The organism is Massilia sp. Masssp94 (assembly GCF_059491305.1).
Genome location: NZ_CP168501.1, coordinates 2,280,419 through 2,336,077 on the forward strand (window position 1 = coordinate 2,280,419; position 55,659 = coordinate 2,336,077).

Sequence of the window (55,659 nt, forward strand, 5' to 3'; positions counted from 1 at the left end):
TCAATTGCGTTCGTTGCCTACGGGGCACAAGAGGCCCAGCGAATCCACTTTTGCTTCTTATCAACATCATTCAAGCTCTGTTGGTTACCTTGGCCGATGGAAAATCTGATACCAGATAACCGATCGGAGGTAATACATGGATAGGAGTCAAGCGATCGCGGGCGCTGCGCTGTCGGTATTCGGTCTCGGCGCGCAACACGACCGCCTGATGCGCCTGGAATTCCCCCGGGGCGACGGGCCTGATCCCATTCTCTTGCCGAACCGGATGTCGGCACGCGAAGAAGTGTCCCGCTGCTTCCGTGTCGAGGTCGAGCTCCTGTCCGATGACGCCCGAATTCCCTTGAAGGCGATGATGGCCAGGATGGTGACGATTTCCATCGTGCGCGAAGACGGCTCGCTGCGCTACTTCAACGGCTACGTCACCGAATTCCAATTCATGCGCACTGACGGCGGTTTCGCGTTTTATCGCCTGGTGCTCGAGCCCTGGCTGGCCTTTACGAGGCTGCGCAAGGACAACGTGTCGTTCCACGGCAAGAGCGTCATCGAATTGACCGAACTGACGTTTGCCCGTTACCGCCAGGCCGACTGGCATGCGGCCATCGTCGGCGACTATCCGCGCAAGACCTGCGCCAACCAGTACGACGAGACCGACTACAACCACCTGCACCGCCGTTGGGAAGATCTCGGGCTGCACTACTGGTATGAGCATCGGGCGGACGGGCATACGCTCTGGCTCAGCGACAAAAGCACGCTCGCGCAACCCATCGATCCGTCCGGGATCGACGATTCAGGAGAGATTCCGTTCCGCGACAAGGCCGGTTCGCTCGAAGACGACGGCATTCGCGATTGGAGCCCTGCGCGACGCATCGGTTCCGGCCAGACGACCCTGGCCAGCTTCGATTACAAGAATCCGATCGTGCAGCGGTCGACCGCCGAGTCACTGAATGATCAGGGCGACGTCTTTCCGTACGAGATCTACGAAAGCACGGGATCGTACGGGTTTCGCACCCACGACGACGGCGAAAAACTCGCGCAGCAGCGCATGGGCGAGCGCGATGCGAATACCCAGTATTTCGAAGCGCGCGGCAACGATCGTACCGCCCAGCCCGGCCGATGCTTCAAGCTCGGCGGCCATTTCAGCGCCGAGCTGCAAGCGCCGAAGTGGGGTGAAGCGCCTCACCCCAGTATCGCTAACCGTGACTATCTGATCCTTTCGGTCGACCACGAAGCCAGCAACAACTACCAGGCCGGGCCGGGTGCGCCGTCACATTACGAGAATTCGTTCCGGTGCGTACGCAAGGATATCCAGTGGCGTCCAGGCCGCCACTACAACAGCAAGCCCTGCACTTATCCCGGCATTCAGACGGCGATCGTGGCCGGGCCTGACGGTTCGGAAATCCATACCGATGGCTACGGGCGCGTCAAAGTCCAGTTTCATTGGGACAGGCTGGGCAATTACGACGAGAACAGTTCGCCTTGGCTCCGTGTCATGTCGCCAGGGACTGGCGGCGAATTCGGGAATATTCGCTTGCCTCGGGTTGGTGAGGAAGTGGCGGTGGTCTATCTTGACGGGAACATTGATCATCCTGTGATTCTTGGGGCGCTGTACAACTTCACGCATATGCCGCCTTGGCAGTTGCCTGAGCAGCAGGCTTTGAGCGGGTTGCGGAGCCGGGAGCTGCAAGCCGAAGAAGGCAGTGGGCGAGGTAATCATCTGATACTGGACGATACTGCAGGCAGAATCCAGGCGCAGTTGAAAAGCGATCATCAATGCAGCCAACTCTCGCTCGGACATATCACTCGCATCGACGACACTCGCGGACGCAAGGATGCGCGCGGTGAAGGATGGGAACTACGAACTGATGGACACGGCGTTGCCCGCGCGGCAAAGGGCATGCTGATTACCACTGAAGCTCGACAGGGCGCGCACGGGGCGATCAAGGACGTCGAAGAAACCTCTCGGCGCCTCAGTCTCGCTGTAGAGCAGCATCGAATTTTGGGCGAGATTGCGCAAAAAAATGGCACCCAAGATATCAGCAGCAACCAGGAGGACGTCGCTCTTTCACTCCAGACGCAGAACGACGCGATTACCGGCCCCTCCTCGGCAAATAGTGGCTTTCCTGAGCTGACGGAGCCACATCTGGTGCTGGCGAGGCCTTCAGGAATTGCAACAACTACTGCAGGCGACAGCCACATTGCCAGCGAGCGCCATACGGCCATCACAACCGGGAAAGAACCGACGGAGGAACTGGACTCACACGGCCACCGAAAAAAAAAGGTTTGTCGTGAGGATTCCCTCTTGGCAAATTTCCGCTCCCCTTGATAAACAGAGGCCAGGTGCTTAAATGAATAAACTATATACTTTGTTTTGCGTAACGATCCTTGGTTCGAGCATAGCGCACGCTGAAGTGCGGGTGGAGGAATCGTGCTGGACCCATGCGGCACGAGGTGGTTCTGACAAGCAGATTCAATTTGTTCTGAAGGCCTATAAGGATACGGATCTAGACAGGGAGGTTGGCGCGGTCGTGCAATATGTGGGATCGAAGGGCATAATCTCACTGGTGTTCACGAATTTCGTGAGAACGGATATGGAGGACGATCCAGATGCCGGAAATTACGAACTCACCCGAGTTGAGGTAATCGGCGGGAAGATTGGTGGCGAGTATGTTTTTGCTCAGGTCGGCTCCGGGATCAGGCAAGGCAAGATGGTTACGTATAGAAAATCCAAAACTGCAAAACCAATAAATTTCTACCATTCTTCCGATGGCGATGGAAGGTGTGGATTTAAGGTGAACTGAGCCTATTTCTTGAATTCACAATCTAACCTGCCGATTAAATTACCATGCCGCTCAAGATTATTGTAGTCGGAGACTCGACTGATCACGGCGGCAAGGTGATCAGTGGCTCGCCATCGCACGATGTCGACGGCAAGCCTATCGCGCGGCTGGGCGACCAAGTAGATTGCCCACAGTGCTACCCGGGCGGCAAACCACATGGGATCAACAAGATCATTACCGCCCATGCCACCTTATCCGTTGGTGGTATTGCCGTAGCCGTTGAAGGCTGCGTCAGCGAATGCGGGTGCAAGTTGATCGGCTCCCGGCGTGCCAGCGTCGAATGAAGGACGCCGCGTAGTTCGCCTCGGCGATTAAATCCGATCACGGTCACATGCCAACCGGCATAGACCATCCGCACACAACAGCCGCGTCTATCCAAATACCCGGCTCGTCATCTCCCCAAGCCACTTCCACCACCCGTCCGGCACGTACAGCAGCGTGACCGTCATGAACACATAGCGCCCGAACTTGCCGATCGCCATATAGATCACGCTGGGCCAGAACGGCAGGTGCAGCCAGCCCGCCAGGGTGCACAGCGGATCGCCGATGCCCGGCACCCAGGACAGCAGCATCGTCTTCGCGCCGTAGCGTTTGAGCCAGTGGAACCAGCGCGACGAGCGTTCCTTCGCGAAGGCGACCTTGGCGCGGTAGCCGATCCAGTAGTCGACGATGCCGCCCAGCGTGTTGCCCAGCGTGGCGACGAGGACGGTGGGCCAGAACATCGCGGGATTCGCTTTCACCACGGCGAACACGGCGGGCTCGGAGCCGAGCGGCAGCAGGGTCGCGGAGACGAAGGCGATGAGGAATACCGACGTGAGCCCGACAGTGGGCACGGCGAGGAATTTCAGCAGCCACAGGACGGCGGATTCGATCATCGGCAGGAAAGGTTGGACGGCGGAAGGATAAGTTGAGTACATTATAATGAGGAGCAACACCTCGCAACGACACGGTACGCCTGGCTCTACCAAGCCAGGCTGCCGCACTGCTCGCCTCGGTTACCCACCAAGCAGGACAGTCAGCGTCGCCCCGGAACCCGAACAGCCCCGCACCGATCATGACTACCGACTACCTCAAGAAAATCCTCACCGCGCGCGTCTACGACGTGGCCGTCGAAACCCCGCTGGAGTACGCCCCCAGCCTGTCGAAGCGCACCGACAACAAGATTTACCTGAAGCGCGAGGACATGCAGAGCGTGTTCAGCTTCAAGCTGCGCGGCGCCTACAACAAGATGGCCAACCTGTCGGAGTCGCAACTGAAACGCGGCGTGATTTGCGCGTCGGCCGGTAACCACGCACAGGGCGTCGCCATGTCGGCGGCGCGCCTGAACTGCCGCGCCGTGATCGTGATGCCGACCACCACGCCCAGCGTGAAAGTGGATGCGGTGCGCGCCTTCGGCGGCAGCAACGTGGAAGTCGTGCTGCACGGCGAGTCGTACACGGATGCGTTCAACCATGCGCAGATGCTGGAAAAGGAACAGAAGCTGGCGTTCGTGCACCCGTTCGACGATCCGGACGTCATCGCCGGCCAGGGCACGATCGGCGTCGAGATCCTGCGCCAGCATTCGGCGCCGATCCATGCGATCTTCCTCGCGATCGGCGGCGGTGGCCTGATCAGCGGCGTGGCCGCGTACGTAAAACAGATCCGCCCCGACATCAAGATCATCGGCGTGCAGACGAACGATTCGGACGCGATGGCGCGCAGCCTCAAGGCCGGCGAACGCGTGACCCTGCCGGACGTCGGCCTGTTCGCGGACGGCACCGCCGTGCGCCTGGTCGGTGCCGAGACCTTCCGCCTGTGCCAGGAACTGGTCGATGAAATCATCATCGTCGACAACGACGCGCTGTGCGCCGCCATCAAGGACGTGTTCACCGACACGCGCAGCATCGTCGAACCGTCCGGCGCGCTGGCCATTGCGGGCGCGAAGGCCTACGTGGAACGTTCGCAGATGTCGAAGAATCCGGTGCGCGGCGAGACGCTCGTCGCCGTCGCGTGCGGCGCCAACATGAATTTCGACCGCCTGCGCTTCGTCGCCGAGCGCGCCGAACTGGGCGAGGCGCGCGAAGCCGTGTTCGCCGTGACGATCCCCGAGCAGCGCGGCAGTTTTAAACGCTTCTGCGCGCTGATCGGCCCGCGCAACGTCACCGAATTCAACTACCGCATCAGCGACGAGCGCGAGGCGCACGTCTTTGTCGGCGTGCAGATCGGCAGCCGCAGCGAGTCGGGCACCGTCGCGCGCACGTTCGAGGAACACGGTTTCCGCACCCTCGACCTCACGCACGACGAACTGGCCAAGCAGCACGTGCGCCACCTCGTCGGCGGCAAGAGCGGGCTCGCGCACGACGAGCTGCTGTACCGCTTCGAATTCCCGGAACGTCCGGGCGCGCTGATGCGCTTCCTGGACACCCTGGCGCCGAACTGGAACATTTCGCTGTTCCACTACCGGAACCAGGGCGGCGACGTGGGCCGCATCCTCGTCGGCCTGCAAGTGCCGTCGGGCGAGATGGACGAGTTCCGCGAGTTCCTCGCGACGCTCGGTTATCGCCACTGGGACGAGAGCGCGAATCCGGTTTACAAGCTGTTCCTGTGATGACTCGTGGGCTCGTGATTGATGCCGATGGCATCAATCACGGGCCCACGACCGTACGCCCTCGAAACGCATCCATTGACGGTGCGCGCAACGATCGCCGGAAAGGTGTACGATACGCCGCTTTGCCGCCGCCGGACCGGCATCGTCACGCATGTGGCCGGCTTCGAGTACACACCATGACCAATACCCCTGATCAATCGCCTCTTGGCAAAAACTCGGCCTACCAGACCGAATACGCGCCGGAGCTGCTGTTTCCCATCCCGCGCCAGCAAAAGCGCGACGAACTCGGCCTGGCGGGCACGCTGCCCTTCTTCGGCGTCGACATCTGGAATGCCTATGAATTGTCGTGGCTGAACATGCGCGGCAAGCCGCAGGTCGCCATCGCGACCTTCACGGTGCCGGCCGATTCGCCCAACATCGTCGAATCGAAATCCTTCAAGCTGTACCTGAATTCGTTCAACCAGACCCGGCTGGCCAACACGGACGCCCTGCTGGCCCTGCTGCGCGAAGACCTGTCGAATGCGGTCGGCGCGCCCGTGCACGCGGCGCTAACGCTGCCCGAAGAGTTCGACAAGCTCAAAATGGGCGAGCTGGACGGCCTCCTGATCGACCGCCTCGACGTCGAGATCGACAATTACAGTCCGTCGCCGGAACTCCTCAAGGCCAACCACGAGGAAGCCGCGGTCGAGGAAACCCTCGTGTCGCACCTGCTCAAATCGAACTGCCTCGTCACGGGCCAGCCCGACTGGGGCAGCGTGCAGATCCGCTACGTCGGTCCGCAAATCGACCAGGAAAGCCTGCTGCGCTACCTGATCGGTTTCCGCGAGCACAACGAATTCCACGAGCAATGTGTCGAGCGCATCTTCACGGACATCCTGCGCCAGTGCAAGCCGAACAAGCTGGCGGTCTATGCCCGCTATACCCGGCGCGGCGGCCTGGACATCAATCCGTGGCGCGCCAATTTCAGCACCGCCAAACCGCCGAATTTGCGTGCCGCGCGCCAATGAACAATGCGGATGGGTGATTTTTGATCGTTCGTCCCCATCTACAGTGTACGTTTCCGGCGACATCCTTCACGAGGTTTCCGGATGTGTAAAACGGCAACTCAGCGCTAGAAAAATCGGCAAAAGAGGCCCCGGGAAGATGTTTCATGCGTGAAACCCGGGATTTCGTGGCGGAAATTGCGCTCGCCGGAACGCCGGGTACGGGGTCTTTACGCAAAGGTTTGCGGCAGGGATCACACAGGCGTCGAACGGCGTGCAAAATCGAATTACACGGCCATAAAACAGGCCTATAATTCCCGCTCGCAAGCACCCAGGGTGCACCGCAATAGAAGCGTGTTATGACTAATCTAAGCAAAATCCTCTCGCTCGAGAACGTGCAGCTGGACATCGAAGTGTCGAGCAAGAAGCGCGCCTTCGAGCAGGCCGGCCTGATCTTCGAGAACAACTGCGGCATCGCCCGCTCCACCGTGTCGGACAACCTGTTCGCGCGCGAGCGTCTCGGGTCCACCGGACTCGGTCATGGCGTCGCCGTGCCGCACGGTCGCATCAAGGGCAGCAAAAGCCTCAAATCGCCGCTGGCCGCGTTCGTGCGCCTGGCCGAGCCGATCCCGTTCGAATCGCCGGACGGCCAGCCGGTGAAACTGCTCTTTTTCCTGCTCATCCCGGACCACGTCACGCAACAGCACCTGGAAATCCTGTCGGAGATCGCGGAACTGTTTTCGGATGAGGCAATCCGCACGGCCTTGAGCACGGACACGGATCCGAAGTCCGTCTACGAACGCATCATCAACTGGCAACCGAGCCTGCAAGCCCTCGGCTGACCTTGCGAAAGCGACCATGCTGCAGACCCCGCTGACCATCCAACGGCTGTACGACGACAACCGCGACAGCCTGCAACTGGGCTGGTTCGCCGGATTTCCAGGCGGAGAACGCCAGATTTCCGGCGACGCCGTCTCCGCCGCGGACCAGGTCGGCCACCTGAACCTGATCCACCCGGGCCGCATGCAGGTGTTCGGTCACCAGGAACTGAATTACTACCAGCGCCTGAAATCCGGGTCGCGCAGCCACCTGATCGGCGAACTGATCGCGGGCGGTCCGCCGGCGCTGTTCATCGCGCAGGGTCTCGACACCCCGCCGGACATCCTCGCCATCTGCGACGAGCAGAACATCCCGCTGTTCTCGACGCCGCTGCCGGCCGCGCAGGTCATCGACTACCTGCGCGTGTATCTGTCGAAGAAGCTGGCGCAGCGCGTCATCATGCACGGCGTGTTCATGGACGTGCTGGGCGTCGGCGTGCTGATCACGGGCGACTCGGGCCTCGGCAAGAGCGAGCTGGGCCTGGAACTGATCTCGCGCTCGCATGGCCTCGTCGCCGACGACGCCGTCGAATTCTCGCGCATTGCCCCGAACATGATCGAGGGCCGCTGCCCGCCGCTGCTGCAGAACCTGCTCGAAGTGCGTGGCCTGGGCCTGCTGGACATCAAGGCGATCTTCGGCGAGACGGCGGTGCGCCGCAAGATGCGCCTCAAATTGATCGTCCACCTGGTCAAGCGGGGCGCGCTGGACGAGGAAGTCGAACGCCTGCCCTTCCACTTCCCCACCGAGGACGTGCTGGGCCTGCCGATCCGCAAAGTGGTCATTCCCGTCGCGGCCGGCCGCAACATCGCGGTGCTGCTGGAAGCCGCGGTGCGCAATACGATCCTGCAGCTGCGCGGGATCGATACGCTGCAGGAGTTCATGGAACGACAGCGACAAGCAATGAGCAGCGATTAGCGCTGCAGTGGAGTGCGGGCCAAGCATGGCCCGCCCGTTCCGCAGGCGCGGAGCGGTGCTCCGCGAAACCCCTGCTCCACCAGCGACAAGCAATGAGCAGCGACTGAGCATACGAAAGTTCAGTCCAGGAATCCGCTCCCCACGGCACTGTTGCAAATACCTCATCCATAAGCCTTGTGCGATGCGGCAAAGACTTGCCGATGCTATCATCGCGCCATGCGCATCCTACTCATCACCGGTATCTCGGGCTCCGGTAAATCCGTCGCCCTGAACGTCCTCGAAGACGCTGGCTACTATTGCGTCGACAACCTTCCCCCCGCCCTGCTGCCGGCGCTCGTCGGCAGCATCGAAGGCGACGAAACCAGACGCATCGCCGTCGCCGTCGACGCGCGCAGCGCGGAGTCGCTGGCCGAGCTGCCGACGACGGTCGCTGCGCTGCGGGAGGAAGGCCACCAGGTGAAGGTGATCTTCCTGACGGCCAGCACGCACTCGCTCGTCGCCCGTTTTTCCGAGACGCGCCGCAGCCACCCGCTGTCGCACGAACTGCGTCCGGGCGAGAACCCGGCGTCGCGCCGCACGCTGATCGAATGCATTTCGGAAGAACGCGACCGGCTGGGGCAGATCGAGAAGATGGGCCACGTGATCGACACGTCCGAACTGTCGGCCAACAAGCTGCGCGCATGGATCAAGGAACTGGCCGAGGTCGCCTACGCGCCGCTGACGCTGTATTTCGAATCGTTCGCATTCAAGCGCGGCGTGCCGCTCGATGCCGACTTCGTGTTCGACGTGCGCGCCGTGCCGAATCCGTATTACGACCTCACCTTGCGCCCGCTGAACGGCAGGGACGCGCCCGTGATCGCCTTCCTCGACGCCCAGCCGCAGGCGGCCGAGCTGCTGTCCGACATCCGCGCGTTCATCGCCAAGTGGCTACCGTCGTTCAAGAAGGACAACCGCAGCTATCTCACCGTGGCCGTCGGTTGCACGGGCGGCCAGCACCGCTCCGTGTACATGGCGGAGCGGCTCGGCGCATATTTCAGCGACACGGAACGCGTCGTCGTGCGCCACCGCGAGCAGCCCTGATATGCCCTAGGCGTGGGCACCCGGTGCCCACCCAAGTACGCCGTCGAACGTCGTGCCGGCCCGGATTCGCAGCGAAGCGCGATCACAAATCGCGTAGCGGATGCGCGTGCCCGGGCCAGACGGGCGCGAAGAACCACGCGACCATCTCCGGCGTGACCGCATCGAGCGTGGGCGGATTCCACTGCGGCGCATTGTCCTTGTCGATCACGAGCGCGCGCACGCCTTCGAGCACTTCGCCGTGTTCGAACGTGCGGCGCACGAGCGAGCGCTCCATGCGCAGGCAGTCCGCGACGCCGAGCGCCGCGCCGCGCACGAGCATCTCGCGCGTCACGGACATCATCAGCGGCGAGCGCTGGCGCAGCGTGGCCAAGGTCTTTTGCGCGAACGGGCTCGCATCCGTCTCCAGCGACGCCATCACGGCCGCGACGGAGTCCGCGCCGAAGTGGCGGTCGATCGCGTCGCGCTGCGCTTCCAGTTCGCTCGCGCCGGCCGGGAACGGCGCGGCGAACGCGCGGATCGCGGCGGGCAGTTCCGCGCCCGGCGTCGTCTCGATCAACGCGCGCAGCGCATCCAGCTGCGCGCCCGGCACGAACACGTCGGCCAGGCCGACGTAGATCGCATCGGCCGCGCCGATCGTCACGCCCGTCACGCCGAGATAGTGGCCGAGGCGGCCCGGCGCGTGCGACAGGAAGTGGCTGCCGCCCACGTCCGGGAACAGGCCGATGTTCACTTCGGGCATGGCGATCTTCGAGCGCTCCGTCACGATGCGCAGGCCGCAATCCGGCCCGCCCTGCGCGATGCCCATCCCGCCGCCCATCACGACGCCATCCATCAGCGCAATGTACGGCTTCGGATAAAAGTGGATCAGGTGGTTGAGCGCGTATTCCTCGGTGAAGAAATCTTCCAGCAGCGGGCTGCCGGTCTGCGGCGTGGCGCGGCCGGCCTCGTGGAAAAAGCGGATGTCGCCGCCGGCGCACAAGGCCTTTTCGCTGCTGCTTCCGATGACGACGGCGTCGATCGATGCATCGTCGCGCCAGGCGAGCAGCGTGGCGGTGAGCGTGCGGACCATGTCCAGCGACAGCGAGTTCAGCGCCTTCGGGCGGTCCAGGGTGACGATGCCGCTGCGGTTGGCAACCCGCGTCAGAACGTGTGCAGTCATGTCTCGTTGTTATTGAAATAATCAGAGCAGCATTGTAGCGCCCATAAAAACTAAAAGGGCGCCGATGCGCCCTTTACTCCTTGGTGCTACTGCACGCGTGGCATTACGCCGCGGCGGGCTCCTCCTCCCCACCTTCGGACATGCGCTTGATACACGCGTTGTCATGATCCTTGAGCATTTGCTTGTACTTGACGACCTGGCGGTCCAGGCGGTCCATCAGCATGTCGATCGCGGCGTATAGATCGTGCGCGGCACTGGCGACATGGACGATCTTGCCCGCGAGGCGCAGGTTGATCTCGGCTTTCTGGCGTTTTTCTTTCTCGGTGAGATTGTCGATGCAGAGGATGACGTGTGAGTCGATCACTTGATCGAAATGACGGGTGATGCGTTCGAGCTTGTTCTGTACGTATTCTCGGATGGCTGGAGTTACATCGAGATGATGTCCGCTGATTGTGAGATTCATACACACTCCTTTGAAGATGCACTGCCTGCCGTGCGCGCATCGTGCGCAATGGGACAGTGTTTGTTACAAGGATTTGCGGAGACTGACGGGCGGGATTTTCAGCGCCTCACGGTATTTTGCGACCGTGCGTCGCGCGATGACCATTCCCTGTTCCCCTAGCATCTCCGCGATCTTGCTATCGGATAATGGATTCTTGGGGTCTTCTGCTCCTGTGAGTTGTACGATGAGGGCCCGTATTGCCGTCGACGATGCTTCGCCTCCCGCTTCGGTGGCAACGTGACTCCCGAAGAAATACTTCAACTCGAACATGCCGTGCGGGGTCAGCATATATTTCTGAGTTGTGACTCGAGAAATTGTGCTCTCGTGTAGACCTAGTGTATCAGCTATCTCACGTAAAACAAGGGGCCGCATCGCGACTGCGCCATGGGAAAAAAAGTTGCGCTGGCGATCGACAATTGCCTGGGCTACACGCAGGATCGTGTCGAAGCGCTGGCGCATGTTCTTGATGAGCCACTTGGCTTCCTGCAACTGCGCGTTCATCTGCGTTTCCGATTTGCCCTGCTTCATCAGCGACGCGTACAGGCTGTTCACGCGCAGGCGCGGCATCACTTCCGGATTCAGTTGCACGCTCCAGCCATCCTTGGCGCGGCGCACGATCACGTCGGGCACGACGAAGTCCGACACGTCCGACGCGAACGCCGCGCCCGGATGCGGATTGCACTGGCGGATGACGGCCTGGGCTTCGCGCAGGTCTTCGTCGTCGCAATCGAGCGCCTTCTTCAGCTTGTTGAATTCGCGCTGCGCGAACCACGTCAGGTATTTCTCGACGATGACGAGCGCCATGCGCCGCGTCACCATCGGCACGCCGGGCATGCGGCGGATCTGCAGCGCCAGGCACTCGGCCGCGCTGCGCGCGCCCACGCCCGGCGGGTCCATGCTCTGCACCATGGCGAGCGCCGTGCGCAATTCGTCGAACTCGATCTCCAGTTCTTCCGGCAGGCGCGCATGGATGTCTTCCAGCGGTTCTTCCAGGTAGCCGTTGTCGTCGAGCGCATCGACGACGAGTTCCACGAGCGCGCAGTCGCGCGCCGCGCAGCACGTCAGGCGCACCTGCTCCATCAAATGCTCGCGCAGCGTGACGGGGCTCGCTTCCAGCTGCGGGCGGCCGTCCTCGTCCTCGCCGCCGCTGCCGCTGCCGCTGCGGCCGTATTCGCCCCAGTCCTCGCCGCCTTCGCCGCCGCTTTCTCCGCTGTCGCCGCCGGCGTCACCGCCTTCGCCATTGCCGCTCTCGGCGGGCGCACTGCCGCCTTCGTCGCCATTGCCCTGCGCGGCCGGCGCCTCGCCCGCCTGTGACGAGGACGGCGCGCTGTTGATAGCGCCGTCGGCCAGCAACCGTACGGAGCGGTCGAGCGGATCGTCGAGCCGTTCGAGCAGCGGGTTCTCGCTCAGGACCTGCTCGATTTCCTGGTGCAGCTCGAGCGTGGACAACTGCAGCAGGCGGATCGATTGCTGCAGTTGCGGCGTCAGTGCAAGGTGCTGTGAGGTCTTGAGTTGCAGCGTCTGTTTCATGACTACATTCGGAAGTGTTCGCCCAGGTAGACGCGGCGCACCGATTCGTTGGCGATGATGTCGTCGGGACGGCCCGATGCCAGCACCGCGCCCTGGTTGATGATGTAGGCGCGGTCGCAGATGCCCAGCGTCTCGCGCACATTATGGTCCGTGATCAGCACGCCGATGCCGCGCTCCTTCAGGAAGCGCACGATGCGTTGGATCTCGATCACGGCGATTGGATCCACGCCGGCGAACGGTTCGTCCAGCAGCACGAAGCGCGGATTGGTCGCGAGCGCGCGCGCGATCTCCACCCGGCGGCGTTCACCACCGGACAGCGACAGCGCCGGGCTCTCGCGCAGCTTCTCGATCTGCAGCTCGGCCAGCAGCTCGTCGAGACGTTCGGTGATGCGCGCCTTGGTGAGCGACTTGCCGTTCTCGCGCTGCAATTCCAGCACCGCGCGGATGTTCTCTTCCACCGTCAGCTTGCGGAACACGGACGCTTCCTGCGGCAGGTACGACAGTCCGAGCAGCGCGCGCCGGTGGATCGGCAGGCCCGTGATGTCGGTGCCGTTGATGTCGATGCTGCCGGCGTCCGACGGCACGAGGCCCACGATCATGTAGAACGAGGTCGTCTTGCCTGCGCCGTTCGGGCCCAGCAGGCCGACCACTTCGCCGCACGCCACCTGCAACGACACGTCGCGTACGACCAGCCGCTTGCCGTAGCTCTTCTGCAGTCCCTTGACGACGAGGGTGCTGCCGCCGCATTCGGCCGGCGCGGCCTGCGTGCCTGCTTCCATTGCGCTTGCCTCCGTCATTGCTTGCCTGCCGGAGCGGGAGCGGCGCCGGCTGCAGGGGCGCGGCGCGGCTGCAGCGTGATGCTGCCGCGGCCATTGCCCGGCTTGTCCGTGCCGTTGGCGTCGTTCAGGCCGAGCAGCTTCTCGTTGCGGTTGTCGTAGGAGATGAATTCGCTGGCCATCTCCTGCGTGACCTTCTTGCCCTCGAGCTGGCGGATGACGGCCTTCGAGAACAGCTTCACGATGTCGTTGCGTTCGTCGTATTCGATGCGCTGGGCCTGGCCCTCGCCCCACAGGTCCGGGCCGCCGTCGCGCTTCTGGCGGAAGGTCGCGAGCTTGCCGGGATTGGCCGTGAGGATGAAGGTGCGCCAACCGTCCGGCGATTCCTTGACCTCGGCGCGGTCGGACTTCAGGATCATGGTGCCGCGCGTGATGACCACGTTGCCGGTGGCGACGTAGTTCTGCGTGACCTGGTCGACGTTGGCGTTGTCGAACGCGATGTCGACGGGCTTGAGCGCGTCCGCCTTCTCGGCCGAGGCAGCCAGCGGCACCAGCAGGAAGATGGCGGCGGCGAGTATTTTTTTCATTCGATAGTCCTTTTTAGTGACTTGCGCGCGACTGGCGTGGCGGATAGGTGACCTTGCCGCGGCCACCCAGCGCGATCTGCTGCGTGGCGTTGTTGGCGACCATGCCCACCGCGTCGACCGATGCGGCGCCGAGCGTCATGTGGATCGGCTTGTCGGTCTTCGCGATCTCGTCGTCCGGCAGGATCGTCAGGACCTCGGTGCGGATCCGCATCGGCTCCGCACCCGGGGCGGCCGGACGCCGGATGTCGACATTGCCCGTCAGGTCGATCTGGTTCTGGTTCTGGCTCACGAGCGCGCTGTTGGCCGTCATCGTCATCGGCGGATGCTCGTCGGTGAGGCTCTGCACGACCGGCTTGTCCACGAGCGCCGTGTTGTCGACGGGGCGGTGCGTGAGGCGCTCTCCCGAGATCACGTAGCGCGGCTTGCCGGCCTCCGACATGCGGACCCAGCTGAAGTTGTCGACGATGTAGTCCGGCTCGTTGCCCGCGTTGAAGCCCGGCCCGTTCTCCCCGCCCTGCATCACCTGCACGAGCCAGAAGCTGCCGAACGCGCAGAACACGGCGAACAGCATCAGGAGCAGCAGGCGCCAGCGGTGCGCGGTACGCTTGTAGCTTGCGGGAGCCATATCTCTCTTATCCGAAGTAAGGCGCGAGCGCCTGTTCGTAGGTGCCCTGGGCGCGCATCACCATATCGCACACTTCGCGCACGGCGCCGCGGCCGCCCGGGTTCTTCGTCACGTAATGGGCGCGGTGCTGCACTTCCGGATGCCCGCTCGGCACCGTCACCGCAAAGCCCACGCGCGAGAGCAGCGGCAGGTCGATCACGTCGTCGCCGATGTAGCCGCACGCCTCCGCCGTCACGCCGGTTTTATCCAGCAGCTCGGCGAACGCGAGGCGCTTGTCGTGCTGGCCCTGGAACACGTGCGTGATCCCGAGGTCGCTTGCGCGCTTGATGACGATGGGCGACGTGCGTGCGCTGATGATCGCCGTCTGCACGCCGGTGCGATTCAGCAGCTGGATGCCGAGACCGTCCAGCACGTAGAACGTCTTCGTGACTTCGCCGTCCGGGCCGTACGTCAGGCTGCCGTCGGTGAGGACGCCGTCCACGTCGAAGATCATGACTTTGACGCGCGCCGCGCGCTCCATGTGTGCCAGCGGAGTCACCATCAGATCACCTTGGCGCGCGTGAGGTCGTGGATGTGCAATGCGCCCACCAGCACGCCGTCCGCATCCGTGACGAGCATCTGGTTGATGCGGAATTCTTCCATCACGGCGACGGCATCCACCGCCAGCTGTTCCGGATGCACGCGGCGCGGGTTCGGGTGCATGACGTCGCGGATCGCGAGCTTGCTGAAATCCTGGACCTTTTCGATCAGGCGGCGCAGGTCGCCGTCCGTGAACACGCCGACGGGGCGGCCGGCATCGTCGACGATGGCCGTCATGCCCATGCCCTTGTGCGAGATTTCCAGCAGCGCGTCCGTGAGGAGCGCGTCCGGTTTCACCGTCGGCACTGCGGCGCCGCTGCGCATCACGTCGCGCACGTGCGTGAGCAGGCGGCGGCCGAGCGCGCCGCCCGGATGCGAGCGTGCGAAATCGTCCGGTTTGAAGCCGCGCAGCTCGAGCAGCGCGACGGCGAGCGCATCGCCCAGCGCGAGGGTCGCGGTGGTGCTCGCGGTCGGCGCCAGGTTAAGCGGGCAGGCTTCCTTCTCGACGGCCACGTCCAGGTGCACGTCCGCCGCCAGGGCCAGGCTCGACTCCGGCTTGCCGGTCATCGCGATCACGGGCACGTTCATGCGTTTGACGGCCGGGATCACGATGGCCAGTTCGCTGCTTTCGCCGGAATACGAGATGGCGATCAATACGTCCTGCGAGGTCACCATGCCGAGGTCGCCGTGCGCGGCCTCGCCCGGGTGCAGGAACAACGCCGGGGTGCCGGTGGAGGCCAGGGTCGCCGCGATCTTGCGGCCGATGTGGCCCGACTTGCCCATGCCCGACACGACGACGCGGCCCTTGCACGCCATCATCAGCGCGACGGCGCGCGGCACGCTGTCGTCGCGGTCGAGGCGCGCGGACAGCTTGCGGATCGCCTCGCCTTCGACATCCAGCGCCTCGCGGGCCAGATCCAGCGCGCGCCGTGCCTGGGCCTCGTTAAAACTTGTCAGCATTATTTTTTCATCGGTTACACTCATAGGCAAAGTATATCCGAATTGGGAAAGCAAAAAACTTGCCAGACATAACAAACAACATATTTACGGGACCTCGCCGTCGCGCTCCATGACCTCAGGCCTCGAACTCACCCTCCTGTTGCTGGGCAGCGCAGTCCTCGGCGTCGTCGCGTTCCGGATGCTGCACCTGCCGCCGATGCTGGGCTATCTCGCCGTCGGCGTGCTGATCGGCCCCCACGCGCTGAACCTCGCCGACAACGGCACCACGACGCAGGCCCTGGCCGAATTCGGCGTCGTCTTCCTCATGTTCTCCATCGGGCTGGAATTCTCGCTGGCCCAGCTGCGCGCCATGCGCCGCATCGTGTTCGGGCTCGGGCTCGCGCAGGTCGTGCTGACCATCGTCGTGACGGTACTGGCGTCGCTGTGGACGCGCTACCTGCCCCCGTCGATGCAGATCGGCTGGCAGGCCGCGCTGGCGCTCGGCGGGGCGCTGGCGATGTCGTCGACGGCCATCGTCTCGAAACTGCTGACGGAACGGCTGGAGCTGGAAAGCGAGCACGGACGCCGCATCATCGGCATCCTGCTGTTCCAGGATCTCGCCGTCGTGCCGCTGCTGATCCTGATCCCGTCGCTGGCGAAACCGGCCGAGGAACTCGCGATGACGCTCGCGTGGGCCGGCATCAAGGCCGCCGCCGTGCTGGCGCTGCTGCTGTTCTTCGGCCAGAAGCTGATGCGCAAGTGGTTCAACATCGTCGTCAAGCGCCGCTCGCAGGAACTGTTCATGCTGAACCTGCTGCTCGTGACGCTGGGCGCGGCCGCGATCACGGAACACGCCGGCCTGTCGATGGCGCTGGGCGCGTTCGTGGCGGGCATGCTGATCTCCGAGACGCCCTATAAACACCAGGTGGAGGAGGACATCAAGCCGTTCCGCGACGTGCTGCTGGGCCTCTTCTTCATCACCATCGGCATGCTGTTGAACGTGCAGCTCGTGCTCGCGAACTGGTGGGTCGTCCTGCTCCTGCTGGCCGTGCCCGTGCTGCTGAAATTCGCGCTGATCGCGCTGCTGGCCAAGGCGTTCGGTTCGACCGACGGCGTCGCGATGCGCACGGGCCTCGCGCTCGCGCAGGCCGGCGAATTCGGCTTCGTGCTGCTGAGCCTCGCCTCGGGTTCGCACCTGATCGCGCCGTTCGTGATCCAGCTCGTGCTCGCGTCGATGGTGCTGTCGATGCTGGTCGCCCCGTTCGTCATTGCGAACATGGACAAGCTCGTGATGAAGGTGGCGACCAACGAATGGATGCTGCAGTCGCTGCAGCTGACGCAGATCGCGAGCCGTACGATGGCCACGCAGAAGCACGTGATCATCGCCGGCTTCGGCCGCAGCGGCCAGTCGCTGGCCACCCTGCTGTCGGAAGAAAAGCTGCCGTGGTACGCGCTCGACCTCGACCCCGAGCGGGTGCAGGAAGCGCGCACGGCCGGCATCAACGTCTCATACGGCGACTGCACGCGCCGTGAAGCGCTGATCGCGGCCGGTATCAACCGCGCCAGCGCCCTCGTGATCACGTTCGCGGACACGCGCCTCGCGGTGAAAGTGCTGCACCTCGTGACCGAGCTGGCGCCAAAGCTGCCCGTGATCGTGCGCGCCCACGACGACACGGAACTCGACGTGCTGAAACGGGCCGGCGCCACCGAGGTCGTGCCGGAAGCGCTGGAATCGAGCCTGATGCTGGCCTCGCACGCGCTGGTCGTGATGGGCGTGCCGCTGCGCCGCGTGGTGCACCGCGTGCAGGCCGCGCGCGACGAGCGCTACGCCTCGCTGCGCGGCTTCTTCCACGGCGCCAGCGACATCGCGGACGGCACGGAACACAACTACGTGCGCCTGCATTCGGTGACCCTGCGCGACGACACCGGCGCCGTCGGGCGCTGCATCGCGGAGCTGGAACTGGACGAAGTGGGGGCCGAAGTCACGGCCGTGCGGCGCGGGATCGACCGTATCGAGCCGACGCCGGAGACGGAATTGCGGGCGGGGGATGTGGTGGTATTAAGAGGAACCGGAAACGCGGTAACCCGAGCGGAAGGCCGATTGCTGCGGTAATTGCGTTGGGTGGGCTCCCCGAGCCTACGTTGATGCGACGACGCGGTTCCGGCCGCCCTCTTTCGCCTGATACAAGGCCTGGTCGGCCTGGGCGACGAGCTGCTGCGCCACGCCTTCGATCGCGTGGTCCCGCTCGAAATCGTCGAGGGTCGCCACGCCGATCGACACCGACACCGCCAGCGTCTGCCCTTCCGGCATCACGAACGGCTTCTCCGCCACGCTGGCGCGGATGCGCTGGGCGACCATGCTGGCGCTGCCCAGGTCCGCGTCGATCAGCAGCACGACGAATTCCTCGCCGCCGAAGCGGCCCAGCGCATCCGTCATGCGCAGTTCGGCCTTGATGCGCGCCGCGACTTCGCGCAGCACGTCGTCGCCGGCCAGGTGGCCGTACGTGTCGTTGACCTGCTTGAAATAATCGATGTCGATGTACATGCACGACAGCCGGTACGCCTGGCGCCGCGCGCGCGAAATCTCTTCGACGAGGCGGCGGTCCATGTAGCGGCGGTTGTAGACGCCCGTCAGCGCGTCGGTCAGGCCGATGTACTTCAGCATTTCGTTGCTGATCACGTTCTCCAGGCAGATCGCGATGATCGACCCCATGTGCTCGACGAAGTCCGTCCCCAGCAGCGGCGTGAAGCGGCCCGGGTCGCGGCTGCCCAGGTTCAGGCTGCCGATCAATCGTTTATTGCGCAGCAGCGGCACCAGCGCCACGCTGGCGATGCCCGCGGGCGGATGGGGAAAGGCGTGGCGTTGCGTGGCCGCGTCGAACGGTATCAGCCGTGGTTTCGGCGTGCGGCCGGCGGTCAGGTCATACCCGAGACCATCGACATTGTCGTGGAACAGCAGGTTGGGAAACGCCTCGAAATCCACGCCCAGCTTGTCCATGACGGTGTAGATGTCGGCGTCCGTGTCGACGAGCGACAGGGTGACGGCATCGAGGTCGGACACCACGGGCAGGAGGCGGAAGATCGTGCCGACCAGTTCCTGGAAAGTGCTCGCGCCGACGATTTCCAGGTCGAACGCCTGGTGCCGCATCATGATGGCGTGATTGCCCTCGGCCTGGTCCATCAAACTGGCCAACTGGCGGCGCAAGGCCTCGTTCTCGGCGATGAGTTCGCGCACACTGGCGCCGCGCTCGTGCATGTGTGGTTCCCCTTCAGCAAGAACCCTAATTTACGCGAACTTACGCGGCTTGAAAACGAAAATGATGAGGTAAGGCTAACAATATTGCCAAGATGTCATCTCAATGTTGCGCGTACCGCGTCCCAGGCCCGGTCCAGCAGCGGCGGCGCCAGCAGGTGGACGGCGCGGGGCACGACGTCCAGCCGCACGTCCGCCCCGAGCGCGGCGAGGCGTTCGAACATGCGTTCGCTGTGCTGCACGGGCACCGTCCCGTCCCGGCGGCCGTGCACGAGCGTGACGGCCGTACGCCGCTCCCAGACGTCCGGCAGCGGCGCGCAGCGTCCCGCGACGGCGACGACGTGGCGCGCGAGATAGCGGTCCCGGCACGCGGCCAGCGCCATGATCGCGCCCTGCGAAAAACCCGCCAGCACCGTGTCATCCGCGCCCACGCCATGCGCGCGCTGTAACGCCTCGATGGCCGCGACGAATGCCGGCAGCGCGGCACGGATGCGGCCCGGACGATTCTCTTCCGTGATGCCGGCCACCGACATCCATTGAAAACCGGCGCCGCCGCGGTCGCAGGGACAGGCGGCCGGCGGTACGACCACGCGCGCGTGAGGATCATGGATGGTAATCAGGTCGGCCAGCGGCGCCATGTCGGCGGGCGTCTGGCCGGCGCCATGAAGCAGGATGATCAGGGAATGCATCCGCGCAGTCTAGCGCATCCGCCGCATATCGATATACGCCCACCGACTCAGGCGTTTTCCAAATTAACAAGCGCGAAACCATTCGTTCCCCGGGGCCCCGCTCGTCGATACCATCCTGCCAATCATGACTTGTCATGACAGGACATACCAGACCATGACCCACGCCATCCTTCGCGCCATCGAACCATCCGCCGTCCCGCTGTATTCGCAAGTCCGTGAACGGCTGCGCGAGCGCATCGTCGACGGCACCTATGCCCCGCAGGCCCGGCTGCCGTCCGAAAGCGAGATCGGCACCCTCTTCAAAGTGAGCCGCATTACCGTGCGCCAGGCGCTGGGCGACCTGCAGAAGGAAGGCGTGATCGTGAAGGTGCCAGGCAAGGGCACGTTCGTCGCGGCGACCCGCCCGAGCCAGGAACTGGCGCGGCTGGAAGGCTTCGGCGAAGCGATGTCGCGCAAGGGCCACCGGATCGTCAACCGCGTCGTGAAGCATGCGCTGGTCGAGGCAACGCCCCTGGTGGCGGCGCGGCTGCGCGTGGCGCCGGGCGCGCCGGTGACGGAGATCCACCGCGTGCGCTGGCTCGATTGCGAGCCGGTGTCGTTCGAGATCACGTACCTGCCCCCCGCGATCGGCGAGCGCCTGCGCGGCGAGAACCTCGCTGAACGCGACATCTTCCTGATCCTGGAAACCGACTACGGCATCACGCTCGGCCACGCCGACATCCAGATCGGCGCGGTCAATGCAGATCACGCGTTGTCCGAGGCGCTGCGCGTGGAACCGGGTGCCGCGTTGCTGCGCATCGAGCGCCTGACGTGGACGGCGGACGGCATGCCGCTCGACTTCGAATACCTGTACGTCCGCGGCGAAGCCTTCCAGTACGCCCTGCGCCTGCCGCGCCATCCCTGACATTCATTTAACTGGAACCGATATGGAAACGCATATTCAAACCGTCGACGTGCTCGTGATCGGCGGCGGCACGGCCGGCCCGATGGCCGCCGTCAAAGCCAAGGAAGCGAACCCGCAGCTGCGCGTGCTGCTGCTGGAAAAGGCCAACGTCAAGCGCAGCGGCGCAATCTCGATGGGCATGGACGGCCTGAACAACGCCGTCGTGCCCGGCTTCGCGACGCCCGAACAGTACGTCAAGGAGATCACGATCGCCAACGACGGCATCGTCAACCAGGCCACCGTGATGGCGTACGCGCAGAACAGCTACGCGATGATCGAGGAGCTGGACAGCTGGGGCGTGAAGTTCGAGAAGGACGAGACGGGCGACTACGCGATGCGCAAGGTCCACCACATGGGCACCTACGTCCTGCCGATGCCCGAGGGGCACGACATCAAGAAGGTGCTGTACCGCCGCCTGAAACGGGCACGCGTAGCGATCACCAACCGCCTCGTCGCCACGCGGTTGCTGACCGCCGAAGACGGCTCAGGTGCCAGCAAAATCGCGGGCGCGATGGCCTTCGATTGCCGCACGGGCGACTTCCACGTGATCCGCGCGAAGTCCGTCGTGCTGGCGACGGGCGCCGCCGGACGTCTCGGGCTGCCCGCCTCGGGCTATTTGTTCGGTACCTACGAAAATGCGACCAATGCGGGCGACGGCTACAGCATGGCGTACCACGCGGGCGCCGAGCTGTCCGGCATCGAATGCTTCCAGATCAACCCGCTGATCAAGGATTACAACGGCCCCGCCTGCGCGTACGTGACCGGCCCGTTCGGCGGCCACACGACCAATGCGAAAGGTGAACGCTTCATCGAATGCGATTACTGGAGCGGCCAGATGATGCAGGAGTTCTACGACGAACTCCAGGGCGGCAACGGCCCCGTGTTCCTCAAGATGAACCACCTGGCCGAGGAAACCATCCAGACCATCGAGACGATCCTGCACACGAACGAGCGTCCGAGCCGCGGGCGCTTCCACGAAGGGCGCGGCACGGACTACCGCGAGCAGATGGTCGAGATGCACATCTCGGAGATCGGCCTGTGCAGCGGCCACTCCGCGTCCGGCGTGTGGGTCGACGAGCATGCGCGCACGACGGTGCCGGGCCTGCACGCGGCCGGCGACCTCGCCTGCGTGCCCCATAACTACATGCTGGGCGCGTTCGTCTACGGCCGCCTGGCTGGCGAAAGCGCGGCCGCGTACTGCGCGGCGCACGAACTGCCCGCCGTCGACGAGGCCCAGGTCGAGCGCGAGCGCGCCCGCGTGTGGGCGCCGCTGACGCGCGAGGACGGGTTGCCGCCGAACCAGGTCGAGTACAAGCTGCGCCGCATGGTCAACGACTACCTGCAGCCGCCGAAGGTCACGCGCAAGATGGAGATCGGCCTGCAGCGCTTCGAGATGATCCGTGCCGACCTCGATCGCCTGCAGGCGAGGAATCCGCACGAGTTGATGCGCGCGATGGAAATCCACGCGATCCGCGACTGCGCCGAGATGGCCGCGCGCGCGTCGCTGTACCGCACGGAGAGCCGCTGGGGCCTGTACCACAACCGCGTCGACTACCCGCAGCGCAACGATGCCGACTGGTTCGTGCACGTGCAGCTGAAGAAGCAGGACGGCGAAATGACCTGTTTCAAGCGCCCGGTCGCCCCATACATCGTTCCGCTCGACGACAACGAGAAGGACGCCTACCGCCGCCTGCGCGTGCACAAGACCGAAGCCCTCGCGGCCTGACCAGGAGAACCTCATGCCGACCACCATCAACATCACCAGCGTCCCCGTCACCGTCGACGAAGACAAATGCATCGCACACAAGGGCTGCACCGTGTGCGTGGACGTGTGCCCCCTCGACGTGCTGGCCATCGACATGGTCAAGGGCAAGGCGTACATGAAGTTCGACGAATGCTGGTACTGCATGCCGTGCGAGAAGGATTGCCCCACGGGTGCCGTGCACGTCGACATCCCCTATCTGCTGCGCTGAACATACTACGGAGAACAATCAATGAAATTCCTTGCCCTGTCCCTGCTGCTCGCCTTCGGTTCCGCCAACGCGGCCGAGACCATCCGCGTCGCCATCGGCACGCAGGACACGACCATCAACTGCGCCACCGGCGGCCTGCTGATCCGCGAGCTGCACCTGCTCGAAAAATACCTGCCGCACGACGGCAAGTACAAGGACGTCAAGTACGACATCGAGTGGAAGAATTTCACGTCGGGCGCGCCGCTGACGAACGAGATGGTGGCCGGCAAGCTGGACCTGGGCTCGATGGCCGACTTCCCCGGCTCCTTCAACGGCGCCGCGCATGCCAAGGCGGGCAAGAAGAGCATCTTCATCACCGTCCTGTCGGGCAGCACGCTCGGTTCCGGCAACGGCATCGTCGTGCCGAAGAACTCGCCCGTGCAATCGCTGGCGGAACTGAAGGGCAAGACGATCTCCGTGCCGTTCGCCTCCACCGCCCACGGCATGCTGCTGCGCGCCGTGAAGGCGCAAGGCTGGGATCCGGAGAAGGACGTGAACATCACGACGCAGGCGCCGGAAGTCGCCGGCTCGGCCCTGCAGAGCAACAAGGTCGACGCGCACGCCGACTTCGTCCCGTTCGCGGAGTTATTCCCGCACCGCGGCTTCGCCCGCAAGATCTACGACGGCTCGCAAGCCCAGGCGCCGACGATGCACGGCAGCCTCGTCGACGCGGCGTATGCGAAGAAATACCCGGAAGTCGTCGTCGCCTACCTGCGTGCCGCCATCGAGGCGGACCGCCTGATCGCGGCCGAGCCGGAAAAATACAGTGAGCTGATCGCGAAAGTCACCGGCATCGAAGCGGAAGTGAACTATCTATTCCACGGCCCCGTGGGCCTGCAGACGCGCGACTTCACGTGGAAGCCGGAGTATCGGCAAGCCGTGAAAACGTCGATCGAGACCCTGCGCCTCCTGAAGCGGACCGATTCCGACATCGACGTGAACAGCTTCATCGACGATACCTTCATTCGCACTGCCTTCAGGCAGGCCGGCCTGGACTACGACAAGCAGTTGAAGAACTACGAGAAGCTGCCGCTGAAGGCCAAGGACGCGGTGACGGGCAAACCGATCACGGACTTCCGCCACCTCACGCAGATCTGGGTGCAAGGCGAGCCGCTCGTACGCCACTACGCGAACGCAACGACCGCGATCGCCGAGCTGCGCAAGCTGGAACAGGCGGGCAAGAAGGCGCGCACCGTGTATGCCCACGACCAGGGCTCGGGCCTGAAGCTGCTGGCCCGCGACGCGTGGTTCGTCGTCGCGGCCGACGGCAGGGACGTCAGCGCTTACCTGCTGAAGGCGGATGCGCAGACGCAGGCCGCCAAGGTGAAGGGCAAGGTCGTCGATTTCGATACGCTCAAAGCGGGCAAGCCGATCTGACCATGGACGCCACCGCCACCCGCCCCATCGACCCGGCCCTGCTGCGCCGCGCGGGCCGCCTGCTGCTGCGCACGCTGTCGCTCGTCGCCTGCGTGGCGGCCTGGCACTGGGCCTCTTCGCACCACCTCGACCTCGGCCTGGTTTCTTTCCAGAACGTGCCGTCGCCGAAGGACGTGCTGGACGCCGCCACGACCTTGATCGAATCGCCCAAGCTGGCGCTGCACCTGAAGGCCAGCGTGTGGCGCGTGTTCGCCGGTTTCGTGGCGGCGGGCATCGTCGGCATCGGGCTCGGTCTTTTCATCGGCCGTTCGCGGCTGCTGGAAGACGTGCTGCTGCCGCCGCTGGAAATGTTGCGCCCGATCCCGGCCGTCGCCTGGATCCCGCTGGCGATCCTGATGTTCCCGTCGTCGGAACTGTCGATGGTGTTCATCACGTTCATCGGTGCGCTGTTCCCGATCCTGCTGAACACGGTCCACGGCGTGGAAGGCGCCGACCCGCGTCTCGTCGCCTCGTCGCGCAGCCTCGGCGCCGGCCGCTGGACCATCTTCTCGGAAGTGATCCTGCCGGCCGCGGCGCCGAACATCGTCACGGGCCTGTCGATCGGCATGGGCACCGCGTGGTTCTGCCTCGTGACGGCGGAGATGATCTCCGGCCAGTTCGGCATCGGCTACTACACGTGGGCCGCGTACACGATCCAAAACTATCCGGACATCGTCGTCGGCATGCTGTTCATCGGCGTCATCGGCATGGGCAGCAGCGCGCTCGTGAAAAAGATCGGCGACCTTGCGATGCCCTGGTACCACATGCAAAGGAAAAAGCGATGAACCAGACGACCAACTTCGAACGCGCGCAGCTGGCGCAGGGCGGCGCCATCGAGATCGACAAGCTGGGCATCCGCCTCGGCGAGGGAGCGCAGGCGTTCGACGCCGTGCAGGACGTATCGCTGTCCATCGCGCCGGGCGAATTCGTCTGCGTGCTGGGTCCGTCCGGCTGCGGCAAGTCGACCCTGCTCGGCGCGCTGGCCGGCCACTGGACGCCGAGCCGCGGCAGCATCCACGTCGACGGCGCGCCCGTCGCGGGACCGCATCCGGACCGCGGCCTCGTCTTCCAGCAGCACACGCTGTTCCCGTGGAAGAAGGTGCTGGACAACGTCGCCTTCGGCCTCAAGATGCAGGGCGTGGGCCGGCGCGAGCGGCGCGAACGGGCGCGCGAGCTGCTCGGCCTCGTGGGCCTAGCCGGCTTCGAGGACCGCTATCCGATCCAGCTGTCGGGCGGCATGCAGCAGCGCGTGGAGATCGCGCGCGTGTTGATCAACCATCCGCGCGTGATGCTGATGGACGAGCCGTTCGGCGCGCTGGACGCGCAGACGCGCCTGAAGATGCAGGAACTGCTGCTGGACGTGTGGGCGCGCGTGAACACGACCATCATCTTCATCACGCACGACATCGACGAGGCGCTGTTCCTCGCCGACCGCATCCTCGTGATGAGCCCACGGCCGGGCCGCATCATCGACGAGATCCGCCTCGACTTCGAACGCCCGCGCCATCCGGACGTCATGACGTCGAACCACTTCACGCGCCTGAAGCGCCACTGCCTGGACCTGCTGCACCCGCAGGCCAGCATCACGCCGCTCGCGCGCCTGAGCCCCCTGGGCCCTCTCTGAACTCTGCCATGCAAGGACACACCGTGACTTCCGATTTTTACGACGACCCCGAACTCGCCGAACCGCATTTTTCTCTCCTTGAGCGCCTGCAGGATAAAGATGCCACGGTGCGCCGCATCGCCCTGATGGACCTGGCCGACCTGGACGGCGACGCCCACGTGCCGCTACTGCTCGCCGCGCTCGGCGACGATGCCGCCGTCGTGCGTACGGAAGCGGCGCGGGCGCTGGAAGCCTTCGAATCGCCGGCGACCGTGCGCGGCCTCGCACGCCTGCTGTCGGACGAAGATGCCGACGTGCGCGCCGCCGCGGCCCAGGGCCTCTCCGAACTGAAGCTGCAGGAATCTGCACAGGAACTGCTGCCGTTCATCGGCGCGATTGAGCCCTTCGTGCGTGCGGCCGCGCTGCGCGGCGTGCGCGAACTGCGCGTGCCGGACAGTTTTGCGCCCGCGCTGGCGGCCCTGGACGATGCCGACCCGCTCGTGCGCCGCGAAGCCCTGACCGTGCTGGGTTACCTGAAACGCCGCGATGCGGTCGACGCGCTGACGCGGCTGGCGATCCAGGATCCGGTGCCGGAAGTCCGCCGCGCCGCGGCCGGCGCGCTGGGTTTCGCGGAAGAGATGCCCGCCGTGCTGGTTGCCCTGCTGGCGGCCTTGTCCGACCAGGCGTGGCAGGTGCGCGAGGAAGCGGCGACGACACTCGGCAAGCTGCGCCTGCGCGACGCGGCGCCGGCCCTCATCGCCGCGCTGGACGACGCCTACTGGCAGGTGCGCCTGCGCGCCGCCCGCAGCCTTGGCCGCCTGCGCAATGTGGATGCCCTGCCCGGCTTGACCGCGGCGCTCACGCACACGATCGGCAATCTGCGCAAGGAAGCGGCGCTGGCGCTGGGCGAGATCGGTTCGCCGGCCGCCCTGCCCGCGCTGCGCGCGGCGGAAAACGACCCGGATCCGGAAGTGCGCAAGTCCGTGCGCCTCGCGCTGCAGCAGATCGGGGCGCAAGCATGACGGCGCTGCCGGAGACCATCGAGAACCACGCCGCGCAGGGCGTGCTGGCGCTGCACTGGCCGGACGGCCGCAGCGCGCGCGTGACGCACGCGCGGCTGCGCGCGGCGTGTCCGTGCTCGGCATGCCGCGCGCAGCGGCGGGCCGGGGTCGAGGTGCCGGAAGACGCCGCCGTGCGCGTGGCCGCCATCGAGCCGGTGGGTGCCTATGCGCTGAACCTGACGTTCAGCGATGGGCACCGGCGGGGTATTTATCCGTTCGAGATGCTGGCGACGTTCGATTAAAACGCGATCTCGGTGGTCAATTCCTGCCCGAGATGCAGCTCGCTGCCGGCCCCCGCCGTCACGATGCAGTTCATGCCCAGGCACACGGCGCCTTCCATGCGCGGATTGGCGCGGTAGGTCCGCAGGATGTCCAGCGGGTCCGGGCCGGGAATGCCCGTCGCCTGGTCGATGGACGGGATCGGGCAGCGCGCGCACGGCTTCACGGGACGGATCTCCACGTCGCCGATCGTTAGCGTCGCGAGAAAATCCTCTTCGCAGGCATCGATGCCGTCGACGACGAGATTCGGGCGGAAGCGGTCCATCTGCAGCGCCGTGCGGCCGGCCGCGACGAGGCGGGCGTTGAGGTCGTCCAGCGACGCCTGGCCGATCAGCAGCAGCGGATAACCGTCCGCGAAACGCGTCTGCGCTTCCACGCCGTTCGTCCACTTGGTGCTCGTCGGGCGCACGACGTCGCGGTGGAAACGCACGAGCCGGCACGGGGTTGCCAGCGCATTCGAAAACCAGTCCGCCGCCGCGTCGCCGCAATCGGCGGCGTCCACCGTGTCGTCCCAGATCTTCACCGTGCGCTTCGGCGCGGACGCGTCCCAGGCGAGCGGCAACACCAGCGGATCCATGCCGGGCGCATGGACGCGCAGCCTGTCGCCATCCGGCAGCGGCCGGAGCAGCGCCATGCGTGGATGCTCGCGCTGCGTGAGAAACTGGCCGTCTTCCGTCACCAGCATCCATTCGCGGTCGTGCACGCCCAGTGCGAACAGGCCGGATTCGAGCACGGTGGCGGACCGGACGGCGATACCGGCGCAGGATTTGATCGGGTACAGCAGCAGATGGGTTAGCAGGGCCATGGATCGGTTCGTTCTGATGGGATCTGAAGAGTCAGGCCGATAGTATGCACCAATCCACACCCGCGGTTCCTGTTTGCCAAGCGCATAAAACCCGCGTACACTCCGTCCCGTCGTTTCGTGGACTGCACGAAACGACGCCAATGCTAGGGGTCCTGCGCCGTCATCAACGGCGTGGGTGAGAAATACCCTCTGAACCTGATCTGGATAATGCCAGCGAAGGGAAGCTCGAAAAGTCTGCGTGCACGTCGTTCGCACTACGCATCTTCGTACTCCTCAAGCTGGATCGCCGATCTTCAGTGACCAACAAGGAGTGCACTTGAACGCCGATCCGAAATTCCTCTCCGCCAGCGCCACCGTCGACGCCGCCGCCGTCGCGCCGCTGCCCAATTCCCGCAAGGTCTACGTGACGGGCAGCCGCCTGGACATCCGCGTGCCGATGCGCGAGATCACCCAGTCAGACACGCCCGCATCGTTCGGCCATGAACCGAATCCGCCCGTGTGGGTCTACGACACGTCCGGCCCGTACACCGATCCCGACGCCGCCATCGACATCCGCTCCGGCCTGGCCCCGCTGCGCGCCGACTGGATCCGCGAGCGCGGCGACACCGAAGAACTGGCCGGCCCGTCGTCGCACTACGGCGTCGAACGCCTGAACGACCCGAAGCTGGCCGAGCTGCGTTTCAACCTGCAGCGCAAGCCGCGCCGCGCCGTCCCCGGCCGCAACGTCACGCAGATGCACTATGCCCGCCAGGGGATCGTCACGCCCGAGATGGAATACGTGGCCATCCGCGAAAACCTGCGCCGCCAGGAATACCTCGCCGCGCTGGAAGCCGCCGGCCCCACGGGCAAGCGCATGGCGCAGATGATCGGCCGCCAGCATCCGGGCCAGTCGTTCGGCGCCAGCATTCCTCGTGAAATCACCCCGGAATTCGTGCGCGACGAGATCGCCAAAGGCCGCGCGATCCTGCCGAACAACATCAACCACCCGGAATCGGAGCCGATGATCATCGGCCGCAACTTCCTCGTGAAGATCAACGCGAACATCGGCAACTCGGCCGTGACGTCGTCGATCGGCGAGGAAGTCGAGAAGATGACGTGGGCCACGCGCTGGGGCGGCGACACCGTGATGGACCTGTCGACCGGCAAGCATATCCACGAAACGCGCGAATGGATCATCCGCAACAGCCCCGTCCCCATCGGCACGGTGCCGCTGTACCAGGCGCTGGAAAAGGTGCACGGCAAGGCCGAGGACCTGACGTGGGAAATCTACCGCGACACGCTGATCGAGCAGGCGGAGCAAGGCGTCGACTACTTCACCATCCACGCCGGCGTGCGTCTCGCCTACGTGCCGATGACCGCGAACCGCCTGACGGGCATCGTCTCGCGCGGCGGCTCGATCATGGCCAAGTGGTGCCTCGCCCACCACAAGGAATCGTTCCTGTACACGCATTTCGAAGAGATCTGCGAGATCATGAAGGCGTACGACGTCGCGTTCAGCCTGGGCGACGGCCTGCGTCCCGGCTCGATCTACGACGCCAACGACGAAGCCCAGCTGTCCGAACTGAAGACGCTCGGCGAGCTGACGCAGGTCGCGTGGAAGCACGACGTGCAGGTGATGATCGAGGGTCCGGGCCACGTGCCGCTGCAGCTCATCAAGGAAAACATGGACCTGCAGCTGGAGCAGTGCCACGAGGCGCCGTTCTACACGCTCGGCCCCCTGACGACCGACATCGCGCCGGGCTACGACCACATCACGTCCGGCATCGGCGCCGCCAACATCGGCTGGTACGGCACCGCGATGCTGTGCTACGTGACGCCGAAGGAGCACCTGGGCCTGCCCGACAAGGACGACGTCAAGGACGGCATCATCACGTACAAGATCGCGGCGCATGCGGCCGACCTGGCCAAGGGCCATCCGGGCGCGCAGATCCGCGACAACGCGCTGTCGAAAGCCCGTTTCGAATTCCGCTGGGAAGACCAGTTCAACCTGGGCCTCGATCCGGACAAGGCGCGTTCCTTCCACGACGAGACCCTGCCGAAGGATTCCGCCAAGGTGGCGCACTTCTGCTCGATGTGCGGTCCGCACTTCTGCTCGATGAAGATCACGCAGGAAGTGCGCGACTACGCGGCCGGCCAGGGCATCGCCGCGAACGCCGCGCTGGAACAGGGCATGCAGGTGAAGGCCGTCGAGTTCATGAAGCGCGGCGCCGAGCTGTATCACAAGGAATAAGGATGGTCGAGATCGAACTGAACGGCGCCGCGCACACGCTGCCGGCGCAGGCCAGCCTGCACGACCTCGTGGAATCGCTGGGCCTCGCGGGACAGAAGCTCGCGCTGGCCGTGAACCGCCAGGTCGTGCCGCGCGAGCGCTGGCGCGACACGCCCCTGCAGGCGCGCGACCGCGTGGACGTGGTGCGCGCCATCGGCGGCGGCTGATCCTGAACCTCAAAAGGAATACGACATGACGAATACGACGCATGCGGACCGGCCGCTCACCATCGCCGGCAAGGCCTACAACTCGCGCCTGCTGGTGGGCAGCGGCAAATACCGCGACCTGGAACAGACGCGCGCCGCGACCGAAGCATCGGGCGCCGACATCATCACGGTGGCGATCCGCCGCGTGAACATCGGCCAGCACGCGAACGAACCGAATTTGCTCGACGTGGTGCCGCCGTCGCGCTGGACCATCCTGCCCAACACGGCGGGCTGCTACAACGCCAAGGACGCCGTGTACACCTTGCAGCTGGCGCGCGAACTGCTGAACGGGCACAAGCTCGTCAAGCTAGAAGTGCTGGGCGACGAAAAAACGCTGTTCCCGAACATGCCCGAGACGCTCGTCGCCGCGCGCGAACTGGTGCGCGACGGCTTCGACGTGATGGTCTATTGCAGCGATGACCCGATCCAGGCGCGCATGCTGGAAGACATCGGCTGCGCGGCGATCATGCCGCTCGCGTCGCTGATCGGTTCCGGCATGGGCATCCTGAATCCGTGGAACCTGTCGCTGATCATCGAGCAGACGCAGGTGCCGGTGATCGTCGATGCGGGCGTCGGCACGGCGTCCGACGCGGCCATCGCGATGGAACTGGGCTGCGACGGCGTGCTGATGAACAGCGCCATCGCCGGCGCGCAGGATCCGGTGCGTATGGCGGGTGCGATGCGCCTCGCGGTGGAAGCGGGTCGCGAAGCGTATCTGGCGGGCCGCATGCCGCGCAAATTCGCGGCTTCGCCGTCGTCGCCGATGGCGGGCCGGATCTGATGGAGACCGCCACGCGGCCCTGCGTCCTCGTGTGCGCCGGCCTCGATCCGTCGGGTGGCGCCGGCATCCAGGCCGACATCGAAGCGATATCGGCCCAGGGCGCTCACGCGCTGCCGCTCGTGACGGCGCTGACGGTCCAGGACAACAACGCCGTGCGCGAAGTGGTGCCCGTCGACGCGGGCCTGCTGCTGCGCCAGGCCGTGGTGCTGGCCGACACGATGCCGATCTGCGCGGTGAAGATCGGCATTCCCGGCAGCCGAGAAAACGCGGAAGCCATCGCCGGCATCATCCGCATGCTGCGCGTGCGCCGGCCCGGCCTGCCCGTCGTCCTGGACCCGGTGCTGGCCAGCGGCCGCGGCGACAGCCTGGCGCGCGGCGACGCCCTCGCTGCGCTGGCGCCGCTGCTGGCCCTGGCGACGCTCGTCGTACCGAACCTGCCGGAGGCGGCGGCGCTCGGCATCTCCACGACGGGCGCCGACCTGCCCTGGCCTCACGTGCTCGTCACGGGCGGACACGCCAACGGCGCCGACGTCGTCAACCGCTGGCTCTCGGCCACGGGCGCGCGCGAATGGCGCTGGCCGCGGCTGCGCGGCGAATTCCACGGCAGCGGCTGCACGCTCGCATCGAGCATCGCGGCGCGCCTGGCGCTGGGGGACACGATGGCGCAGGCGCTCGAACTGGGCCAGCGCTATTGCGACCGGACGCTCGCACACTCGTACGCCATCGCGCCGGGCCAGCGCATCCCGCGCCGCATCCATCCATAGGAGAACAGATATGCGAGGTTTGTACCTGGTGACCCCGAACTGGGACGACACCGACCGCCTGCTGGCCGTGACGGAGCAGGCGCTGCGCGCCGGCGCCGCGCTGATCCAGTACCGCCACAAGGATGCGGGGCCGGCGCTGCGCCGCGAACAGGCCTCTGCCCTGCTCGCGCTGTGCCGCCGCAACGGCCGGCCGCTGGTCATCAACGACCACGTCGCGTTGTGCACCGAGCTCGATGCGGACGGCATCCACGTGGGCGGCCTCGATGCGCCGGTGGCGGCGGTGCGGGGGCTCGTCGGCCCGGACAAGATCGTGGGCGCGTCGTGCTACGGCGACCTGGAACTGGCGCGCCGCGCGCAGGGCGCGGGCGCGAGCTATGTCGCGTTCGGCGGTTTTTATCCGTCGCTCGTGAAGAAGTATGCGGTGACGACGCCGCCGGACATCGTCCTGCAGGCCAAGGCCAGCCTGTGCGTGCCGGTGGTCGTGATTGGCGGGATGACGCCGGCGAACGCGCGGCCGCTCGTGTCGCGCGGGGCCGATGTGGTCGCGGCGATCAGCAGCGTGGTGCAGGCGCCGGATCCGTATTCGGCGGCGCGGGAGTTCGTCGGGCTCTTCTGAACCCGACGAACGGTGGAACGCGTTACGCCTTCGCCAGCTTGAACTGCGCCAGTTCACCGGTCAGGTACCCGACCGCCGCCCCGAACTTGTCCTTGTAATTGGCCTTGATGAGCGGCTCCAGCGTGCCCTTGACACCGGCGTGGATGCCGCCCCAGTCGCCCGGATGCTGGAAGTTGCTCATGATGTAGGTCCAGCCATTGACGTCGTCGACGGCATGCAGGCCCGTCGACTCGCCGCCCGCCGGCACGGACAGCAGGCGAGAAAGCTGCTTCGTGTCGACGTTGTACGCCCACAGGAAGTTGTTCACGTGCTGGCTGCTGTCCTCGCCGATGAACAGCGTGCGCATCTTTTCCGAAAACTTCAGGTTGTCCGGGTTGCCCACCTTGTCCGGGTTGGCCGTGTTGCCGAGGGCGTCGGCGGCGATGTCTTCGCCGACCAGCAGCGCCTTCGTATCCGCCGGCATCCACTCGCTGTTGATGGCGTTGCCGGCCGTGTCCTTCTGGCCGCCCTTCAGGTTCAGCATCATGACGGCGCCCGCGTTCAGCGCCTTCGGGATCGAGATGCCGTTGCCCGGCACGTTCAGCGCGTTACCGGCGACCATCGAGCTCTGGCAGTTCTGCAGGGCCGAGTAGACGATCTTGTCCTTGATGTTGACGGTGGTGCCTTCCATCTTCGTGAAGCCCATCGATGCGCCGACGAGGGCGGCGTAGCGGTGCGTCTCCAGGAACGCGGCCGCCTTTTCCATGCCGGCCTTCACCTTGATCCACTCGACGCGGCCGTTGGCGGTGACCTTCGTGTAGGTGGCATCCGCCGGGTCGGTGGTCTTGACGTCCATGATGTCGGCCGGTTTCAGCGACGCGGCCAGCGAGCGGATCTCGGCGCTCGTCGCGGCACCCAGCTTGATCCACGTGAGCGGTGCGGCGGCTGCGGCCGGGTCCAGCGAGAAGCCGGTACCGACCTTGGCCACGTACAGCGTGCCCGCCGACAGGTCTTTTTCCTTGTCGGCCACGAACGCGAAGTAGCCGCTGTTGGTGGCGTCGTCGCCCATGATCACGGTGCGGTTGTCCGGCATGACCTGCACCAGCTCGTGCGAGATGCGGCCGAGGCAGTAGTGCTTCTTGATCGATGCGGTGCCGTCCGCGTTGACCGTCACTTCCGGCAGGTGGCCGTAGTTGTACGGGTTCGCCTTCGTCTCGTCGCCGTACAGGTTCTTGCTGAAGGCCTTGAATTGCGCATCGGAGGCGGCGAGGTAGGCGTTCGGCTCGTACTCCTCGCTCGACAAATGGGTGCCCCACGGCGACAGGCTCGCGCCGCACGTGATCCACAGGCCGTTCACGCTGGAGGTGTCGACGTTGTGGTACTTCACGAGCGTCAGCTTGCCGGTGGTCTTGTCCTGGTCGAGGGTCAGCACGGCGATCGGCGACGGCAGCCGGCCGTACATGTCGGTCTTGCCGTCCTGCGCCCACGTCGTGTACTCGAACTGCACGACGGCGAACACGGTATTGCCCTTCACGCCCGCCACGTTCGCGTTCGGCACCGTCAGCAGCGACGTGCCGTCCGGCGAGTCCGAGAAGAACTGGCGCTCCTTGCCGGCGACGGTGGTGTCGACGATCGGCTTGTTGTTGATGTCGTAGTAGCCGCCCGCGAGGATGGTGCCGCCGCTGCCGTTCGGGACCATGTCGCCCGTGATGAAGAACGGTTGATACGACAGCTTGAAATCGAGCTTGCTGCTGTCGCTGAAGTTGACCGTCATCGTCGAGCCGACGGAGGTCGTCGCCATCGCGGCGGCGGCGGCCAGGGTCGGCGCCGTCATCGACCCGAACGACACGCTGGCGAGGGTCACGGCCGGCGTCGTCGGCGCGGTGGTCGTCGGGGTGTCATTGTCGCTGCCGCCGCCGCAGCCGGCCAGCAGAGCGGCCACGCCGCCGGCGCCCAGCGGCAGCATCGGGGTGGCGCCCATCAGGCGAAGCAGGCGGCGGCGGGACACGTCGGGATTCGGGTTCATGCGTCAACTCTCCAAGGTTCACAAAAGGAATGCCCGGAGATTAGTTGACAAATATTTCACCCTAATTACAAGAATCGTCGGTCATTAAGCCGTCATCAGCCGCTCATATCATGCGACCGATTTTTCCGCTTTGACCTCACTTTGAAGGGTTTCGCATGCACCGTCTTCCTCTCGCCCTCGCTGCCGCCGCCATGCTCGCGCTGACAGCCTGCGGCGGCTCCGATCGCAACGACAATGCCGACACCGTCCTCGTCATTCCGGCCGCGCCCGCCGACCAGGGCGCACCCGACACGGCGCCGGTACCGTCGGCGCTGGCCTTCGTCGATACGGCCGCCACCAACCAGCGTGGCGACGCCCGCTATGCAACCCTGGCGACCAACGCCGGCGTGCGCGTACTCGGCGGCATGCTCGACATCTGGAAACCCTTGACCGAGATCGTCGACGCCGGCGTCACCGCGCCCGCCGTGGATGGTTTCCCCGCGGTGGTCGCATCGACCTGGACCGGCCTGCCCAACGACGGCACCCAAGGCGGCACCATCGTCAACGCGGCCGTTCACAACGCAAATATCGACTACGTGGTCAAAGCCACCGCCAACCGCACTGCCGAGCAGACGCTGCAGGCCTACCTGGACGATCGCCGCAACAAGGGCTACAGCGTGACCGAAGGCATGGGTCCGCTGACCAGTGCCTGGCGCACGGCCACGCGCCAGACCACCACGATCACCGACATTCCGGCGGATGCCACCACCGTCAAATACGATGACGGCGGCAACAACAACGGGGTCGGCGGCGACGCCAATGCCGACTTCGGCAAGGTCGTCGACCTGATCAACTCGATGGGTAACAATGGCTCGACCGAGCCCGCCAAGCGTTTCTACAAATATGCGCGTCCCTACCGCTGGAGCAGCGCCGTGAAGGTGGTGCCGCAACTGGAGCCGGCCAAGAGCACGACCCCGAGCACCGACGGCGGTTTCACCAGCGGCCACGCGGCCGAAGCGACCCGCAATGCCGTCGGCATGGCTTACGTGCTGCCCGAGCGCTACCAGGAATTGGTCGGACGCGGCCTGGAACTGGGCGAAAGCCGCATCCTCGCCGGCATGCATTCGCCGCTGGATGTCATCAGCGGCCGGGTACAGGCGCAGGCCGTGGCTGCCGCCAACCTGATCGCCGCCGGTGCCACCGTCCGCTCCGCTGCCGTGACCCAGGCCCACACGACCCTCATGAAGCTGACCGGCACCACGCCGGCGACCTTTGCGGCCTACGCCGTGTCCGGCACCGCCGCCAACGACCGTTTCGCCGACTACGCCACCAGTCGTGCGAACTACATCCGGCGCATGACCTACAACCTGCCTCAGACCGGGGCCACGAACCTGCCGGCCGTGGTGCCGAAGGGCGCCGAAGTGCTGCTCGAGACACGGCTGCCGTACCTGACCGATGCGCAGCGTCGCGTCGTGCTGAAAACCACCGCGATTGCCTCCGGTTACCCGGTCCTGGACGATCCTGAAGGTTGGGGCCGCCTGAATCTGTTCGCCGCCGCCGAAGGCTATGCCGTCTTCACCGGTAACGTGATCGTGAACATGGATGCGAGCAATGGCGGCTTCAATGCGGCCGACCGCTGGCGCAACGACATTGCCGGCAGCGGGAAGCTAGTCAAGCAAGGTACTGGCGCGCTGCAGCTGGGCGGTCAGAACAGCTGGACGGGCGGCACCCAGGTCGAAGGGGGAACGCTCGAGGCGCTGTCGGCCAGGGCGTTCGGCAACGGCGACGTCTATGTCGCCGGCGGCGGTACCGTGGCCAGCAACGCGCCGGCTGCGCTGGTCGTGGGCGGCAACTACACGCAGCTCGCCGGTGCAACCCTCGAACTGCGCCTGGGTGCCGGCCAGCAAGGACGCGTCAACGTCAGCGGCACCGCGACGATCGCCGGCGGCACGCTGCGGATCACGTTCCTGGACGGCTACAAGCCGGCCGTTGGCGACACGCTGACGGTGATTGCTGCAACGAGCCTGAAAGGGAAGTTCGAGACCATCGCCGTCGACGGTTTCACCGCGACCCCGACCTATACCGAAACGGGTCTGCAGCTGCGTTTGAGCAAATAGCGAGTGAAAAAAAGCCCCGGCACCTTGCGGTGTCCGGGGCTTGGAGCCTGCAGTCTGGATCAAACGTTGAACAGGAAGTTCAACACATCCCCATCCTTGACGATGTATTCCTTGCCTTCCGCACGCATCTTGCCCGCTTCCTTGGCGCCCGCTTCACCCTTGTAGGTGATGTAGTCGTCGAAGGAAATGGTCTGCGCACGGATGAAGCCGCGCTCGAAGTCCGTGTGGATCACGCCGGCCGCCTGCGGGGCGGTGGCGCCGATCGGGACGGTCCAGGCGCGCACTTCCTTCACGCCGGCCGTGAAATACGTCTGCAGGCCCAGCAGTTTAAAAGCGGCGCGGATCAGGCGGTCGAGGCCCGGCTCTTCCATGCCGAGGTCGGCCAGGAATTCCAGCTTGTCGGCGTCGTCCAGGTTGGCGATTTCCGATTCAATGGCGGCGGAGATCGCGACGATCGGCGCGTTCTGCTTGTTGGCGAATTCCGTCAGCAGGTCCAGCAGCGGATTGTCCTTGAAGCCACTCTCGGAGACGTTGGCCACGAACATGGCCGGTTTCGCCGTGATCAGGCACAGCGGCTTGATCAGTTCCAGCTGGTCGGCGTCCAGGCCCAGCGTGCGCGCGGGCTGGCCTTCGTTCAGGTGCGGCAGCAGCTTTTCCAGGATCGCCACCAGCTTGATCGCATCCTTGTCACCGGCGCGCGCCTTCTTCTGCTCGCGGTGCAGGGCTTTCTCGGCGGTACCCATGTCGGCCAGTGCCAGCTCGGTCTGGATGACTTCGATGTCGTCGATCGGGCTGACCTTGCCGGCCACGTGGATGACGTTCGGGTCTTCGAAGCAGCGCACGACGTTGACGATGGCGTCCGTCTCGCGGATGTGCGACAGGAACTGGTTGCCCAGGCCCTCGCCCTTCGACGCGCCGGCCACGAGGCCTGCGATGTCGACGAACTCGACGATGGCTTTGACGACACGCTCCGGCTTGACGATGGCCGACAGCTGGTCGATGCGCGGATCCGGCACCTCGACGACGCCGACGTTCGGCTCGATGGTGCAGAACGGATAGTTTTCAGCCGGGATGCCGGCCTTGGTCAGGGCGTTGAACAGGGTGGACTTACCGACGTTGGGCAGGCCGACGATGCCGCATTTGAGACTCATGGGAAGCTTTCAGGGTCGAATTACGAAACCTCGTATTGTACCTCCGCTTGCCTGCAAAGACCGCAAACAGGCCTGTTTACGTCGTTTAAAGCGGACGAATCCGTGCAATATCGGGCTTGTTCACAAATGCCGTGAAGGCATCCCGCAGCCGCTCCCCCTCGTCCATCGCCTGACTCCAGGCACGGATGCGGGCATCGTGATCCAGCCCATAGAACTTGAAATCGCTGCGGTCGATGATTTTTCCGCGCGGCATCTTGGCAAGAAACGCATGGCTCGGCGCCACGATCAACACATTGTCCAGCCAGCCGCGGTTCGGTCCGCGGGCGGCGCGGCGCCATGGCAGCGCCTTGTCCAGCCAGCCCGGCACGATGTGCTCGGAGAAATGGGGATACAGCACGATGTCGCCGGGCGGCTGCGCCGCCACCCGGGCGTACGGCAGCGCCAGGTTGTAATCGATGATGCCGCCATCCCAGTAGTGGCCGGACGGTGCGCCGGCGATGTCGCGCACCGGCTTCATCAGCATCGGCAAGGTGCCCGAGGCCAGCAGGCCGGCTGTCAGGTTCTCGGGCGTCAACGCGGCGAAATGCGTGGCGAAGCTGTCGAAACGGTCGCGCAGCCAGGGCGTGTTCGCACGGCGGTCGCCGAGCACGACGCGGTCCATCAGGTGCGCCAGCTTGTCGCGCGAAAAGAGGTTGTGCAGCGCCGCCGCGGCGAATCCGCGCATCTCGGCGTGACGGTGGCCGGGCGCCGCGAGGGCGCGCTTGCCGCGCACCGTCAGCACGTGCAGGCGGTGGTGCGGGTGATTGACGATGTCGTCCTCGTGGCCGCGCACGAATTCGTTCAGCAGGCCCTGCACGACGGCGTCGATCTGTTCCTGCGACGGCTTCGTGCTCGTATAGCGCTGGCCACTGTAGAGCTCGCCCAGGCGCGCGAACGCTTGCACCGGATCGCGCTGGCAGGCGGCCGCCATGCGCCAGGCGCCGATCGACGAGCCGATCAGCACGCGCTCGCGCGGCGCGCGCGGGAACCACTCGCCGAACACCCACTGGTCGAGGGCGCGGAACACGAGACCCTTTGGTCCGCCCGCCGCGGCAGGCACGACGGCGACGTCTTCCGCGCGCAAGCCGTGCGTGCGGATCCGGGCCAGGGCCAGCGGGCCCGCGTGGAAAGTCAGTGCGCTCATCGCGGAATTATCGCAGGAAGAGCACGATTGCGTAGGCTCAAGGGTCAACGGATCGCCCTCCGTAACATGGTCCGGTCGCCCTTCCGACTTGAGCATGTGGAGCCCGCATGACCAGTAGATATTGTGCCCTGCTAATGCTGATGATCGTCACACTGCTGGCGCCGTTCGGCCATGCGCGCGCCGGCACGGACAGCGATTCCGCCGCCATCGTCGAGCGCCACGTCCGGCACTATGTCGTCGAGCAGGACGGCACGTACCGGCTTGCCGTGGACGACGTCCGCACCATCGCCGGGTTACGTGCCCTGCGGGACCAGGGCCGGTTCGCCATCCGCTACGACAGGGCGCAGGACGACCTCGTATCGCTGGACGCATACACGCAAAAGCCCGGCGGACGGCGCATACCGGTGCCGCAGAACGCCATCCACGATCAGCCGGACGCGCGCACGAGAACCGTCGTGTTCCCCGATGCGGCGCTGGGCGACCAGCTGGTCGTGCACTACGTCATCCGCCGCCGCATACCGCCGTTGCCCGGCCACTTCGAAGACGTGGCGGTCATGCCTTTTCAATTCCACCGGAACACCACCGTGGTCTACGACATGCCGTCCACCCTGCCGCTGCACGCGGATGCCGTCGGCTTCGTGCCGGTACCGGCCGACAGTCCCCCGGGCCGGCGGCGCTACCAGTGGCGCTACGTGAACGAGGCCGATGGGCATGGCGAGGCTGGCGCCGTCAGCGTGCTCGACGACGGGCACCGCCTGGCCGTGTCCACCTTCGCCGACTACCCGGCGCTCGCCGCCGCCGTACGCGACGCCGCGGCCGGCAAGGCGCTGCCCTCTCCCGCCCTCGCGGCACTGGCGCACCGGCTGGCCGACGAACTGCCCGACACGCCCGCCCGCGTGCTGGCCCTGTCGGACTGGGTGCGGAACAACGTCCGCCGCGGCGACGACAAGGACCACGCCACGCGGCTGCAAGCCATGCTGGCCGCCATCGGCATCGACAGTACGCCGGCCCTCGTCAACGGCGGCAACGCCTACCGGCTGCCGGACGCGCCCGTGCTGGCCGTCCTCGACCACATGATCCTGTACGTGCCGGCGCTGGACCTGTTCGTCGACCCGGCGGCGGCATCCGTCCAGGCCGGCTATTTGCCGCCTGCGTTGCTGGGCAAGCCCGTGCTGTTGATCAGGAGCGGCACGTTCGCGATGACGCCGGTGCTGCAGCCGCAGAAGGTCCGCGCGGTGGCCACGGTCGACGTCGGTCGCGACGGACATGTCAGCTTCAACGTGGACCGGGCCATGTCCGGCGCGCTGGCCGAGCCCTTGCGCGCGATGGCGCGCGATGTCGCGGGAGGCGGGCGCGAGCATGCCGCACGAACCAACCTGCGCGACGTGAAACAGGGCGGCGATGACGACACGCTGACGCTGTCCGGCACCGACAATGTTGGCGCCTTGCGCACGGGACGGACGCTCGCAACCAGCCACCGCGCCTGGAGCGTCGTGGACGCCGCCGTGGCAGGCCTGACGCAGGAACGCGACCGGCGCCACGACTTCGTCTGCCCGGCCATCGACGCGGAGGACGAGACCCGCCTCCGCCTGCCGCCGGGCCTGCGGCTCACGTCGCTGCCGGCGCCGGCCAGCGTGATTACTGGCGGCATCTTCTATCGCGCGACGTATGTGCGCGAGAGCGACGGCGTGCTGGTCAAGCGCCGCCTCACATTCCGCCACGGCCGTGCGACCTGCTCGCCGATCGATGCCCGTGCCATGCAACCGGCGCTGGAACGCATCCGGCGCGACCTGCGCAGCCGGGTCGCCATCGCGACCGATGCAAAGATCAAACCCGGGCGCTCAGACAGTGCCATCACGCGCAAACGCCTCGCGCCACCCGCACGCGTGCAGCCTGGCCACGGCCTCGTCCGTGAGATCGAAGCGCAGGTCGACGCGGTCCCGTCCCGAACGGTAGCCGCCGGGCCAGCGGGCGATCTCGATGAAGCCGCAGCGTTTGAAAAAGCCGGCCGTGTGTGGATGCGTATCGACCGTCACGTAGCGGGGCCGCAGCTTGCGTCCGGCCATGTGCAGCAGGCGATAGGCCAGCAGCGCGCGGCCGATGCCCGTGCCGTGGCGGTCGGCCCGCACGAGGCCGAACACGAGCGTGCCGAGGTCGTAGAACTCGGACAATTCGTAGCCGCCGAAGCCGACGATCTCGCCCGCCTCGACCACGACGAACAGCGGACCGTCCGGGTCGTCCAGCGCGGAACGCAGCCATGATTCTTCCGATGCCGGAAAGTGAGCCGGCACATTGGAGCGAAAGGCCGCCAGCACGGCCTTGCGGTCGTCCGGACGGTAGCGGCGGATACTGATCTTCATGGCGGCAGCCTAGCACAGTGAACTGTCGCGCGCCTTGTACGCCAGGGCAATGGCCGTTACATTAGTGCCATGCAACCCGATGAAACCATTACCGTCGAAGACGCCGTGCAGGTGCTGGCCATGGTCGGCGACCTGTCCATGGGCCTGCCGCCGGATCACTCCATCCGCACGGCGCGGCTCGCCGCCCGGCTGGCGGAAGAAAACGGCGACGGTGCCGATGCGTGTACGAGCACGAGAATGGTGGCGCTGCTGCGCTGGTCGGGCAGCACGGCGACGGCGGCCGGATTCGCGCACCTGCTGGGCGACGACGTCAGGGGCCGCCATGCGATGGTGACGCGGACATTGTCCGGCCACGCCGGCCTCACGTTCGCCAACGTGATGCCGCTGGCGCAGATGCAGTGCGAGGTGGCGGGCGATATCGCCGTGCTGCTCGGGTTGCCGGGAGACGTCGAGGACAGCCTGCGCCACCTGTTCGGCAGCCACCACCGCGGCGACATGCAGGACGTGCTGTTCGCCCCGAACATCCCGCGCGCCGTGTTCTACGTGCGCCTGGCCGGCGACCTGGAAGTGCTGGCGCCCGCGCACGGGACGGACGGCGCCTTGCGCCTGATCGGCGAGCGCGCCGGCGTGAAATATCCGGCGACGTTCGTGCAGAGACTGTCGCCACATGCGCAGGACTGGCTCGACATGCTGGAAGAACCGTCCTGCGCGGCCGATTATCCCGGCCACGACCGGCGCGTGCCGTTGTCCATCGTGGCCGACGTCATCGAACTGAAGCTGCCGTGGCTCACGGGCTATTCGCGCCGCGTGGCCGCGCTGGCGCGGCGCAGTGCGTCGCTGGCCGGCATGATGGCACTCGAAGAAAGTCCGCTGGTGCGAGCCGCGCTGCTGCACGGCATCGGCAAGGTGGCCATACCGAACGTCGTGTGGGAGCGGCCGGGCAAGCTCGATGCGGATGACTGGGACCAGGTCCGCAAGGTGCCGTTCTGGACGGCGCGCGCGGGCACGCAGATACCCGCGATCCAGAACGAGGCCACGCTCGCGTCCTTCATCTACGAGCGCCTCGACGGCAGCGGTTATTTCCGCAAGGCGCGCGGCGAAGCGCTAGGCATGCAGGAACGGCTGCTTGGCGCCGCCGCCGCGTTCGTCTCGCTGTGCTCGCCGCGGCCATGGCGGCCCGCGCATGGCGAGGCGGCCGCGTCCACGTTGATGACGGCACAGGCGGCGGCCGGACGCTTCGACCGCCAGGCTGTCGAGGCCGTCCTCGCGGCGGCCCGCGGCCCCGCACAACGGCCGCCCGTGCGCGACCGCCTGCTATCCGATCGGGAACTCGAAGTGCTGCGCCACATCAGCCGGGGCGAAACGAGCCGCGAGGCGGCCCGCGCCATGCGCATCACGCCGGCGAGCGTCCGCATGCACGTCGACAATATCTTTCAGAAGCTGGAATCGGGCTCACGCCCCGCAGCCACGTTGAAGGCGCTGGCGCGCGGGCTGATCTGAGACTCGTGAACACCGGGGTCAGAGCCCGATTTTGAGCAATTTCCAAATTTCGGGCTCTGACCCCGGTTTGCGGCAACGTCAGTCAGTGTGCAGCTGCGTCGTCGCAGCGCTCATCTTGCCTTCGCATACCATCGGAATGATGCGCAGGCTTTTATCGATGGCTTCCTCGATCAGGGTCTGCTCTTCGCGGCGCGGGCGATGCAGCACGAAGTCGGCCACGGCCTGCTGCAAATTCAGCGTGCGCGGATGGCCGATGCCCAGGCGGAGGCGCCAGTAATCCTGGGTGCCGAGCGCGGCCGTGATGTCCTTCAGGCCGTTGTGGCCGCCCGAGGAACCACCGCGCTTGAGCTTGGCGGCGCCCGGTGGCAGGTCGAGTTCGTCGTGCACGACGAGGATCTCTTCCGGTCCGATCTTGAAGAAGCGTGCCAGGCCGCCGACGGACTGGCCGGAGCGGTTCATGAAGGTCAGCGGCTCGAGCAGCCAGACGTCCTTGCCCGAGATCGATGTCTTGGCGACCATGGCGTTGAAGCGCGATTCGCGCTGCAGGTGGCAGCCGGGCAATGAGTTGGCGAGGTTGTCGACGAGCCAGAAGCCGGCGTTGTGACGGGTTTGTTCGTATTCCGGGCCGGGGTTGCCGAGGCCGACGATCAGGCGAATGTGCATAAAACGTGAAAATCGAGCGTAAAGCTCGATTATCACGTAAAACGCGGCTGGCGCGGCCGCGTGAACGATCATTGAGCGCTTATTTGCTCGCGGCGACAGCGTCCAGGATCACCTTGGCGACGTCCGCCGGACGCGACTGCTGCGGCACGTGGCTGGTCGGCAGCTCAGTCGTCTTCGCGCCGATGGCCTTCGCGAAGCGGCGCTCCAGGTCCGGCTGGATCATGCGGTCGTTCTTGCTGACGATGTACCAGCTCGGGTGGTTTTTCCACGCAGCGACCGTCGTCTTCTCGCCGAACGCTTTCACTGCGATCGGGCCCTGGGTGGCGGCCATCACGGCGGCGTGATCAGCGGGCACGTCCTGGGCGAAATTCTCTTTCAGCACGGCCGGCGACAGGCTGGCGAAGCCGAACTTGTCGACCGTCAGCTTGGTGATGCCCGGCGCAGGCGGCAAGTCCTTGCCGAGGTCGCTGGTAGCCTGGCCGGCGTCCGGTGCGAACGCGGCAACGTAGACGAGGCTCGCGACCTTGTCGCCCGCGCCCGCTTCCGTGATCACGGTACCGCCCCACGAGTGGCCGACGAGCACGACCTTGCCCGGCTGGTTGTCGATCGCGCGTTTGGTGGCGGCGACGTCGTCGGCCAGCGACGTCAGGCTGTTCTGCACGGCCGTGACCTTGACGCCCTTGGCCTGCAGCAGCGGGATCACTTTGGCCCAGTCGGAGCCGTCGGCGAATGCGCCGTGGACGATGACGACGGACGGTTGCTCGGCGGCGGTGGCGGCGTGGGCGAAACCGGTGCCGGCGGAGGCGATGGCGGCAGCGGCGGCGACGCTGCGGAGGACGGTGGTGATCGATGCTTTCATGATGGCTCCCTTAGTTGGTCAGTAGGTGGTTCGTGGTTGGGGTGTCGATGGAAGCCAGTGTAGAGAGACGGACCGAACCGCGGTATCGGTCGATCGACCGACCCCGACCTTGCCGCCGCACGTCATCGTCGTTACAGTACCGGGATGCAAATCGACAACACCGTCTCCGTCGAAGACGCCGTCCAGGCCCTGGCCCTTGTCGGCGACCTGTCCATGGGCCAGCCGACCGATGGCTCCATCCGCGCGGCACGACTCGCGGCGCGCCTCGCGCAGGCCGACGGCGCTACGCTTGACACCTGCTGCCATGCGCGGCTCGTCGCCCTGCTGCGCTGGTCCGGCTGCACGGCGAACGCGTCCGGCTTCGCGACCCTGCTCGGCGACGACGTCGGGGGCCGCGACGCCATGCTCACGCAGACGCTGCCCGCGGACAATCCGCTGACGGTCCAGAGCGTGACGCCGCTGGCACGCATCCACTGCGAGGTGTCGGGCGACATCGCCGGCCTGCTGGGTCTGCCGGCGGAAGTCGAGGCGGGGCTGCGTCACGTCTGGGAGCATTACGATGGCAATGGCCTGCCGGAACGGTTGCGCGGATCGGCCATTCCGACCGTCGTCTTCTACACGAGCCTGGCCGGCGACCTCGAGATCCTCGCGCGCACGCATGGCCTGCCCGAGGCGCTGCAGATGATCGCCCGGATGGCCGGCCGCAAGTACCCGGCGCCGCTCGCGCGCCTGCTTGCCGGGCACGCGCAGGCGTGGCTGGACGAACTGGACACGCCGGCGCCGGCGGCCGTCGACCCGCTGCTGGCGCGGCACGTGCCGCTGTCCATCGTGGCCGACATGATGGAGTTGAAGCTGCCGTGGCTCGCGGGTTACTCGCGCCGCGTGGCCGAGCTGGTGGAAGCGGCCGCCGCGCGCGCGGACCTGTCGCCGGCCCAGCAGCAAAGTCTCGGCCGCGCCGCCCTCATCCACGGCATGGGCCGCGCAGCGGTATCGAACACGATATGGGAACGGGAGGGAAAACTCAGCGCCGCCGACTGGGAAAAGATCCGGCTCGTGCCGTACTGGACCGCGCGGGCCGGCGTCCAGATCCCGACCCTGCGTCTTGAAGCCGCACTGGCGTCGCACGCCTACGAACGGCTGGACGGCAGCGGCTATTTCCGCAACCTGGATGCCGATGGGCTCGGTCTGCCGCACCGCCTGCTGGCGGCCGCGTGCGCTTACGTGGCGCTGTGCATGCCGCGGCCCTGGCGTCCGGCGTATTCACAAGATGAGGCTGCGCGCGTGCTGGCGGGGCAAACACAAAGCTTCGATGCGGATGCCATACGCCACGTTATTGAAGCGGCCGGCGTCCCGGCGGCCGGCGTCCCGGCGGCCGGCGTCCCGGCGGCCGGCGTTCCGGCGGCCGGCGGCCCTGCCCCAGCGGCACCGGCCCGCAAGAGCCTGCTGTCCGACCGCGAAATCGAAGTCCTGCGCCGCATCAGCCTGGGCGAAAGCAACAAGGAAGCGGCGCGGGTCATGTAGATCAGCCCGTCAACCGTGCGCACGCACGTGGAAAGCATTTTCCGCAAGCTGGCGTGCTCGACGCGGGCCGCCGCCACGCTCAAGGCGCTGACGCTGGGACTGATCTGACAAACAAAAAACCCGCCGGACTCGCGTCGCGGCGGGTTTTGTGATGCTGAGTAAAAATTACTCGGCAGCGGCTTCGGCCGTAGCGGCACCGCGCGGGATCGACGAGGTGGCGACGGTCTGGTCCTTGCCGTGAGCAACGATGGTCACGCCTTCCGGCAGGGCCAGCTGCGACACGTGGATCGACTGGCCGGCTTCCAGCTTCGACAGGTCGACGGTGATGAATTCCGGCAGTTGGCCCGGCAGGCAGGACACGTCCAGTTCGTTCAGCACGTGCGACACGATGGCGCCGCTCAGCTTGACTGCCGGCGAGATCTCGGCGTTGACGAAGTGCAGGGCGACCTTGGCGTGGATCGGCTGCGAAGCGTCGACGCGCTGGAAGTCAGCGTGCAGGACCAGTTGCTTGTATGCGTGCATCTGGAAGTCACGCAGCAGGACTTTCTGCGTCTTGCCGTCCAGTTCCAGATCCAGGATCGAACCGTGGAAAGCTTCTTTCTTGAGCGCGTGGAACAACGCGTTGCCATCCAGGGCGATCAGTTCCGGGGCAGCGGCGCCACCGTAGATGATGCCCGGGGTCTGGCCGGCGTTGCGCAGGCGGCGGCTCGCTCCGGTCCCCTGCTGAGTACGTGCAAATGCGACTACTTTCATGGTGTTACTCCAAAGTGTGGGCCCGAATGCCGGCGCGTGCCGGCCCGGTTGCCCGGGTTGTGATGTCCCCGCGACCAGGGACATCGGTAAAGAGCGCACTCGCGCACGCTCAAGAAATTCTGTAAACCTTTGATACGTCAACGGCGCGCCGGCTTTTCAGCCAGGCGCGCCGCGCTTGGAACCTGATTCGATCAGTCGACGAACAGCGAGATGACCGAGTCGCCCTTGACGATACGCTTGAACGTTTCGGCCAGCAGCGGTGCGCAGGTCAGCTGGCGGATCTTGCCGCAAGCCTGGGCAGCCGGGCTCAGCGGGATCGTGTCGGTGACGACCAGTTCATCCAGCGGCGAGTTCGCGATACGCTCGATCGCCGGGCCGGACAGGACCGGGTGCGTGCAGTACGCGACGACTTTCTTCGCGCCACGCTCCTTGAGGACTTCGGCGGCCTTGGTCAGCGTGCCTGCGGTGTCGACCATGTCGTCCATGATCACGCAGTTGCGGCCTTCGACTTCACCGATGATGTTCATGACTTCCGACACGTTCGCCTTCGGGCGGCGCTTGTCGATGATCGCCAGGTCGCAGCCGAGGCGCTTGGCCAGCGCACGGGCACGCACCACGCCGCCGACGTCCGGCGACACGACGAGCAGGTCGTCGTAGTTGCGCTTCTGCAGGTCACCCAGCAGCAGTGGCGATGCGTAGATGTTGTCGACCGGGATGTCGAAGAAGCCCTGGATCTGGTCGGCGTGCAGGTCCATGATCAGGACGCGCTCGACGCCGGCTTCCTGCAGCATGTTCGCGACGACTTTCGCCGAGATCGCGACACGCGCGGAACGCGGACGGCGATCCTGGCGGGCATAACCGAAGTACGGAATCGCCGCGGTGATGCGGCCAGCCGATGCGCGCTTGAGAGCGTCGACCATCAGCATGATTTCCATCAGGCTGTCGTTAGTGGGAGCGCAGGTCGATTGCAGAACGAAGACGTCCTTGCCGCGAACGTTCTCGTTGATTTCGACCATGACTTCGCCGTCGGAGAACTTCGAAACTACGGCTTTGCCGAGAGGAATGCCGAGGTTTTTTGCGACCCCTTCTGCTAGCGCCGGATTGGCATTGCCGGTAAAAACCATCAGGTTTTCGTAAGCCATGGGAGTCCCAGAGATGTAAGAGCGTTGAAAGAAACTTGAAAAGTCGCTAATCGTCGGATGATTAACGCTGAACCACAAAAAAAAATGAGCCGCTCATTGGCGGCTCCATTTTTATCTGCCTGCTGGAGCACGTGTCATCATCAGCTCAGGCAAAGAAACTTTGGCAGGGGAACAAGGATTCGAACCTTGGTATGCCGGAATCAAAATCCGGTGCCTTAACCAGCTTGGCGATTCCCCTACACTGAAACTTACAGCTTGCCGCTGCACTCGATTATTATATCGTCGAATGCGTCGACAGGCAAAATTTTATTCTACAACTCGTTGATTTGCAAGAGCGATTTCATCGGATGTCGCTGCAGCGCTTTCGCTTTCCACGCCCTCCACCGAGCCGGCACATGCTTCAGTACCCGTTCAGCTTCCTGCTCTGTGGAAAATGCGCAAAACACGCACGAGCCCGAACCAGTCATCCTGGCCGCTCCGTAACCACCCAACCATTCGATCGCCTCTGCTACCGGCGGGAACAAGCGGGCTGCCACGTCCTGCAAATCATTTTTTCCGAAGCCAATCAAATCATTCGATTCGACATGTCGTCTGGAAAAGTCCGATATTGTGATGGCTTTCGTGTTTCTTGTCAAATCGGGGGCCGTAAAAATTGCAACGGTGGGAACGGACACGCCCGGTTCGATGACCACATACCAGCAATCCGGCCCCGGCACGGCCTGCAATGCCTCCCCCACGCCTTCGGCGAATGCCGTCTCGCCGAACAGGAAAAACGGGATGTCCGCGCCCAGCGGCAGGCCCAGCGCGATCAGCTCGGCATCCGTCAGGCCGGCCTGCCATACATGATTGGCCGCCATCAGCGCCGTGGCCGCGTCGGACGAGCCACCGCCGAGTCCGCCGCCCATCGGCAGGCATTTCTCGACGGCGACGTCGATGCCGGGCGGCAGGTGCCCGTGACGGCGCTGGTATTCCGCCTGCAGCGCGCGCAGTGCGCGGACGATCAGGTCCTGCTCTTCCGGCACGCCGGGCACATCCGTCGTGCGCACGATGCGCTCGTCGCTCCGCACATCGAAGTGCAGCGTGTCGCTGCGGTCGATGAGTTGGAACACGGATTGCAGCAGGTGGTAGCCGTCCGGCCGGCGGCCCACGACGTGCAGGAACAGGTTCAGCTTGGCCGGCGCGGGACAGTTGTGCAGAGACGTCGGCGCCATGTCACGCCACCGGATCGATGACGATGCGGATCGTCAGCGCATCGCCGACGGCCGTCGTGCTGCGCTCGGCATCGATGCGGCGCGGCATCGGGGCGCCGCCCGGGCCGTTCTGCCATTCCACGAAACGCAGGCGCCAGCCGTCGTTCGTGACGACGCTGTCGTGCGCGGGCGACGCCGTGAAGCGCTTGCCGCTCGCGTCGACGGCATAGCCCTGCAGCCAGTCGCGCAGGCCGCTCACGGGCAGGGTCCAGCCGAGGGACTTCGCCGTCAGTGTGTCGATGTCTTTTTCCACGCGCGGCGCGCGGCCGGACTGTTTCAACGTCGCGGTCTCGGGCGTGACCGTGATCTCGGCGACGGTCTGGCCCAGCGGCGAGAACAGGGAGACATCGATGCGGCCGGGGCGCTGCGCCCACGTGAAATTGCCGTTGATCGATTGCGGCTGGCCATCCTTCTGGTAGTTCGCGGCCAGGCGGCCGTTCAGGTCGATGGTGTCGCGGTAGGCGCCCACCTGGGCGGTCGGGTTGGCCAGCGGGACGTTGGCGGTGGTGGCGCAGCCGGCCAGGGCCGCGACGCAGGCGGCGGCGATAACGAATCGGGAAAGTGAATGCATCGGCATGAAGTCAGCAAGTCGAATGAACCGACGGACGCCGCAGCGTCCGTCGATTGTCATTATTTCACAGAGTCTGGTGCAGGCGCGCCAGTGTGCTCTTCAACGCGTCATTCTTCGGATCCTTGGCCTGCGCCTCGCGCCATAGCTTGCGGGCATCGTCCTTCTGGCCCTTCTTCCACAACACTTCGCCCAGGTGGACGGCGATTTCCGGATCATTGCGCACCTCATAGGCCTTGCGCAAGTGGGCCTCGGCCTCGTCCAGCTTGCCAAGGCGATAGTTCACCCAGCCCATGCTGTCGAGGATGAACGGGTCGCCCGGCGCCATTTTCAGGGCCTTGGAGATCAGTTGATAGGCTTCCTTCAGGCGGATGTTGCGGTCGGCCAGCGAATAGCCGAGCGCGTTATAAGCCTGCATATTGTCCGGCGACTTGGCGATCACTTTCCGCAGCGCCTTTTCCATCACGGCCGTCTTGCCCATCTTTTCGGCCATCAGGGCATAGTCGTACAGGAAGTCCGTATTGTCCGGGAAGCGCTTGACGCCCTGCTCCATCAGCTTGAACGCGTCCTTGGCCTGGCCCGCGTCGCGCAGGATTTGCGCTTCGACGAGGACGATCTGCGCCTGCTCCGTCTTGTCGTCCGTCTTCAGGGTGCCCAGCAGCTTGCGCGCGCCGGCGACGTCGCCCTGCTTCGCGGTCAGCTGGGCACGGCGCAGCTCGGCGCCGAACTGGACCTTCGGATCCTCGGTGTCGAGCCGGTCGAGCCAGTCGGCCGCAGCCTTGTAATCGCCCCGTTCCTCGGCGATCTGCGACAGGATCATCACGGCCTTCGACGGGTCGCGCTCGTCTTCCGGCGCCTTGTCCATCAGGTCCACGAAGCGGCTGAAATATTTTTCCGCGGCCGTGCGGTCGTTCATCTGCATCGACAGGATGCCGAGCGCGTACAGGGTGCCCGGATTGTCGGGCTGGGCTTTATCCAGCGTGAGGAATTCCTGGCGCGCGGCCTCGTACTGCTTTTCGTTGACGAGCAGGCGCGCATACGCGGAACGCACTTCGCGCGCCTCCGGGTGGGCGGCGAGGAAATCCTTCAGCACCTTGATGGCGCCGCCTTCGTCCTCGCTCACCTGGGCCGCGGTCAGCGCGGCGATCTCGGAATCGGGCTTCAGTTGCAGGGCCGTTTGCGCCTCGCGCCTGGCGGCCGCCTTGTCGTTGCGCGCCAGCGCGGCCTGGGCCAGCACGACGTGCGTTTCCATCAGGTTGCCGTACGGCGCGACGAGGCGCTCGAGCATGGCGCTGGCCGCTTCCTTGTCCTTGGCACGCAGCAGCAATTGCTGCATCTGGAACATGAGGAGGCCGCGCGCGGCCGGGGTCGCGTCCGCCAGACGCTGTTTCAAAATATTTTCGGCCTCGCCGAGGTTGTCGGAGAGGATGACCAACCCCAGATAGTACTGGCTGGCCTCTTCGGAGTCCGGTGCGTACTGGCGCCACAGTTTCACGGCGGCGAGCGCGTCGTCGGCCTGCTTGGCGGACAGCGCCATCTCGGCGGCGCGCTTGGCCAGGCGCGGGTCCTTCGTCTGCTGGGCCAGGCTCATCATCGTCAGGTACGGCCCCTGCCAGTCCCCGTTCTTGTAGGCCATCTCGGCCTGCATGAGCTGACTCATCATGGCCGGGGTCATCTCGACGTTGGGAAGTTTTTCGGCCTGTTCGCCTTCCTTGGCCTGGTCGGGATGGTCCCGGGCTTCGGCGGCGGCGAGCGGCTGGTCGGACAGGTCCTGGGCCGGTTGCTGCTGCTTGGGAGCCACAGCGCAGGCCGACAGCAGTGCGGAGAGGGTTACAATGGCGAAAGCGTTTTTCAAGGCAAGTCCCACGTCATCGAGATTGTCCGATTCTACGCCATGCACCCGCCCCGCGTGCGCCGCTGCAACACGAATTTACATTCCTCTCACGTTGTCAATCATTCATGCCTGAATTACCAGAAGTCGAAGTGACGAGGAGAGGTGTCGCGCCTCACCTGGAAGACCGCATCGTCGAAGACGTCCTGTTGCGCCGCGAAGGCCTGCGCTGGCCCTTTCCCCCGAATCTGCGCGAGCTGCTCGCGGGTCGCCGCATCCTCGGCACGGGCCGGCGCGGCAAATACCTGCTGCTGACATTCGAACATGGCACCTTGATCGTCCACCTGGGCATGTCCGGTCATTTGCGCGTGCTGCCGGAAGGGGTCGAATTGAAAAAGCACGACCACTTCGACCTCGTCGTGCGCGGCCCGGAAGGCCGGCGGGTGCTGCGCCTGCACGATCCGCGCCGCTTCGGTGCCGTCCTCTGGCACGGCCACGACGACGGCGAGCTGGAACAGCACGTGCTGCTGCGCGGCCTGGGCGTGGAACCGCTCGAAGACAAGTTCTCCGGTGCCCTGCTCCACCAGGCGACGAGAAACCGCAGCGCCCCGATCAAGCAGGTGCTGCTCGCGGGCGACATCGTCGTCGGGGTCGGCAATATCTATGCGTGCGAGAGCCTGTTCCGCGCCGGCATCAACCCGAAGACGGCCGCCGGCAAGATCAGCCGCGCCCGCTACGACAAGCTCGCCGAAGCGATCCGCGACATCCTCGCCGCCGCCATCGTGCAAGGTGGCAGCACGCTGCGTGACTTTATTGCCGTAAATGGTCAATCGGGCTATTTCCAGCAGACATATTTCGTCTATGATCGTGCAGGAGTTCCTTGCCGCAACTGTGGCACGCCGGTCCGCCAGATCAAGCAGGGCCAGCGGTCCACGTTCTACTGCGCGGTCTGCCAGCGGTAAGGTCATCGACGAGGCACGGGACACGCGGGACACCTATATGCAGGATTTGCAACAGTACGCGCACTGGCGCACGCAGGTCGCCCAGGCGCTGGAAGCGTATCGCGGCTGGGCCCAGGGGGCCGAGCTGCTGGACGGGGCGGCGGAACAGCGCGTCGCGCGTGCGCTCGCACGGCTGCGCGACGACCGCCTGTCGGTCGCGTTCGTGGCCGAATTCTCGCGCGGTAAATCCGAACTGATCAACGCCATCTTCTTTGCGGACTACGGCCAGCGCATCGTGCCGTCGAGCCCCGGCCGCACGACGATGTGCCCGACCGAATTCGCCTGGGAGCCGGCGCTCGTCCCCTGCATCCGCCTGCTCCCGATCGAGACGCGCGCCGAACGCCTCGCGACGGGCGACTATCGCGACGTCCCGGATGCGTGGACCGTGCTGCCGCTGGACCTGTCCGCGCCGGAGCGCATGCACGAGACCTTCCTGCAGGTGAGCCTCACGCGCCGTGTCGCGCCGGACGAAGCGCAGCGCTACGGCCTGTACGATCCCGACGATCCCGACCTCGCGGCGACGCTCGGCGCGGACGGCCTCGTGGAGATCCCGCGCTGGCGCCATGCGCTGATCAATGTGCCGCATCCGCTGCTCCAGCAGGGCCTCGTGATCCTCGACACGCCGGGCCTGAATGCGATCGGCACGGAGCCGGAGCTGACGCTGAACCTGATCCCGAACGCGCACGCCGTGCTGTTCATCCTGGCCGCCGAGACGGGCGTCACGAAGAGCGACATCGACGTCTGGCGCACCCATATCAACGCCGGGCCGGGACGCATCGTCGTGCTGAACAAGATCGACGCATTGTGGGACGAGTTGCGCAGGCCGCACGACAACGACGCCGCCATCGCGCGCCAGCAGCACGACGCCGCGCGCCTGCTGGGCGTGGCGGATGCGCAGGTGTTCCCGGTTTCCGCGCAAAAGGCCCTCGTCGGCAAGATCACGGGCGATTACGCCCTGTTCGAAAAGAGCCGCATGGGCGCGCTGGAATCGGCGCTGTTCCATGAACTGATCCCGGCGCGCCAGGACATCCTGCGCCGCCAGCTGCAGGAGGATCTCGCGACGTTGACGGGCGCCCAGTCCGCGCTGCTGGCCGCGCGCGGGCGCGACCTCGTCGAGCAGCTGCAGGAACTGCAAAGCCTGCGCGGCAAGAACCAGGGCGTGATCGCGCACATGGTGCGCCGCGTCGAGATGGAAAAGAAGGAATTCGACGCCAGCCTGTTCAAGCTGCAGGGCACGCGCGCCGTGTTCACGACCTTGTCGACGGAGCTCTACTCCATCATCGGCATGGACGTCGTGCAGGACCATGTCGACGCCGTGCGCGCCGCGATGGAAGCCGCGCGCTTTTCGACGGGCATGCGCGCGCCGGTGCGGACCTTCTTCGACCAGGCGCGCGCATGCCTGGCTGCGGCGGAAGCAAAAATCGCCGAGATCGCGGCGATGATGGAGACGATGGTGCGGCGCTTCTCCACCGAGCACGGACTCGCGCTGGCGCTGCCGGCCGCGCTGTCGCTGGAACGCTACCGCCGCGAGATCGACGCCATCGAAGCGATCTACGTGAAGCAGTTCGGCACGGCGACCCTGCTCATCACGAGCCGCGGCACCCTCCTCGAACGCTTCTTCGACACGATCGCGTCGCGCATCAAATTCGCGTTCCGCGAAGCGAACGGCGATGCCGAGGCGTGGCTGAAGGTGGTCATGGCGCCGCTCGAAGCGCAGATCCGCCAGCACCGCGACCAGCTGCGGCACCGCCAGGCATCGATCCAGCGCATCCTGGAAGCCACCGACAGCCTGGAACAGAAAATCGCCGCCTTCGAGGCGGCCCAACACGACCTGGAGCAGGTCAAGGCGCGGCTGGTGAATTTATCCGGCGGCGTCGCTGACGCCTTGCGCGCCGACCTGCCCGAATTGCGAGCAGCTTGATAGATGAAACGCAGCACCGACACCGAAATCCTGTCCGACCCCAGCTTCTCGCGCGCCGTCATCGACTGGCAGCGTGCCCACGGCCGCCACGCCCTGCCCTGGCAGAACACGCGCGACGCCTACCGCATCTGGCTCTCCGAGATCATGCTGCAGCAGACGCAGGTGACGGCGGTGCTGGCCTATTACGCGCGCTTCCTCGAGCGCTTCCCGACCGTGCACGACCTCGCCGCCGCGCCGGCGGAAGACGTGATGGCGCACTGGAGCGGCCTCGGTTACTACACGCGGGCGCGCAACCTGCACGCGTGCGCCAGGCGCGTCGTTGCCGACTACGGCGGCGTGTTCCCGAGCGACCCGGCGCTGCTGGCCGACCTGCCCGGCATCGGCCGCTCGACGGCTGCCGCCATCGCCGCGTTTTCCGCCGGCGCGCGCGCCGCGATTTTGGATGGCAACGTCAAGCGCGTGTTCGCGCGCGTGTTCGGCATCGACGAATACCCGGGCATCAAGCCGGTGGAAGACGCGCTGTGGCGCCGCGCCGACGCGCTGCTGCCGGAAGGCGACGGCATCGAGGCGTACACGCAGGGCCTGATGGACCTGGGCGCGACGCTGTGCACGCGCGGCAAACCGGACTGCGACCGCTGCCCGCTGCGCGACCGCTGCGTGGCATTCGCGACCGACCGCACCTCGGTGCTGCCCGTGCCGAAGCCGAAGAAGGCGACGCCGGAGCGGCGCGCGCTAATGCTGGCCGTCGTCGACAACGGCCAGGTGCTCCTGCAGCAGCGGCCGGATTCCGGCATCTGGGGCGGCCTGCTGTCTCTGCCGGAATACGATGGCCACGTGGCGCTGGACGAGGCGGACGACGTATCGCCGACGACGCTGGCCGGCGCCGCCGGCGAGTTCGGCACGGTGGCCGAGGTGGAACCGCTGCTGCCGCTGGTACACGGCTTCACGCACTACCGCCTGCACATCCAGCCCTACCGGATCGGCCTTCAGACGCGCGGCGAGACGCCGCCGGGCCACGTGTGGTGGAACCTGGCGACCATCACGGACGCACCGCTGCCGGCGCCGATCAAGAAGCTGCTGGGCCAACTGGCGGCCCCATCGCTGTTCTCCTAACCAAATTCGGGGTCAAATTCGGGGGCATTGGTCTCCTGACAGGAATTGACAGTGGTCCGGCCTAGAC

The 55,659-nt window shown here is 65.6% G+C and carries 50 protein-coding genes, 1 tRNA gene, 2 pseudogenes and 1 riboswitch; of the genes and pseudogenes, 29 read left to right on the top strand and 24 right to left on the bottom strand.

Annotated elements, in window-relative coordinates; genetic code table 11:
- Positions 1-136: 136 nt before the first annotated feature.
- From ACEN9G_RS10010 to ACEN9G_RS10020, 3 genes are read left to right on the top strand one after another with little or no spacing between them, the layout of a single operon-like run.
- A complete protein-coding gene (locus tag ACEN9G_RS10010; protein WP_413339693.1) occupies positions 137-2,323 on the top strand; it encodes a type VI secretion system Vgr family protein in 2,187 nt (728 codons plus the stop codon).
- Between the two features lie 22 nt (positions 2,324-2,345).
- A complete protein-coding gene (locus ACEN9G_RS10015) occupies positions 2,346-2,798 on the top strand; it encodes a hypothetical protein (RefSeq protein WP_413339691.1) in 453 nt (150 codons plus the stop codon).
- Positions 2,799-2,842: 44 nt separating this feature from the next.
- Positions 2,843-3,121 carry a PAAR domain-containing protein gene (locus ACEN9G_RS10020; RefSeq protein ID WP_413339689.1) on the top strand — a complete coding sequence of 93 codons (279 nt, stop codon included), beginning with the start codon at positions 2,843-2,845 and terminating at the stop codon, positions 3,119-3,121.
- A gap of 87 nt (positions 3,122-3,208) precedes the next feature.
- Here the strand turns inward: ACEN9G_RS10020 and ACEN9G_RS10025 are convergent, their stop codons facing one another.
- Complete coding sequence (locus ACEN9G_RS10025; protein ID WP_413339687.1) at positions 3,209-3,712, bottom strand: YqaA family protein; 504 nt, start codon at positions 3,710-3,712, stop codon at positions 3,209-3,211.
- A 179-nt stretch (positions 3,713-3,891) separates the two neighbouring features.
- Between ACEN9G_RS10025 and ilvA the strand changes: the two genes are divergently transcribed.
- From ilvA to rapZ, 5 genes are all read left to right on the top strand, one after another.
- The gene (gene ilvA / locus ACEN9G_RS10030) at positions 3,892-5,424 is read left to right on the top strand and encodes a threonine ammonia-lyase, biosynthetic (RefSeq protein WP_413339685.1); all 1,533 of its coding nucleotides are present in this window, start codon (positions 3,892-3,894) and stop codon (positions 5,422-5,424) included.
- Between the two features lie 176 nt (positions 5,425-5,600).
- Complete coding sequence (gene queF, locus ACEN9G_RS10035) at positions 5,601-6,431, top strand: NADPH-dependent 7-cyano-7-deazaguanine reductase QueF (RefSeq protein WP_413337879.1); 831 nt, start codon at positions 5,601-5,603, stop codon at positions 6,429-6,431.
- A gap of 335 nt (positions 6,432-6,766) precedes the next feature.
- Positions 6,767-7,249: a PTS sugar transporter subunit IIA gene (locus tag ACEN9G_RS10040; protein ID WP_259448148.1), complete on the top strand. Its 483-nt coding sequence runs from the start codon at positions 6,767-6,769 to the stop codon at positions 7,247-7,249.
- A gap of 16 nt (positions 7,250-7,265) precedes the next feature.
- Positions 7,266-8,201, top strand: a complete 936-nt coding sequence (hprK, locus tag ACEN9G_RS10045) for an HPr(Ser) kinase/phosphatase (protein WP_036238906.1) — start codon at positions 7,266-7,268, stop codon at positions 8,199-8,201.
- Between the two features lie 216 nt (positions 8,202-8,417).
- Positions 8,418-9,281, top strand: a complete 864-nt coding sequence (gene rapZ / locus ACEN9G_RS10050) for an RNase adapter RapZ (RefSeq protein WP_413337882.1) — start codon at positions 8,418-8,420, stop codon at positions 9,279-9,281.
- Between the two features lie 82 nt (positions 9,282-9,363).
- Here rapZ and ACEN9G_RS10055 read toward each other — a convergent pair whose 3' ends face one another.
- The 8 genes from ACEN9G_RS10055 to ACEN9G_RS10090 all read right to left on the bottom strand — a co-directional run bounded on the left by ACEN9G_RS10055 (position 9,364) and on the right by ACEN9G_RS10090 (position 16,023).
- Entirely contained in the window at positions 9,364-10,440 is a 1,077-nt protein-coding gene (locus ACEN9G_RS10055) for an enoyl-CoA hydratase/isomerase family protein (protein ID WP_413337884.1), read from the bottom strand.
- A 103-nt stretch (positions 10,441-10,543) separates the two neighbouring features.
- On the bottom strand, positions 10,544-10,903 hold the full coding sequence (hpf, locus tag ACEN9G_RS10060) for a ribosome hibernation-promoting factor, HPF/YfiA family (protein WP_036238902.1): 360 nt from the start codon (positions 10,901-10,903) through the stop codon (positions 10,544-10,546).
- A 63-nt stretch (positions 10,904-10,966) separates the two neighbouring features.
- On the bottom strand, positions 10,967-12,472 hold the full coding sequence (locus ACEN9G_RS10065; protein ID WP_413337886.1) for an RNA polymerase factor sigma-54: 1,506 nt from the start codon (positions 12,470-12,472) through the stop codon (positions 10,967-10,969).
- A 2-nt stretch (positions 12,473-12,474) separates the two neighbouring features.
- Positions 12,475-13,251 carry an LPS export ABC transporter ATP-binding protein gene (gene lptB, locus ACEN9G_RS10070; RefSeq protein WP_413337888.1) on the bottom strand — a complete coding sequence of 259 codons (777 nt, stop codon included), beginning with the start codon at positions 13,249-13,251 and terminating at the stop codon, positions 12,475-12,477.
- A 14-nt stretch (positions 13,252-13,265) separates the two neighbouring features.
- Positions 13,266-13,835 (bottom strand): lipopolysaccharide transport periplasmic protein LptA, encoded by a 570-nt coding sequence (gene lptA, locus ACEN9G_RS10075; RefSeq protein ID WP_413337890.1) that lies wholly within the window; start codon positions 13,833-13,835, stop codon positions 13,266-13,268.
- Positions 13,836-13,848: 13 nt separating this feature from the next.
- Positions 13,849-14,460 carry an LPS export ABC transporter periplasmic protein LptC gene (lptC, locus tag ACEN9G_RS10080; protein ID WP_413337892.1) on the bottom strand — a complete coding sequence of 204 codons (612 nt, stop codon included), beginning with the start codon at positions 14,458-14,460 and terminating at the stop codon, positions 13,849-13,851.
- A gap of 7 nt (positions 14,461-14,467) precedes the next feature.
- Complete coding sequence (locus tag ACEN9G_RS10085; protein ID WP_413337894.1) at positions 14,468-15,001, bottom strand: KdsC family phosphatase; 534 nt, start codon at positions 14,999-15,001, stop codon at positions 14,468-14,470.
- A complete protein-coding gene (locus ACEN9G_RS10090; RefSeq protein ID WP_413337896.1) occupies positions 15,001-16,023 on the bottom strand; it encodes a KpsF/GutQ family sugar-phosphate isomerase in 1,023 nt (340 codons plus the stop codon). The genes ACEN9G_RS10085 and ACEN9G_RS10090 overlap by 1 nt, the downstream gene beginning before the upstream one ends.
- A gap of 85 nt (positions 16,024-16,108) precedes the next feature.
- On the opposite strand from ACEN9G_RS10090, the gene ACEN9G_RS10095 reads away from it, so the two are divergent.
- Positions 16,109-18,091: a monovalent cation:proton antiporter family protein gene (locus tag ACEN9G_RS10095; RefSeq protein ID WP_413337898.1), complete on the top strand. Its 1,983-nt coding sequence runs from the start codon at positions 16,109-16,111 to the stop codon at positions 18,089-18,091.
- Between the two features lie 24 nt (positions 18,092-18,115).
- Here ACEN9G_RS10095 and ACEN9G_RS10100 read toward each other — a convergent pair whose 3' ends face one another.
- A complete protein-coding gene (locus ACEN9G_RS10100) occupies positions 18,116-19,234 on the bottom strand; it encodes a GGDEF domain-containing protein (RefSeq protein WP_413337899.1) in 1,119 nt (372 codons plus the stop codon).
- Positions 19,235-19,329: 95 nt separating this feature from the next.
- A complete protein-coding gene (locus ACEN9G_RS10105) occupies positions 19,330-19,920 on the bottom strand; it encodes a prolyl oligopeptidase family serine peptidase (protein ID WP_413337901.1) in 591 nt (196 codons plus the stop codon).
- A 154-nt stretch (positions 19,921-20,074) separates the two neighbouring features.
- On the opposite strand from ACEN9G_RS10105, the gene ACEN9G_RS10110 reads away from it, so the two are divergent.
- Genes ACEN9G_RS10110 through ACEN9G_RS10145 form a run of 8 tightly spaced genes read left to right on the top strand, consistent with a single transcriptional unit; the run spans position 20,075 to position 27,197 of the window.
- Complete coding sequence (locus ACEN9G_RS10110) at positions 20,075-20,824, top strand: GntR family transcriptional regulator (protein WP_413337903.1); 750 nt, start codon at positions 20,075-20,077, stop codon at positions 20,822-20,824.
- 22 nt (positions 20,825-20,846) lie between these two features.
- Entirely contained in the window at positions 20,847-22,589 is a 1,743-nt protein-coding gene (locus ACEN9G_RS10115; RefSeq protein ID WP_413337905.1) for a fumarate reductase/succinate dehydrogenase flavoprotein subunit, read from the top strand.
- 13 nt (positions 22,590-22,602) lie between these two features.
- On the top strand, positions 22,603-22,836 hold the full coding sequence (locus ACEN9G_RS10120) for a 4Fe-4S dicluster domain-containing protein (protein ID WP_036238885.1): 234 nt from the start codon (positions 22,603-22,605) through the stop codon (positions 22,834-22,836).
- Between the two features lie 21 nt (positions 22,837-22,857).
- Complete coding sequence (locus tag ACEN9G_RS10125) at positions 22,858-24,252, top strand: ABC transporter substrate-binding protein (RefSeq protein WP_413337908.1); 1,395 nt, start codon at positions 22,858-22,860, stop codon at positions 24,250-24,252.
- Positions 24,253-24,254: 2 nt separating this feature from the next.
- Positions 24,255-25,076: an ABC transporter permease gene (locus tag ACEN9G_RS10130; RefSeq protein ID WP_413337910.1), complete on the top strand. Its 822-nt coding sequence runs from the start codon at positions 24,255-24,257 to the stop codon at positions 25,074-25,076.
- Positions 25,073-25,915 (top strand): ABC transporter ATP-binding protein, encoded by an 843-nt coding sequence (locus tag ACEN9G_RS10135; RefSeq protein WP_413337911.1) that lies wholly within the window; start codon positions 25,073-25,075, stop codon positions 25,913-25,915. The genes ACEN9G_RS10130 and ACEN9G_RS10135 overlap by 4 nt, the downstream gene beginning before the upstream one ends.
- Positions 25,916-25,938: 23 nt before the next feature.
- Positions 25,939-26,916: a HEAT repeat domain-containing protein gene (locus ACEN9G_RS10140; RefSeq protein WP_413337913.1), complete on the top strand. Its 978-nt coding sequence runs from the start codon at positions 25,939-25,941 to the stop codon at positions 26,914-26,916.
- Positions 26,913-27,197, top strand: a complete 285-nt coding sequence (locus ACEN9G_RS10145) for a DUF971 domain-containing protein (RefSeq protein ID WP_483126618.1) — start codon at positions 26,913-26,915, stop codon at positions 27,195-27,197. The genes ACEN9G_RS10140 and ACEN9G_RS10145 overlap by 4 nt, the downstream gene beginning before the upstream one ends.
- Here ACEN9G_RS10145 and ACEN9G_RS10150 read toward each other — a convergent pair.
- Positions 27,194-28,039, bottom strand: a complete 846-nt coding sequence (locus ACEN9G_RS10150) for an MOSC domain-containing protein (protein ID WP_483126619.1) — start codon at positions 28,037-28,039, stop codon at positions 27,194-27,196. The two genes, ACEN9G_RS10145 and ACEN9G_RS10150, sit on opposite strands and share 4 nt — an antisense overlap.
- A 135-nt stretch (positions 28,040-28,174) precedes the next feature.
- Positions 28,175-28,278: riboswitch (TPP riboswitch) on the top strand.
- A 77-nt stretch (positions 28,279-28,355) separates the two neighbouring features.
- Here ACEN9G_RS10150 and thiC point away from each other — a divergent pair.
- Genes thiC through thiE form a run of 5 tightly spaced genes read left to right on the top strand, consistent with a single transcriptional unit; the run spans position 28,356 to position 32,675 of the window.
- Positions 28,356-30,269 (top strand): phosphomethylpyrimidine synthase ThiC, encoded by a 1,914-nt coding sequence (gene thiC / locus ACEN9G_RS10155; RefSeq protein WP_413343946.1) that lies wholly within the window; start codon positions 28,356-28,358, stop codon positions 30,267-30,269.
- A gap of 2 nt (positions 30,270-30,271) precedes the next feature.
- Positions 30,272-30,475, top strand: a complete 204-nt coding sequence (gene thiS, locus ACEN9G_RS10160; RefSeq protein ID WP_105378838.1) for a sulfur carrier protein ThiS — start codon at positions 30,272-30,274, stop codon at positions 30,473-30,475.
- 25 nt (positions 30,476-30,500) lie between these two features.
- A complete protein-coding gene (locus tag ACEN9G_RS10165; protein ID WP_413343944.1) occupies positions 30,501-31,295 on the top strand; it encodes a thiazole synthase in 795 nt (264 codons plus the stop codon).
- Positions 31,295-32,059, top strand: a complete 765-nt coding sequence (gene thiD, locus ACEN9G_RS10170) for a bifunctional hydroxymethylpyrimidine kinase/phosphomethylpyrimidine kinase (RefSeq protein ID WP_483126620.1) — start codon at positions 31,295-31,297, stop codon at positions 32,057-32,059. Before ACEN9G_RS10165 ends, thiD begins: the two co-directional genes overlap by 1 nt.
- A 10-nt stretch (positions 32,060-32,069) precedes the next feature.
- The gene (gene thiE, locus ACEN9G_RS10175) at positions 32,070-32,675 is read left to right on the top strand and encodes a thiamine phosphate synthase (RefSeq protein ID WP_413345378.1); all 606 of its coding nucleotides are present in this window, start codon (positions 32,070-32,072) and stop codon (positions 32,673-32,675) included.
- Positions 32,676-32,697: 22 nt separating this feature from the next.
- Here the strand turns inward: thiE and ACEN9G_RS10180 are convergent, their stop codons facing one another.
- Positions 32,698-34,680 carry a PhoX family protein gene (locus ACEN9G_RS10180; RefSeq protein WP_483126621.1) on the bottom strand — a complete coding sequence of 661 codons (1,983 nt, stop codon included), beginning with the start codon at positions 34,678-34,680 and terminating at the stop codon, positions 32,698-32,700.
- A 155-nt stretch (positions 34,681-34,835) separates the two neighbouring features.
- Here ACEN9G_RS10180 and ACEN9G_RS10185 point away from each other — a divergent pair, with 155 nt between their 5' ends.
- A complete protein-coding gene (locus tag ACEN9G_RS10185; RefSeq protein ID WP_413341994.1) occupies positions 34,836-36,776 on the top strand; it encodes a phosphatase PAP2 family protein in 1,941 nt (646 codons plus the stop codon).
- A 59-nt stretch (positions 36,777-36,835) separates the two neighbouring features.
- Here ACEN9G_RS10185 and ychF read toward each other — a convergent pair whose 3' ends face one another.
- Both ychF and ACEN9G_RS10195 read right to left on the bottom strand, forming a co-directional pair.
- On the bottom strand, positions 36,836-37,927 hold the full coding sequence (gene ychF, locus ACEN9G_RS10190) for a redox-regulated ATPase YchF (RefSeq protein WP_105378846.1): 1,092 nt from the start codon (positions 37,925-37,927) through the stop codon (positions 36,836-36,838).
- Between the two features lie 85 nt (positions 37,928-38,012).
- A complete protein-coding gene (locus tag ACEN9G_RS10195; RefSeq protein ID WP_413341996.1) occupies positions 38,013-39,110 on the bottom strand; it encodes a patatin-like phospholipase family protein in 1,098 nt (365 codons plus the stop codon).
- A 140-nt stretch (positions 39,111-39,250) separates the two neighbouring features.
- Here ACEN9G_RS10195 and ACEN9G_RS10200 point away from each other — a divergent pair.
- Positions 39,251-39,742, top strand: a pseudogene (locus ACEN9G_RS10200) (DUF3857 domain-containing protein); the annotation flags it as partial.
- A gap of 1,209 nt (positions 39,743-40,951) precedes the next feature.
- Here ACEN9G_RS10200 and ACEN9G_RS10205 read toward each other — a convergent pair.
- Entirely contained in the window at positions 40,952-41,470 is a 519-nt protein-coding gene (locus ACEN9G_RS10205) for a GNAT family N-acetyltransferase (RefSeq protein WP_413341998.1), read from the bottom strand.
- A 69-nt stretch (positions 41,471-41,539) separates the two neighbouring features.
- Between ACEN9G_RS10205 and ACEN9G_RS10210 the strand changes: the two genes are divergently transcribed.
- Positions 41,540-42,970, top strand: a complete 1,431-nt coding sequence (locus ACEN9G_RS10210) for an HD domain-containing phosphohydrolase (protein WP_483126622.1) — start codon at positions 41,540-41,542, stop codon at positions 42,968-42,970.
- Positions 42,971-43,048: 78 nt separating this feature from the next.
- On the opposite strand, the gene pth is transcribed toward ACEN9G_RS10210, so the two are convergent.
- Both pth and ACEN9G_RS10220 read right to left on the bottom strand, forming a co-directional pair.
- Positions 43,049-43,633 carry an aminoacyl-tRNA hydrolase gene (gene pth, locus ACEN9G_RS10215; RefSeq protein WP_413345311.1) on the bottom strand — a complete coding sequence of 195 codons (585 nt, stop codon included), beginning with the start codon at positions 43,631-43,633 and terminating at the stop codon, positions 43,049-43,051.
- 79 nt (positions 43,634-43,712) lie between these two features.
- A complete protein-coding gene (locus ACEN9G_RS10220; protein ID WP_413345313.1) occupies positions 43,713-44,492 on the bottom strand; it encodes an alpha/beta fold hydrolase in 780 nt (259 codons plus the stop codon).
- Positions 44,493-44,636: 144 nt separating this feature from the next.
- Between ACEN9G_RS10220 and ACEN9G_RS10225 the strand changes: the two are divergent.
- Positions 44,637-46,121: pseudogene (locus ACEN9G_RS10225) on the top strand (HD domain-containing phosphohydrolase).
- 57 nt (positions 46,122-46,178) lie between these two features.
- Here ACEN9G_RS10225 and ACEN9G_RS10230 read toward each other — a convergent pair.
- The 6 genes from ACEN9G_RS10230 to ACEN9G_RS10255 all read right to left on the bottom strand — a co-directional run bounded on the left by ACEN9G_RS10230 (position 46,179) and on the right by ACEN9G_RS10255 (position 51,581).
- The gene (locus ACEN9G_RS10230) at positions 46,179-46,766 is read right to left on the bottom strand and encodes a 50S ribosomal protein L25/general stress protein Ctc (RefSeq protein WP_413338968.1); all 588 of its coding nucleotides are present in this window, start codon (positions 46,764-46,766) and stop codon (positions 46,179-46,181) included.
- A 191-nt stretch (positions 46,767-46,957) separates the two neighbouring features.
- Positions 46,958-47,908, bottom strand: coding sequence for a ribose-phosphate pyrophosphokinase (locus tag ACEN9G_RS10235; RefSeq protein WP_056126570.1), 951 nt, complete (start codon positions 47,906-47,908; stop codon positions 46,958-46,960).
- 161 nt (positions 47,909-48,069) lie between these two features.
- Positions 48,070-48,146, bottom strand: a tRNA-Gln gene (locus ACEN9G_RS10240).
- A 73-nt stretch (positions 48,147-48,219) separates the two neighbouring features.
- Complete coding sequence (ispE, locus tag ACEN9G_RS10245; protein WP_413338969.1) at positions 48,220-49,119, bottom strand: 4-(cytidine 5'-diphospho)-2-C-methyl-D-erythritol kinase; 900 nt, start codon at positions 49,117-49,119, stop codon at positions 48,220-48,222.
- Position 49,120: 1 nt separating this feature from the next.
- Complete coding sequence (locus ACEN9G_RS10250) at positions 49,121-49,735, bottom strand: outer membrane lipoprotein LolB (protein WP_413386174.1); 615 nt, start codon at positions 49,733-49,735, stop codon at positions 49,121-49,123.
- Between the two features lie 58 nt (positions 49,736-49,793).
- Positions 49,794-51,581, bottom strand: a complete 1,788-nt coding sequence (locus ACEN9G_RS10255; RefSeq protein ID WP_413338972.1) for a tetratricopeptide repeat protein — start codon at positions 51,579-51,581, stop codon at positions 49,794-49,796.
- A gap of 104 nt (positions 51,582-51,685) precedes the next feature.
- On the opposite strand from ACEN9G_RS10255, the gene mutM reads away from it, so the two are divergent.
- From mutM to mutY, 3 genes are read left to right on the top strand one after another with little or no spacing between them, the layout of a single operon-like run.
- A complete protein-coding gene (mutM, locus tag ACEN9G_RS10260) occupies positions 51,686-52,519 on the top strand; it encodes a bifunctional DNA-formamidopyrimidine glycosylase/DNA-(apurinic or apyrimidinic site) lyase (RefSeq protein ID WP_413338974.1) in 834 nt (277 codons plus the stop codon).
- Positions 52,520-52,556: 37 nt separating this feature from the next.
- Positions 52,557-54,479, top strand: coding sequence for a dynamin family protein (locus ACEN9G_RS10265; RefSeq protein WP_413338975.1), 1,923 nt, complete (start codon positions 52,557-52,559; stop codon positions 54,477-54,479).
- A gap of 3 nt (positions 54,480-54,482) precedes the next feature.
- Positions 54,483-55,592: an A/G-specific adenine glycosylase gene (gene mutY / locus ACEN9G_RS10270; RefSeq protein WP_413338977.1), complete on the top strand. Its 1,110-nt coding sequence runs from the start codon at positions 54,483-54,485 to the stop codon at positions 55,590-55,592.
- Positions 55,593-55,659 lie beyond the last annotated feature (67 nt).

Bases quoted from the DNA above. Each gene is read 5' to 3' on its own strand.
- ilvA (WP_413339685.1), top strand. From the start codon at position 3,892: ATGACTACCGACTACCTCAAGAAAATCCTCACCGCGCGCGTCTACGAC.
- ACEN9G_RS10150 (WP_483126619.1), bottom strand. From the start codon at position 28,039: ATGGCCCTGCTAACCCATCTGCTGCTGTACCCGATCAAATCCTGCGCC.
- ACEN9G_RS10065 (WP_413337886.1), bottom strand. From the start codon at position 12,472: ATGAAACAGACGCTGCAACTCAAGACCTCACAGCACCTTGCACTGACG.
- ACEN9G_RS10235 (WP_056126570.1), bottom strand. From the start codon at position 47,908: ATGGCTTACGAAAACCTGATGGTTTTTACCGGCAATGCCAATCCGGCG.
- ACEN9G_RS10110 (WP_413337903.1), top strand. From the start codon at position 20,075: ATGACCCACGCCATCCTTCGCGCCATCGAACCATCCGCCGTCCCGCTG.
- ACEN9G_RS10145 (WP_483126618.1), top strand. From the start codon at position 26,913: ATGACGGCGCTGCCGGAGACCATCGAGAACCACGCCGCGCAGGGCGTG.
- ychF (WP_105378846.1), bottom strand. From the start codon at position 37,927: ATGAGTCTCAAATGCGGCATCGTCGGCCTGCCCAACGTCGGTAAGTCC.
- thiD (WP_483126620.1), top strand. From the start codon at position 31,295: ATGGAGACCGCCACGCGGCCCTGCGTCCTCGTGTGCGCCGGCCTCGAT.
- mutM (WP_413338974.1), top strand. From the start codon at position 51,686: ATGCCTGAATTACCAGAAGTCGAAGTGACGAGGAGAGGTGTCGCGCCT.
- ACEN9G_RS10055 (WP_413337884.1), bottom strand. From the start codon at position 10,440: ATGACTGCACACGTTCTGACGCGGGTTGCCAACCGCAGCGGCATCGTC.
- ACEN9G_RS10020 (WP_413339689.1), top strand. From the start codon at position 2,843: ATGCCGCTCAAGATTATTGTAGTCGGAGACTCGACTGATCACGGCGGC.
- thiS (WP_105378838.1), top strand. From the start codon at position 30,272: ATGGTCGAGATCGAACTGAACGGCGCCGCGCACACGCTGCCGGCGCAG.
- ACEN9G_RS10230 (WP_413338968.1), bottom strand. From the start codon at position 46,766: ATGAAAGTAGTCGCATTTGCACGTACTCAGCAGGGGACCGGAGCGAGC.
- ACEN9G_RS10010 (WP_413339693.1), top strand. From the start codon at position 137: ATGGATAGGAGTCAAGCGATCGCGGGCGCTGCGCTGTCGGTATTCGGT.
- ACEN9G_RS10130 (WP_413337910.1), top strand. From the start codon at position 24,255: ATGGACGCCACCGCCACCCGCCCCATCGACCCGGCCCTGCTGCGCCGC.
- ACEN9G_RS10250 (WP_413386174.1), bottom strand. From the start codon at position 49,735: ATGCCGATGCATTCACTTTCCCGATTCGTTATCGCCGCCGCCTGCGTC.
- ACEN9G_RS10265 (WP_413338975.1), top strand. From the start codon at position 52,557: ATGCAGGATTTGCAACAGTACGCGCACTGGCGCACGCAGGTCGCCCAG.
- ACEN9G_RS10205 (WP_413341998.1), bottom strand. From the start codon at position 41,470: ATGAAGATCAGTATCCGCCGCTACCGTCCGGACGACCGCAAGGCCGTG.
- ACEN9G_RS10025 (WP_413339687.1), bottom strand. From the start codon at position 3,712: ATGATCGAATCCGCCGTCCTGTGGCTGCTGAAATTCCTCGCCGTGCCC.
- ACEN9G_RS10115 (WP_413337905.1), top strand. From the start codon at position 20,847: ATGGAAACGCATATTCAAACCGTCGACGTGCTCGTGATCGGCGGCGGC.
- ACEN9G_RS10180 (WP_483126621.1), bottom strand. From the start codon at position 34,680: ATGAACCCGAATCCCGACGTGTCCCGCCGCCGCCTGCTTCGCCTGATG.
- thiE (WP_413345378.1), top strand. From the start codon at position 32,070: ATGCGAGGTTTGTACCTGGTGACCCCGAACTGGGACGACACCGACCGC.
- ACEN9G_RS10095 (WP_413337898.1), top strand. From the start codon at position 16,109: ATGACCTCAGGCCTCGAACTCACCCTCCTGTTGCTGGGCAGCGCAGTC.
- ACEN9G_RS10220 (WP_413345313.1), bottom strand. From the start codon at position 44,492: ATGAAAGCATCGATCACCACCGTCCTCCGCAGCGTCGCCGCCGCTGCC.
- ACEN9G_RS10185 (WP_413341994.1), top strand. From the start codon at position 34,836: ATGCACCGTCTTCCTCTCGCCCTCGCTGCCGCCGCCATGCTCGCGCTG.
- rapZ (WP_413337882.1), top strand. From the start codon at position 8,418: ATGCGCATCCTACTCATCACCGGTATCTCGGGCTCCGGTAAATCCGTC.
- pth (WP_413345311.1), bottom strand. From the start codon at position 43,633: ATGCACATTCGCCTGATCGTCGGCCTCGGCAACCCCGGCCCGGAATAC.
- hpf (WP_036238902.1), bottom strand. From the start codon at position 10,903: ATGAATCTCACAATCAGCGGACATCATCTCGATGTAACTCCAGCCATC.
- ACEN9G_RS10015 (WP_413339691.1), top strand. From the start codon at position 2,346: ATGAATAAACTATATACTTTGTTTTGCGTAACGATCCTTGGTTCGAGC.
- hprK (WP_036238906.1), top strand. From the start codon at position 7,266: ATGCTGCAGACCCCGCTGACCATCCAACGGCTGTACGACGACAACCGC.
- ACEN9G_RS10125 (WP_413337908.1), top strand. From the start codon at position 22,858: ATGAAATTCCTTGCCCTGTCCCTGCTGCTCGCCTTCGGTTCCGCCAAC.
- ispE (WP_413338969.1), bottom strand. From the start codon at position 49,119: ATGGCGCCGACGTCTCTGCACAACTGTCCCGCGCCGGCCAAGCTGAAC.
- queF (WP_413337879.1), top strand. From the start codon at position 5,601: ATGACCAATACCCCTGATCAATCGCCTCTTGGCAAAAACTCGGCCTAC.
- lptB (WP_413337888.1), bottom strand. From the start codon at position 13,251: ATGGAAGCAGGCACGCAGGCCGCGCCGGCCGAATGCGGCGGCAGCACC.
- ACEN9G_RS10120 (WP_036238885.1), top strand. From the start codon at position 22,603: ATGCCGACCACCATCAACATCACCAGCGTCCCCGTCACCGTCGACGAA.
- lptC (WP_413337892.1), bottom strand. From the start codon at position 14,460: ATGGCTCCCGCAAGCTACAAGCGTACCGCGCACCGCTGGCGCCTGCTG.
- ACEN9G_RS10040 (WP_259448148.1), top strand. From the start codon at position 6,767: ATGACTAATCTAAGCAAAATCCTCTCGCTCGAGAACGTGCAGCTGGAC.
- lptA (WP_413337890.1), bottom strand. From the start codon at position 13,835: ATGAAAAAAATACTCGCCGCCGCCATCTTCCTGCTGGTGCCGCTGGCT.
- ACEN9G_RS10085 (WP_413337894.1), bottom strand. From the start codon at position 15,001: ATGGTGACTCCGCTGGCACACATGGAGCGCGCGGCGCGCGTCAAAGTC.
- ACEN9G_RS10195 (WP_413341996.1), bottom strand. From the start codon at position 39,110: ATGAGCGCACTGACTTTCCACGCGGGCCCGCTGGCCCTGGCCCGGATC.
- ACEN9G_RS10100 (WP_413337899.1), bottom strand. From the start codon at position 19,234: ATGCACGAGCGCGGCGCCAGTGTGCGCGAACTCATCGCCGAGAACGAG.
- ACEN9G_RS10090 (WP_413337896.1), bottom strand. From the start codon at position 16,023: ATGAGTGTAACCGATGAAAAAATAATGCTGACAAGTTTTAACGAGGCC.
- ACEN9G_RS10210 (WP_483126622.1), top strand. From the start codon at position 41,540: ATGCAACCCGATGAAACCATTACCGTCGAAGACGCCGTGCAGGTGCTG.
- ACEN9G_RS10165 (WP_413343944.1), top strand. From the start codon at position 30,501: ATGACGAATACGACGCATGCGGACCGGCCGCTCACCATCGCCGGCAAG.
- ACEN9G_RS10135 (WP_413337911.1), top strand. From the start codon at position 25,073: ATGAACCAGACGACCAACTTCGAACGCGCGCAGCTGGCGCAGGGCGGC.
- ACEN9G_RS10105 (WP_413337901.1), bottom strand. From the start codon at position 19,920: ATGCATTCCCTGATCATCCTGCTTCATGGCGCCGGCCAGACGCCCGCC.
- mutY (WP_413338977.1), top strand. From the start codon at position 54,483: ATGAAACGCAGCACCGACACCGAAATCCTGTCCGACCCCAGCTTCTCG.